The 57062-nt window shown below is 62.8% G+C and carries 52 protein-coding genes (2 of these 52 cut by a window edge); 39 read left to right on the plus strand and 13 right to left on the minus strand.

Going from position 1 to position 57062, the window contains the following annotated elements; translation table 11 throughout:
* From JQ629_RS19095 to mtnK, 11 genes are all read left to right on the plus strand, one after another.
* Positions 1-38: the 3' end of an NADH-quinone oxidoreductase subunit J gene (locus tag JQ629_RS19095; protein WP_212413967.1), read on the plus strand. The gene continues 601 nt to the left of window position 1, outside the view; only the last 38 of its 639 coding nucleotides appear in the window; its start codon lies beyond the left edge, outside the window; its stop codon occupies positions 36-38.
* Entirely contained in the window at positions 35-343 is a 309-nt protein-coding gene (gene nuoK, locus JQ629_RS19100; protein WP_028162793.1) for an NADH-quinone oxidoreductase subunit NuoK, read from the plus strand. Before JQ629_RS19095 ends, nuoK begins: the two co-directional genes overlap by 4 nt.
* A gap of 8 nt (positions 344-351) precedes the next feature.
* Positions 352-2430, plus strand: a complete 2079-nt coding sequence (nuoL, locus tag JQ629_RS19105) for an NADH-quinone oxidoreductase subunit L (RefSeq protein ID WP_212413968.1) — start codon at positions 352-354, stop codon at positions 2428-2430.
* On the plus strand, positions 2430-3938 hold the full coding sequence (locus JQ629_RS19110; protein WP_212413969.1) for an NADH-quinone oxidoreductase subunit M: 1509 nt from the start codon (positions 2430-2432) through the stop codon (positions 3936-3938). Before nuoL ends, JQ629_RS19110 begins: the two co-directional genes overlap by 1 nt.
* A 10-nt stretch (positions 3939-3948) precedes the next feature.
* Positions 3949-5388, plus strand: a complete 1440-nt coding sequence (nuoN, locus tag JQ629_RS19115; RefSeq protein ID WP_212413970.1) for an NADH-quinone oxidoreductase subunit NuoN — start codon at positions 3949-3951, stop codon at positions 5386-5388.
* 61 nt (positions 5389-5449) lie between these two features.
* Positions 5450-6262 carry a biotin--[acetyl-CoA-carboxylase] ligase gene (locus JQ629_RS19120; RefSeq protein ID WP_212413971.1) on the plus strand — a complete coding sequence of 271 codons (813 nt, stop codon included), beginning with the start codon at positions 5450-5452 and terminating at the stop codon, positions 6260-6262.
* Positions 6262-7932 (plus strand): ribonuclease J, encoded by a 1671-nt coding sequence (locus JQ629_RS19125; RefSeq protein WP_212263535.1) that lies wholly within the window; start codon positions 6262-6264, stop codon positions 7930-7932. The genes JQ629_RS19120 and JQ629_RS19125 overlap by 1 nt, the downstream gene beginning before the upstream one ends.
* Positions 7933-7972: 40 nt before the next feature.
* A complete protein-coding gene (gene mce, locus JQ629_RS19130) occupies positions 7973-8377 on the plus strand; it encodes a methylmalonyl-CoA epimerase (protein ID WP_192733440.1) in 405 nt (134 codons plus the stop codon).
* Between the two features lie 6 nt (positions 8378-8383).
* A complete protein-coding gene (locus JQ629_RS19135) occupies positions 8384-8659 on the plus strand; it encodes a DUF1467 family protein (protein WP_212413972.1) in 276 nt (91 codons plus the stop codon).
* A gap of 72 nt (positions 8660-8731) precedes the next feature.
* The gene (locus tag JQ629_RS19140) at positions 8732-9079 is read left to right on the plus strand and encodes a hypothetical protein (protein ID WP_212413973.1); all 348 of its coding nucleotides are present in this window, start codon (positions 8732-8734) and stop codon (positions 9077-9079) included.
* 39 nt (positions 9080-9118) lie between these two features.
* Positions 9119-10429: an S-methyl-5-thioribose kinase gene (gene mtnK / locus JQ629_RS19145; protein WP_212413974.1), complete on the plus strand. Its 1311-nt coding sequence runs from the start codon at positions 9119-9121 to the stop codon at positions 10427-10429.
* Between the two features lie 220 nt (positions 10430-10649).
* On the opposite strand, the gene JQ629_RS19150 is transcribed toward mtnK, so the two are convergent.
* Both JQ629_RS19150 and JQ629_RS19155 read right to left on the minus strand, forming a co-directional pair.
* A complete protein-coding gene (locus JQ629_RS19150; RefSeq protein ID WP_212413975.1) occupies positions 10650-12014 on the minus strand; it encodes an FAD-binding oxidoreductase in 1365 nt (454 codons plus the stop codon).
* A gap of 45 nt (positions 12015-12059) precedes the next feature.
* Positions 12060-12713, minus strand: coding sequence for a winged helix-turn-helix transcriptional regulator (locus JQ629_RS19155; protein WP_212035451.1), 654 nt, complete (start codon positions 12711-12713; stop codon positions 12060-12062).
* A 285-nt stretch (positions 12714-12998) separates the two neighbouring features.
* Between JQ629_RS19155 and JQ629_RS19160 the strand changes: the two genes are divergently transcribed.
* The 4 genes from JQ629_RS19160 (at position 12999) to JQ629_RS19175 (ending at position 18334) form a co-directional block, all read left to right on the plus strand.
* Positions 12999-14156, plus strand: a complete 1158-nt coding sequence (locus JQ629_RS19160) for an acyl-CoA dehydrogenase family protein (protein ID WP_212413977.1) — start codon at positions 12999-13001, stop codon at positions 14154-14156.
* 1180 nt (positions 14157-15336) lie between these two features.
* Entirely contained in the window at positions 15337-16077 is a 741-nt protein-coding gene (locus tag JQ629_RS19165; RefSeq protein ID WP_212389024.1) for a response regulator, read from the plus strand.
* Positions 16074-17009 (plus strand): HAMP domain-containing protein, encoded by a 936-nt coding sequence (locus tag JQ629_RS19170; RefSeq protein ID WP_212413978.1) that lies wholly within the window; start codon positions 16074-16076, stop codon positions 17007-17009. Before JQ629_RS19165 ends, JQ629_RS19170 begins: the two co-directional genes overlap by 4 nt.
* The gene (locus JQ629_RS19175; RefSeq protein ID WP_212413979.1) at positions 17006-18334 is read left to right on the plus strand and encodes an ATP-binding protein; all 1329 of its coding nucleotides are present in this window, start codon (positions 17006-17008) and stop codon (positions 18332-18334) included. Before JQ629_RS19170 ends, JQ629_RS19175 begins: the two co-directional genes overlap by 4 nt.
* Before the next feature lie 133 nt (positions 18335-18467).
* Here JQ629_RS19175 and JQ629_RS19180 read toward each other — a convergent pair whose 3' ends face one another.
* From JQ629_RS19180 to JQ629_RS19195, 4 genes are all read right to left on the minus strand, one after another.
* Positions 18468-19499, minus strand: a complete 1032-nt coding sequence (locus tag JQ629_RS19180) for an ABC transporter permease (protein ID WP_212413980.1) — start codon at positions 19497-19499, stop codon at positions 18468-18470.
* A gap of 12 nt (positions 19500-19511) precedes the next feature.
* Positions 19512-21014, minus strand: a complete 1503-nt coding sequence (locus JQ629_RS19185) for a sugar ABC transporter ATP-binding protein (protein ID WP_212413981.1) — start codon at positions 21012-21014, stop codon at positions 19512-19514.
* A gap of 6 nt (positions 21015-21020) precedes the next feature.
* On the minus strand, positions 21021-22040 hold the full coding sequence (locus JQ629_RS19190; RefSeq protein WP_212262426.1) for a sugar ABC transporter substrate-binding protein: 1020 nt from the start codon (positions 22038-22040) through the stop codon (positions 21021-21023).
* A 157-nt stretch (positions 22041-22197) separates the two neighbouring features.
* A complete protein-coding gene (locus tag JQ629_RS19195; protein ID WP_212413982.1) occupies positions 22198-22602 on the minus strand; it encodes a globin in 405 nt (134 codons plus the stop codon).
* 559 nt (positions 22603-23161) lie between these two features.
* Here JQ629_RS19195 and JQ629_RS19200 point away from each other — a divergent pair.
* The 12 genes from JQ629_RS19200 to dnaE all read left to right on the plus strand — a co-directional run bounded on the left by JQ629_RS19200 (position 23162) and on the right by dnaE (position 40726).
* Positions 23162-23536 carry a DUF2946 domain-containing protein gene (locus JQ629_RS19200; protein WP_212413983.1) on the plus strand — a complete coding sequence of 125 codons (375 nt, stop codon included), beginning with the start codon at positions 23162-23164 and terminating at the stop codon, positions 23534-23536.
* A 94-nt stretch (positions 23537-23630) separates the two neighbouring features.
* Positions 23631-25850 carry a TonB-dependent receptor family protein gene (locus JQ629_RS19205; protein WP_212413984.1) on the plus strand — a complete coding sequence of 740 codons (2220 nt, stop codon included), beginning with the start codon at positions 23631-23633 and terminating at the stop codon, positions 25848-25850.
* Positions 25851-25938: 88 nt separating this feature from the next.
* On the plus strand, positions 25939-26442 hold the full coding sequence (locus tag JQ629_RS19210; RefSeq protein WP_212413985.1) for a copper chaperone PCu(A)C: 504 nt from the start codon (positions 25939-25941) through the stop codon (positions 26440-26442).
* A gap of 143 nt (positions 26443-26585) precedes the next feature.
* Positions 26586-27110: a YcnI family protein gene (locus tag JQ629_RS19215; protein ID WP_212413986.1), complete on the plus strand. Its 525-nt coding sequence runs from the start codon at positions 26586-26588 to the stop codon at positions 27108-27110.
* 5 nt (positions 27111-27115) lie between these two features.
* Positions 27116-28681 (plus strand): copper resistance CopC/CopD family protein, encoded by a 1566-nt coding sequence (locus tag JQ629_RS19220; RefSeq protein ID WP_212413987.1) that lies wholly within the window; start codon positions 27116-27118, stop codon positions 28679-28681.
* A gap of 916 nt (positions 28682-29597) precedes the next feature.
* A complete protein-coding gene (gene proS, locus JQ629_RS19225; protein ID WP_212413988.1) occupies positions 29598-30920 on the plus strand; it encodes a proline--tRNA ligase in 1323 nt (440 codons plus the stop codon).
* Positions 30921-31014: 94 nt separating this feature from the next.
* Positions 31015-32295 carry a lipoprotein-releasing ABC transporter permease subunit gene (locus tag JQ629_RS19230; protein WP_212262410.1) on the plus strand — a complete coding sequence of 427 codons (1281 nt, stop codon included), beginning with the start codon at positions 31015-31017 and terminating at the stop codon, positions 32293-32295.
* Positions 32295-33575: a lipoprotein-releasing ABC transporter permease subunit gene (locus JQ629_RS19235; protein WP_212413989.1), complete on the plus strand. Its 1281-nt coding sequence runs from the start codon at positions 32295-32297 to the stop codon at positions 33573-33575. The genes JQ629_RS19230 and JQ629_RS19235 overlap by 1 nt, the downstream gene beginning before the upstream one ends.
* Positions 33568-34281, plus strand: coding sequence for an ABC transporter ATP-binding protein (locus JQ629_RS19240; protein WP_409363298.1), 714 nt, complete (start codon positions 33568-33570; stop codon positions 34279-34281). Before JQ629_RS19235 ends, JQ629_RS19240 begins: the two co-directional genes overlap by 8 nt.
* Positions 34282-34731: 450 nt before the next feature.
* On the plus strand, positions 34732-35478 hold the full coding sequence (locus tag JQ629_RS19245) for an outer membrane protein (protein ID WP_212413990.1): 747 nt from the start codon (positions 34732-34734) through the stop codon (positions 35476-35478).
* 663 nt (positions 35479-36141) lie between these two features.
* Positions 36142-36396: a hypothetical protein gene (locus JQ629_RS19250; protein ID WP_212413991.1), complete on the plus strand. Its 255-nt coding sequence runs from the start codon at positions 36142-36144 to the stop codon at positions 36394-36396.
* Positions 36397-37219: 823 nt separating this feature from the next.
* Entirely contained in the window at positions 37220-40726 is a 3507-nt protein-coding gene (dnaE, locus tag JQ629_RS19255; RefSeq protein WP_212413992.1) for a DNA polymerase III subunit alpha, read from the plus strand.
* 10 nt (positions 40727-40736) lie between these two features.
* Here dnaE and JQ629_RS19260 read toward each other — a convergent pair whose 3' ends face one another.
* Entirely contained in the window at positions 40737-40892 is a 156-nt protein-coding gene (locus tag JQ629_RS19260; RefSeq protein WP_212413993.1) for a hypothetical protein, read from the minus strand.
* 145 nt (positions 40893-41037) lie between these two features.
* On the opposite strand from JQ629_RS19260, the gene JQ629_RS19265 reads away from it, so the two are divergent.
* Positions 41038-41565, plus strand: a complete 528-nt coding sequence (locus JQ629_RS19265) for a DUF2846 domain-containing protein (protein ID WP_212413994.1) — start codon at positions 41038-41040, stop codon at positions 41563-41565.
* A gap of 47 nt (positions 41566-41612) precedes the next feature.
* Here JQ629_RS19265 and JQ629_RS19270 read toward each other — a convergent pair whose 3' ends face one another.
* Genes JQ629_RS19270 through JQ629_RS19290 form a run of 5 tightly spaced genes read right to left on the minus strand, consistent with a single transcriptional unit; the run spans position 41613 to position 45674 of the window.
* On the minus strand, positions 41613-42758 hold the full coding sequence (locus JQ629_RS19270) for an acyl-CoA dehydrogenase family protein (protein ID WP_212413995.1): 1146 nt from the start codon (positions 42756-42758) through the stop codon (positions 41613-41615).
* Positions 42759-42770: 12 nt separating this feature from the next.
* Entirely contained in the window at positions 42771-43598 is an 828-nt protein-coding gene (locus JQ629_RS19275) for an SDR family NAD(P)-dependent oxidoreductase (protein ID WP_212413996.1), read from the minus strand.
* A 13-nt stretch (positions 43599-43611) separates the two neighbouring features.
* Complete coding sequence (locus JQ629_RS19280; protein ID WP_349631288.1) at positions 43612-44016, minus strand: MaoC family dehydratase; 405 nt, start codon at positions 44014-44016, stop codon at positions 43612-43614.
* A gap of 8 nt (positions 44017-44024) precedes the next feature.
* Positions 44025-44480, minus strand: a complete 456-nt coding sequence (locus JQ629_RS19285; protein WP_212413998.1) for a MaoC family dehydratase N-terminal domain-containing protein — start codon at positions 44478-44480, stop codon at positions 44025-44027.
* Positions 44481-44489: 9 nt separating this feature from the next.
* A complete protein-coding gene (locus JQ629_RS19290) occupies positions 44490-45674 on the minus strand; it encodes a lipid-transfer protein (protein WP_212413999.1) in 1185 nt (394 codons plus the stop codon).
* A gap of 95 nt (positions 45675-45769) precedes the next feature.
* Between JQ629_RS19290 and JQ629_RS19295 the strand changes: the two genes are divergently transcribed.
* The 3 genes from JQ629_RS19295 to JQ629_RS19305 all read left to right on the plus strand — a co-directional run bounded on the left by JQ629_RS19295 (position 45770) and on the right by JQ629_RS19305 (position 48651).
* Complete coding sequence (locus JQ629_RS19295; protein WP_249135151.1) at positions 45770-46465, plus strand: TetR/AcrR family transcriptional regulator; 696 nt, start codon at positions 45770-45772, stop codon at positions 46463-46465.
* Complete coding sequence (locus JQ629_RS19300) at positions 46462-48018, plus strand: acyl-CoA synthetase (RefSeq protein WP_212414000.1); 1557 nt, start codon at positions 46462-46464, stop codon at positions 48016-48018. Before JQ629_RS19295 ends, JQ629_RS19300 begins: the two co-directional genes overlap by 4 nt.
* 213 nt (positions 48019-48231) lie before the next feature.
* Positions 48232-48651 carry a CBS domain-containing protein gene (locus JQ629_RS19305; protein WP_192733411.1) on the plus strand — a complete coding sequence of 140 codons (420 nt, stop codon included), beginning with the start codon at positions 48232-48234 and terminating at the stop codon, positions 48649-48651.
* 89 nt (positions 48652-48740) lie between these two features.
* Here the strand turns inward: JQ629_RS19305 and JQ629_RS19310 are convergent, their stop codons facing one another.
* Positions 48741-49208: an aminoacyl-tRNA deacylase gene (locus JQ629_RS19310; protein WP_212414001.1), complete on the minus strand. Its 468-nt coding sequence runs from the start codon at positions 49206-49208 to the stop codon at positions 48741-48743.
* Positions 49209-49603: 395 nt separating this feature from the next.
* On the opposite strand from JQ629_RS19310, the gene JQ629_RS19315 reads away from it, so the two are divergent.
* From JQ629_RS19315 to rseP, 8 genes are all read left to right on the plus strand, one after another.
* Positions 49604-50602, plus strand: a complete 999-nt coding sequence (locus JQ629_RS19315) for a 30S ribosomal protein S2 (protein WP_192733409.1) — start codon at positions 49604-49606, stop codon at positions 50600-50602.
* A gap of 129 nt (positions 50603-50731) precedes the next feature.
* Positions 50732-51655: a translation elongation factor Ts gene (gene tsf, locus JQ629_RS19320; protein WP_212001458.1), complete on the plus strand. Its 924-nt coding sequence runs from the start codon at positions 50732-50734 to the stop codon at positions 51653-51655.
* Between the two features lie 70 nt (positions 51656-51725).
* Entirely contained in the window at positions 51726-52442 is a 717-nt protein-coding gene (pyrH, locus tag JQ629_RS19325) for a UMP kinase (protein WP_212262379.1), read from the plus strand.
* A 71-nt stretch (positions 52443-52513) separates the two neighbouring features.
* Positions 52514-53077 carry a ribosome recycling factor gene (frr, locus tag JQ629_RS19330; RefSeq protein ID WP_212001459.1) on the plus strand — a complete coding sequence of 188 codons (564 nt, stop codon included), beginning with the start codon at positions 52514-52516 and terminating at the stop codon, positions 53075-53077.
* 57 nt (positions 53078-53134) lie between these two features.
* Positions 53135-53890 carry an isoprenyl transferase gene (locus JQ629_RS19335; protein ID WP_192733405.1) on the plus strand — a complete coding sequence of 252 codons (756 nt, stop codon included), beginning with the start codon at positions 53135-53137 and terminating at the stop codon, positions 53888-53890.
* Positions 53887-54735: a phosphatidate cytidylyltransferase gene (locus JQ629_RS19340; protein WP_212414002.1), complete on the plus strand. Its 849-nt coding sequence runs from the start codon at positions 53887-53889 to the stop codon at positions 54733-54735. Before JQ629_RS19335 ends, JQ629_RS19340 begins: the two co-directional genes overlap by 4 nt.
* Positions 54736-54739: 4 nt before the next feature.
* Positions 54740-55963 (plus strand): 1-deoxy-D-xylulose-5-phosphate reductoisomerase, encoded by a 1224-nt coding sequence (gene dxr / locus JQ629_RS19345; RefSeq protein WP_212414003.1) that lies wholly within the window; start codon positions 54740-54742, stop codon positions 55961-55963.
* Positions 55964-56006: 43 nt separating this feature from the next.
* Positions 56007-57062, plus strand: partial view of an RIP metalloprotease RseP gene (gene rseP, locus JQ629_RS19350; protein WP_212414004.1) — the 5' portion only. The gene runs 96 nt beyond the window's last position; the window shows 1056 of its 1152 coding nt (coding positions 1-1056); the start codon lies at positions 56007-56009; the stop codon falls past the right edge of the window.

A 57062-nucleotide genomic window follows, 5' to 3' on the forward strand; every position in this document is an offset into this window, starting at 1 on the left:
GCCTGCAGGACGCGGACGCGGCGGAGTGGGTGAAATGACGATCGGGCTCGGACATTACCTCTCGGTCGGCGCGATCCTGTTCACGCTCGGGATCCTCGGCATCTTCCTCAACCGCAAGAACATCATCGTCATTCTGATGTCGATCGAGCTGATCCTGCTTTCGGTCAACATCAACCTGGTGGCGTTCTCGACCTTCCTCGGCGACATCGTCGGCCAGGTGTTTGCGCTGCTGGTGCTGACGGTCGCCGCAGCCGAGGCCGCGATCGGCCTTGCCGTGCTGGTGGTGTACTTCCGCAACCGCGGTTCGATCGCGGTTGAAGACGTTAATTTGATGAAGGGCTAGGCGCAGCTATGATTCAGGCAATCGTCTTTCTGCCGCTGCTGGGCGCCATTCTGGCCGGCCTGATCGCGCTGTTCGGGGCGCATGCGCGCAACCCGAGCGGCGACACGGTCGAACATCATGATGACGGCCATGGGCACGACGCGCACGCGCATGCGTCAGCCGCCCACGACGACCATGCCCACGATGACCACGGCCATGACGATCACCACGTGTCCGAGCCGCCGGCCGCGGGCTCGCGTGCAGCGGAACTGATCACGACCGGTCTCTTGATGATTTCGGCTGCCCTTTCCTGGGTCACGCTGGTCGATGTCGGCTTCATGCATCATGACGCGCGCATTGCCCTGTTCCCCTGGATCAATTCAGGCGATCTGCAGGTCGCTTGGTCGCTGCGCGTCGACACGCTGACCGCGGTCATGCTGGTCGTGGTCAACACCGTGTCCGCGCTCGTGCACCTCTATTCCATCGGCTACATGGACGAGGATCCGCACCGGCCGCGCTTCTTTGCCTATCTGTCGCTGTTCACCTTCGCGATGCTGATGCTGGTGACCTCGGACAACCTGGTGCAGATGTTCTTCGGCTGGGAAGGCGTCGGTCTCGCCAGCTATCTGCTGATCGGGTTCTGGTACCAGAAGCCGTCGGCCAATGCGGCGGCGATCAAGGCCTTCGTGGTCAACCGCGTCGGCGATTTCGGCTTCGCGCTCGGCATCTTCGCCGTGTTCATGCTGCTCAAGTCCACCGATTTCGAGACCATCTTCGCGGGCGCGCCGGGGCTCGCAGGCAAGACCATCGACGTGTTCGGCTGGCATGCCGACGCGCTGACGCTGACCTGCCTGCTGCTGTTCATGGGCGCGATGGGCAAGTCCGCCCAGTTCCTGCTGCACACCTGGTTGCCGGACGCCATGGAAGGCCCGACGCCGGTCTCGGCGCTGATCCATGCCGCGACCATGGTCACCGCCGGCGTGTTCATGGTGGCGCGCCTGTCGCCGCTGTTCGAGCTGGCGCCGAATGCGCAGGCCGTCGTGATGTTCTTCGGCGCCACCACCGCGTTCTTTGCGGCGACGATTGGCCTCGTGCAGAACGACATCAAGCGCATCGTCGCTTACTCGACCTGTTCGCAGCTCGGCTACATGTTCGTGGCGATGGGGGCAGGGGCCTATTCGGTCGGCATCTTTCATCTGTTCACGCACGCCTTCTTCAAGGCGCTGCTGTTCCTGGGCTCCGGCTCGGTGATCTACGCGATGCATCACGAGCAGGACATCCGCAACATGGGCGGGCTGAAGGACCGGATTCCCTTCACCTATATCGTGATGGTGATCGGCACGCTGGCATTGACCGGATTCCCGCTCACCGCCGGCTATTTCTCCAAGGATGCGATCATCGAATCTGCCTACGTCTCGCATAATCCGTTCGCGATGTACGGCTTCCTGATGACGGTGGTCGCGGCCGGCCTGACCTCGTTCTATTCCTGGCGTCTGATCTTCAAGACCTTCCACGGCGAACCGCACGATCAGGAGCACTACGAAGCCGCCCACGAGGCGCCGCTGTGGATGCTGGTCCCGATCGGCGTCCTCGCCGCAGGCTCGATCCTGGCCGGCTTCCCGTTCAAGGAATTGTTCGCAGGCCACGGCGTGGCCGAGTTCTTCCGTGAATCCCTGAAGATGCACCCGAACATCATCGAAGAGATGCACCACATCCCGGCGTGGATCGCGTACCTGCCGACGGTGATGATGGTGGTGGGCGCCTATATCTCCTACGTCTTCTATATCCGCCGGCCCTATCTGCCGGTCGAACTCGCCAGCCAGCATCCGATGCTCTACCAGTTCCTGCTCAACAAATGGTATTTCGACGAGCTGTATGACCTGATCTTCGTGCGCCCGGCCAAGTGGATCGGCCACTTCCTGTGGAAGAAGGGCGATGGCTATGTCATCGACGGCTTCGGCCCCGACGGCATTTCCGCGCGGGTGCTCGATGTCACCCGCAACGTCGTGAAGATCCAAACCGGCTATCTCTATCACTACGCATTCGCGATGCTGATCGGGGTTGCCGGACTAATCACCTGGTTCATGTTCGGCTTGGGAGGCCAGTGATGACAACCTGGCCCATTCTCTCGGTCGTCACCTTCCTGCCGCTGTTCGGCGCGCTGGTGATCTACATCAGCCGCGGCGACGACGAGGCGGCGAGAAGCAACTCGCGCTGGATCGCGCTGTGGACCACGCTGGTCACCTTTGCAGTCTCGCTGATCCTGGTCTGGCGCTTCGATGCGACCAATCCGGACTTCCAGTTCATTGAAAAGGCGTCGTGGCTGGCGAGCGGCATCACCTACCACATGGGTGTCGACGGCATTTCACTGCCGTTCGTGATCCTGACCACCGCCCTGATGCCGTTCTGCATCATCGCGAGCTGGAAATCGGTGACGATGCGGGTGCGCGAATACATGATGGCGTTCCTGCTGTTGGAAACGCTGATGATCGGCACCTTCTCGGCGCTCGACCTCGTGCTGTTCTACCTGTTCTTCGAGGGCGGCCTGATCCCGATGTTCCTGATCATCGGCGTCTGGGGCGGCCCGCGCCGGGTCTACGCGTCATTCAAGTTCTTCCTCTATACGCTGCTCGGCTCGGTCTTGATGCTGCTGGCGATCATGGCGCTGTACTGGAACGCCGGAACCACCGATATCCCGACGCTGATGCACACCGCCGTGCCGCGTTCCCTGCAGACCTGGGCGTGGCTGGCGTTCTTTGCATCGTTCGCGGTGAAGATGCCGATGTGGCCGGTGCACACCTGGTTGCCGGACGCGCACGTCGAGGCGCCGACCGCAGGCTCGGTGATCCTGGCGGCGATCCTGTTGAAGATGGGCGGCTACGGCTTCCTGCGCTTCTCGCTGCCGATGTTCCCGCTGGCGTCGCATGATTTCGCATGGATCGTCTTTACGCTGTCGGCGATCGCGATCATCTACACCTCGCTGGTGGCGTTGATGCAGGAAGACATCAAGAAGCTGATCGCCTATTCGTCGGTGGCGCATATGGGTTTCGTCACCATGGGCATTTTCGCCGGCACCACGCAGGGCGTGGCCGGCGGCGTGTTCCAGATGATCTCGCACGGCATCGTCTCGGGCGCGCTGTTCCTTTGCGTCGGCATCGTCTACGACCGCATGCACACCCGCGAGATCGCCGCTTACGGCGGCCTCGTGAACCGGATGCCGCTCTACGCGCTGGTGTTCATGGTGTTCACCATGGCCAATGTCGGGCTGCCCGGCACAAGCGGCTTCGTCGGCGAATTCATGACGCTGATCGGCACCTTCAAGGTCTCGATCCCGACCGCGACCTTCGCCACGATCGGCGTGATCCTGTCGGCGGGCTATGCGCTCTGGCTCTATCGCAAGGTGGTGTTCGGCACGCTCACAAAACCGGCGCTCGCCAGCATCAAGGACCTCACGTTCCGCGAAGGCCTGATGCTGTTCCCGCTGGTCTTCCTCACCATCCTGTTCGGCGTCTATCCGAAGCCGGTGCTCGACATGTCGGCGGCCTCGGTTCAGCAACTCGTCAACAATTACAACACCGCCGTGACTGCCGTGAAGGCAGCCGCGTTGATCCAGTAAGGCCTTTTCCATGAGCTTCCAGAGTGCAGGTTATCAGTTGCTGCCGGTGTTGCCGGAGCTGGTGCTGGCCGCGGGTGCCATGGCACTGCTGATGCTCGGCGCCTATCGCGGCGGCGAGGGGACGACGAAGCTCGTTACAAGCCTTGCGGTATGCCTGCTGATCCTGACCGGCGTGCTGGAGCTGATGCTGCCGGCCGGCAAGCTCACGACCTTCGGCGGCAGCTTCATCGTCGACGATTTTGCGCGTTTCCTTAAAATTCTGGCGCTGATCGGCTCTGGCGCGACCCTGATCCTGTCGGCGGAATTCCTGTCCGATCCGTCGCGGCGGATCTTTGAGTATTCGATCCTGGTGCTGCTCTCGACGCTCGGCATGATGGTGCTGATCTCGGCCGGCGACCTGATCATGCTCTATCTCGGGCTGGAACTGATGAGTCTGGCGCTCTACGTGGTCGCCGCCAGCAACCGCGACAACGCCAAATCCACCGAAGCCGGCCTGAAGTATTTTGTGCTCGGCGCGCTGTCTTCGGGCATGCTGCTCTACGGCGCGTCGCTGATCTACGGCTTTACCGGCACCGTCAGCTTCGCTGGCATCGCGGCGGCTGCGAAAACCGGCAACATCGGGCTCGTGTTCGGCCTCGTGTTCCTGCTCGCGGGCCTCTGCTTCAAGGTCTCCGCGGTGCCGTTCCACATGTGGACGCCCGACGTCTATGAGGGCGCGCCGACGCCGGTAACCGCGTTCTTTGCCTCCGCGCCGAAGGTCGCAGCGTTGGCGGTGTTTACGCGCGTGGCGCTGACGGCATTCCCGGGCATCGTCTCGCAATGGCAGCAGATCATCGTGTTCGTGGCGATCGCCTCGATGGTGCTGGGCTCGTTTGCCGCCATCGGGCAGAAGAACATCAAGCGCCTGATGGCCTATTCCTCGATCGGCCATATGGGTTTTGCGCTGGTCGGGCTCGCGTCCGGCACCGTCGAGGGCGCGCAGGGCGTGCTGGTCTATATCGCGATCTATGTCGCGATGACGCTCGGCACTTTCTCGGTCATCCTGACCATGAAGCGGAACGGCCAGCCGATGGAGCAGATCAGCGACTTTGCCGGCCTGTCGCGCACCAATCCGCTGCTCGCCTTCGTCTTTGCGATGCTGCTGTTCTCGCTGGCCGGCATTCCGCCGCTCGCGGGCTTCTTCGCCAAATGGTACGTGTTCGTCGCCGCGATCAAGGCAGGCCTGTTCACGCTCGCCGTGGTCGGCGTGCTCGCCAGTGTCGTGGGCGCGTTCTACTATCTCAGCATCATCAAGGTGATGTATTTCGACGAGCCGGCGGGTGAGCTCGACCCGATGCGCACCGAATTGCGCGTGGTGCTGGCGATCACGGGCATCTTCACGATCTTCTTCTTCGTCTATCCGGGGCTGCTGGTCAGCGTGGCCGCGGCCGCGGCGAAGTCGCTGTTTTAGCGCGCATGATCCCGAAAAGTGGAAACCGGTTTTCGGAGAAGATCATGCGCAGAAATCTAGAATGACTTTCGCGCTCGGTCCCCGGGCCACATCGGCGGGTTACCGTCTTGCCGCCTTCGACCAGGTCGGCTCGACCAATACCGAGGCGATGGCGCACGCCCGCAGTGGTGAGCCCGGATCGACTTGGTTCGTCACCACGGAACAGACGGCAGGAAAGGGACGGCGCCAGCGCGCCTGGATCGCGCCGCGCGGCAACCTCGCCAGCAGCGTTCTCGAGGTTATCGACGTCGCACCCGCGACCGCAGCGACATTGGGCTTTGCTGCCGGGCTCGCGATCGCGAGCGCACTACAGCAGGTGAGCATCGAAGCCAATCTGCGAAGGGCCGGCTCTGACCCATTGAAATTTCAGCTGAAATGGCCAAACGACGTATTGGTCGAGAAGCAAAAGCTGGTCGGTATTTCACTCGAAGCCGAAGCTGTCGCCGGCAACCGGCTGGCTGTCGTGGTCGGGATCGGTACCAATGTGGTCGCAGCCCCCACCGGCACGCCGACGCCAGCCATTTCGCTGGCGGCGCTAGGTGTCCATGTCGGCGCCGAGGAGCTGTTCGCCGTGCTATCGGACGCCTGGGTCGAGTTCCGCGGCATCTGGGACAATGGTCGCGGTTTTGCTGAAATCCGCCGGCTGTGGCTGGCGCGCGCCGCCGGCCTTGGTGAGCCGGTCGCAATCCAGACCGGAACTGCGACTATCGCAGGCACGTTCGACACGATAGATGAAAGCGGCTGCCTGATCGTGCGGACCGCAGAAGGCAAACACCTCCCGATCGCCGCGGGCGAGGTTTATTTTGGCTCGGCGGCCTCCGTGGGAGCTGCCTGATGGCTAGACCAGATGAACTGACCTTTGCGCCGCTCGGCGGCGTCGGTGAGATCGGCATGAACCTGTCGATCTACGGGCTCGGCAACCGCCACGAACGATCCTGGCTCGCGGTCGATCTCGGCGTCTCCTTTGGCGACGAGGAGCATTTGCCCGGCATCGACCTGATCATGCCCGACATCCGCTTCCTGGAGAAGGAACGCAAGAACCTGATGGGGCTGGTGCTGACGCACGCCCATGAGGATCATTTCGGGGCGATCATCGATCTCTGGCCGAAGCTGCAATGCAAGATCTACGCGACCAAGTTCAGCGCGGCTCTGTTCGAGGCCAAACTGGCGGCCGAGCGCAATCCGCCGAAAATTCCGGTCACGGTGGTGCCTTCAGGGGGGCGTGTCCATCTCGGCCCGTTCAACGTCGAATTCATCCCGGTTGCGCATTCGATTCCGGAATCGCACGCGCTGGCGATCCACACCTCGGTCGGCACCGTGCTGCACACCGGCGACTGGAAGATTGATCCGACGCCCATCATAGGCCTGCCGACCGACGAGCGCCGTCTGCGCGAACTGGGCGACGAGGGCGTGCTGGCGCTGGTCGGCGATTCCACCAATGCGGTGCGGGACGGGCGCTCGCCCTCGGAGACCGAGGTCGCCGCCACCATTACGAAATTGGTAAAGGCCGCCAAGGGCCGCGTCGCCGTCACCACCTTCGCCTCCAATGTCGCGCGCCTGAAGGCGGTCGCGGACGCCGCCAAGGCCGCCGACCGCGAAGTGGTCGTGGTCGGCCGCGCCATGGAACGGGTGGTGCAGGTCGCGCGCGAAACCGGCTATCTCGACGGTGTGCAGAATTTCCGCGGCGCCGATCTTTACGGCCATTTCCCGCCGGACAAGGTGCTGGCGCTGTGCACGGGAAGCCAGGGCGAGCCGCGCGCGGCACTGGCGCGCATTGCCAATGACGACCATCCGCAGGTGACGCTGAACAAGGGCGACTGCGTAATCTTCTCCTCGCGCACCATTCCCGGTAACGAGAAGGCGGTCGGCAGCATCATCAACGGCCTGGTCACGCAGGGCATCGAGGTCATCACCGACCGCACCGATCTGGTCCATGTCTCCGGCCATCCTCGCCGCGACGAACTGCGCGACATGATCTCCTGGGTGCGTCCGCAACTCTTGATCCCCGTGCATGGCGAAGCCCTGCATCTGTCCGAGCACGCCAAGCTGGCGCGCACCGCGGGTGTGCCGAAGGTCCTGATTTGCAAAAACGGCGACCTGGTCAAGCTCGGCCCCGGCGACCCCGGCATCATCGACCAACTACCTTCGGGCCGGATTTACAAGGACGGCACCATCCTGGAGGATTCCAAGTCGCGCGCCGTGGTGGAGCGGCGGCGGATGGGATTTGCCGGCTGTGCCTTCGTGGCGATCGCGATGACCGACAAGGGCGAGCTGGCCGACGATCCCGAGGTCGATCTGGTCGGCATCCCCGAGAAGAATACGGCCGGCGAACCCCTCGACGACATCGTGTTCGATGTGGTGGTATCGACCGTGGAAGGCCTGCCGCGGGCGCGGCGGCGCGATGCCGATGCCACCGCGGAATCGGTACGTCGCGCGGTACGCGCGGTGCTGAACGAACATTGGGGCAAGAAGCCGATCTGCCTCGTGCATGTGCTGACGATCTAGCGCGTGTTCCGCGGAATTGGGTACTAGGGGAGGAGCAACGATGCTGGGCCGGCTCAATCATGTCGCGATCGCGGTCAAGGACGCCGAGAAGGCGGCCAGGATTTATGGTGGCGCATTCGGCGCCGAAATCTCCGGCGCGGTGCCGCTGCCCGAGCACGGCGTCATCACCGTGTTCGTGACGTTGCCGAACACCAAGATCGAATTCATCCAGCCGCTCGGCGACGCCTCGCCGATCGCCAAGTTCGTCGAGCGCAACGCCGACGGCGGCATCCATCATATCTGCTACGACGTGCCCGACATCATCGCGGCGCGCGACAAGTTGATCAGCGAGGGCGCGCGGGTGCTCGGCGACGGCGTGCCCAAGATCGGCGCCCACGGCAAGCCGGTGCTGTTTTTCCATCCGAAGGATTTTTCCGGCGCGCTCGTCGAAATCGAACAGGCCTGAACCAGCATGGCCTACAACATCTCGACGATGTTCGCGATCTACTTCGTGTTGTGGTGGGTCGTGCTGTTCGTGACGCTGCCGTTCGGCGTGCGCAGCCAGCACGAGGACGGCGAGGGCGCCCCCGGCACCGATCCCGGCGCCCCGATCATGGCGCGGATGGGTGGCAAGCTGATCTGGACCACGATCATATCGGCGGTCATTTTCGCCATCGCGATGTGGGCCTATTATCAGGGATTCTTTAATATCGAGCGGCTGGCCAAGCTGATGGGGACGCCGTTCTAGGGGCAATTTGAGTACCTCAATGCACACATGCGGCGCGGCGAGGCCAGGCACTAGCTTGCCGGGAGAACAGAAATGACTTTTCAACGCATCATGATCGCTCTGGTGATCCTGCTCGCCGCCGGCCTTGGCGGATCGTTCTACATGAATTGGAAGACACTGAACCAGCTTCGAACGGTCAAAGCCTTCGTCGAACAAGCGGTCTTTCCCGACGCCGTCGTGGCCTGCGAGAAGGCGCAGAGCTCGACGCCGTTCAAATGGAATGGCGGCAAACAGACCGCGGCGATCGGCCTGAATTCGGTCAAGCTCAACAAGGACACGATCATCGCGAGCTACACGCTGGTCGCCGACAGCGTCTATTGCGACTACGATCCGATCAAGAAAAAGGCCGACATCGGTTCCAGCTTCCTCGAGCGGGATTGAGACCGAAGCTCAGGCGTCAACAACCGGAGGCGACGACCGATGACCGCACGCGAGCGAGTGTTGGATACCCCCCGGCCGGACCAATACCGAATTCTGCGCGAAGCTGACCTGCGCGACTATCTCGCGCAGCTTCCCGCGATCGCAAGCCAGCTTGGCGGTGCGCCGGCAACCTGGTCGATCAGCGAGGTCGGCGACGGCAATCTCAACCTTGTCTTCATCGTGCGCGGCGGGGCTGGCAGCATCGCCGTCAAGCAGGCGCTGCCCTATGTGCGCCTGGTCGGCGAGAGCTGGCCGCTGCCGCTGTCGCGCTCGCATTATGAACATCTGGCGCTTACCCATCAGGCCCGGCTAGTGCCCGCCCTGGTGCCGGCGGTCCTTCACCACGATGAGGCGCTTGCTCTGATCGCGATGGAGTTTCTTGCGCCGCATATCATCATGCGCAAGGGGCTGGTAGCCGGAACCAGCTATCCGCGTTTTGTCGACGACATCACGACGTTTTTGGCGCGAACGCTGTTCTTCAGCTCCGATCTCGCGGTCCCCGCCGCCGAAAAGAAGGACGGCATTGCCGCCTTCGCCGGCAATCATGCGCTGTGCAAGATCACCGAGGATCTGATCTTCACCGATCCCTACCGCATCGCCGAACAGAACCGCTGGACACAGCCCTGGCTGGACGCGACCGCCACGCGCTTTCGCGACGACCTCGACCTGCATGTCGCGATCTCCAGGCTCAAGCTGAGGTTTATGGCCTCGCCGGAAGCGCTGATCCACGGCGACCTTCATACCGGCTCGATCATGGTGACGGAGCGCGAGACGAAGGTGATTGATCCCGAATTCGCATTCTATGGGCCGATGGGGTTCGATATCGGCGCCGTCATCGCAAATCTCCTCATGGGTTATCTCGCCTCCAGCGGCCACGAAAATTCGCCCGGCGACCGGCGCGCCTTCGAGGCATGGCTGTTGCAGACGGTCGAGGGTGTATGGACGGAATTCGCGCGAAAATTCGTCGAGTTGTGGCGCACCGAAGCGAAGGGCGATGCCTATCCGCCGTCGCTGTTTGCCGGCGCGGATGGTGCTGTTCGCCTCGAGGCCGAGCGGCAGGCCTACATGGTGCGGCTGTTCGGCGACACCGTCGGGTTTGCCGCGGCCAAGATCATCCGCCGTATCCTCGGATTGGCTCACAATATCGACTTCGAGCTGATCGAGGACCCGAAACGTCGGGCTATCTGCGAGGCGCGAAGCCTGCGTCTGGCTCGCGCGATGCTGCTGGACCCGGCATCGTTTGCTTCAATCGGTGCCGTGACCCGGGCGGCGCGAGACATGCGCGACTGGCAGCCGGATTTTGGTGGGTAAGGACTTGCTCTGGCTCGGGCGTGGTCCACTTCCGCTTTCGGCGGATTACGGACTTGCTGCTGGTTCGACCCGGTTGCGAATGACCTTGACGGACATGCCCTAATCGCGCGCCGATGGCCGCTATTGGGGTAAAGCCGGACATCTGCGAATGTTGCTGCTCCAATGGTCCCTGCACTGAATCCGGCCGACGCTGCACGCAGCAACGATTATGCAATTCTCCTCAGTTCAACCGAGGCGTCGTCGCCACGTTCTGATTGCTGCGGAAGAAGTTCGTCGGGTCGTAGATCGTCTTAATGGCGGCTAATCGCTCGTAGTTGGCGCCATAAGCTTCGCGGATGCGAGAGGTCTCATCACCGCCGAGCATGTTCACATAGACGGCGCGTTCGAGATGCGGCTCCAGCGCGGCGTAGCACTCGCGGGCCCAGCCGATGTTCACCTCGTCATCGGCGGGTTCAAGCCACTGCGACAGCATCTGGACCTCCCATTGGTCATGACGGTGGACGAATGCGGTCGCGCTCGGCGGCACCCGTGCAGCCGCACCGTGCATCTGCTGGAGCGAAAGTCTCGTATACGGTGACGGACGCCGCGCCGCGAACTCGACTATCACGTCGATTCCCGCGGGCGCGAGCCGACGCTGCCAGCCGGCCTTCCAGTAGTGTCGTCGTCCAGGCGGGAAGAAAGCGTCGCTGGCGCGCTGGCGGTCGACGTATCGCATTGGCGCGATGGTGTCAGCGAGCGGCGTCTCAAAGGTTTGCAGCGGCCTGAGCACGCGTTCGCCGAGATCGAGCGCTCCACACCAGGCGACGCCGATGCCGACGGCTGGCACACCGTCGGCGGTGGTCCACAGAGCGGCGTTGACGCTCAGCTCGTCGGGGCAGCTGGGTGCGAAGTCGTCGTAAAAGGCGAGTACATCCTTGGCCTTGGCAAACGGAAACACGACGCTCCCGCCCAGCACCGGCCCCACTTCATGCAGGCGGTACTCGAACGACGTGACGATGCCGACGTTGCCGCCGCCGCCGCACACGGCCCAGAACAGATCGGGGTGCTCAAGAGGGCTGGCAGTGCGCAAACGACCATCGGCAGTCACAATGTCGACCGACAATAGATTGTCGCAGGTGAGGCCGTACTTGCTGCACAGCCAGCCGAAGCCGCCGCCAAGCGTAAGGCCGGCGATGCCTGTAGGGGAGACAGCGCCCATCGTGGTGGCCAAGCCGAACACTTGGCAGTTATGGTCGAATTCAGCGAGCGTCAGCCCCGGCTCGGCGCGGGCCGTGCGGTGCACCGGGTCGATGCGGCATCCCTTCATCAGCGAGAGGTCGATCATCAGCCCGCCATCGACGACCGCCTTGCCGGAGACGTTGTGGCCCCCGCTGCGCACCGAAACAACAAGCCCGTGCGCTTGCGCAAATCCGACGCAAGCGCGGATATCTGCGGCCGTCGCGCATCGCGCGACCAGCGCTGGCCTACAGTCGATCATCGCGTTGAAGATCTGCCGTGCGGCGTCGTAGCCGACGTCGCCGGACGTGAGCACGGAGCCCCGGAGCGCCGTTCGAAGCTGTGCCAGTGCTGCCTCTTTGACCATCATGGTTCATCTCCGATTACAGTCCTAACCGTAACGGCCCGCTTCCAGCTACACCACCGCCCTTTGCCCCTGCGCGAAGGGGCTCAGGCCCAGCCATTGCTGCATCGATTTGGCGATCGAGCTGTCGCCGGTGACCTTGATGCGGCCGGCCTCGACTTCGTTGTTCAGCTTGGCGACGCCCATCCACACCGCGGTCATGGAGCGCAGGGGGCAGCTGACATAGAGGTCGACGTCGTAGCCGGGATCGGTGAGGCAGAGGTCGACCTTCTCGCGATCGACCACCAGCCACCATGATTTCCGGTCGGGCCGCATTTCCGGATAGATGAAATTGATGGTGGTGCGGCGCGGCGGCAACGGCGTCGGCTGCAGGTTGCGTCGCATGTCCCACATCAACAGCCCGGGATCGAGATTCTTCAGCGACAGCGTCGACTCGACCCAGCGCTGCCCCCAGAAGCCGAGCGACATGACGATGCCGCGCAGATCTTCGCCCGCCTCGGTCAGCTTGTAGTCCACCACGCCGTGCTGACCGGTTGGCACCGCGACGATCACGCCGGCCTCTTCCAGCTCCTTCAGCCGCTTCGACAGCAGTGTCGGCGACATCCGCGGCACGCCGCGGCGCAGTTCGTTGAAACGCGTGGTGCCGCAGAGCAATTCGCGCAGCACCAGCGCGGTCCAGCGGTTGCAGAAGATCTCTGACGCCATCGCCACCGGGCAGAACTGCCCGTAGCTTCCGCGTTCGCTTTTGTCGGGCAACGGGAATCTCCTCATGCACGCGCGGGGGCAGTACAGATACTATACCGCTCTGGTCTGTCGGCTGTCACATGGAAGCGAATAATCCAGTGTTTACAGTGGGCTGTTTTGCTTGCGGGGCATCGCCGACGCGGCAGTACACTTCCTGAACTGGAGGGATTTTGCGCCCGGGCCTAGTTTCCGGGGCATTAGACATCTCGCGTACTCGCGAATGTCCCAATGAATGGAGGGATCACCATGAGCAGCAACGCAGCACGCGCCATCGATGCGACAACGCACCGCAGCCCCGTCGAGATCGCCCGCGAGCTCGGCCCCATCTTCGCCGAGCGCGCCGCCACCGCCACTGACGAGGACCAGTTCGTCGCCGAGAATTTTGCCACGCTGAAGGAAGCGGGCCTGGTCGAGGCCGGCGTGCCCACTGAACTTGGCGGCGGCGGCGCCAGTATCGATGAGCTCGCCGAAATGCTGCGCATCCTCGGCCAGCATTGCGGCTCCACCGCGCTGGCGTTTTCCATGCACACCCATCAGGTCGCGATTCCCGCCTGGCGCTGGAAGGTGCAGAAGGCGGCGCCGGTCGAGCCCTTGCTCAAGCGCATCGCTGCCGAGCGCATCTTTTTGCTGTCGAGCGGCGGCAGCGACTGGATCGGCGGCTCCGGCAAGGCCGAGAAGGTCGACGGCGGTTATCGCATCACCGCGCGCAAGGTGTTTGCCTCCGGCTCGCCGGCCGCGAACCTGTTCATGACCACCGCCGTGCTGGAGAGCGAAGGCGAACCGGCGCAGGTATTGCACTTCGGTTTGCCGATGAACTCGCCGCAGGTGAAGGTGATGGACAACTGGCGCACGCTCGGCATGCGCGGCACCGGCTCCAACGACGTCATGATCGACGGCCATGTGGTGCCGGAAGCAGCCGTTGCGGTGAAGCGCAAGGCCGGCGAATGGCATCCGCTGTTCCAGATCATCGCAACCATCGCGTTCCCGCTGATCTATTCGGTCTATCTCGGCGTCGCCGAGAGCGCCCGCGACATCGCGGTTGGTGTCGCGAAAAAGAAGAAGGTCGATAACCACATGATCCAGCTCGCCGGCCGGATGGACACCGAACTGGCCGGTGCGCGCCTTGCCCGCGAACACATGCTGGCGGCGGTGCGGCTCGATGCGCCTTCGGCCGAGACCATCAATCAGGTGATGACCGGCCGCACGCTCGTCGCGCGCCACGCCATTGCCACCGTGGAGCTTGCGATGGAGCTCGCCGGCGGCGCCGGCTTCTACCGCGCCACCGGACTGGAACGTCGTTTCCGCGACATCCAGGCCGCCCGCTACCACCCGCTGCAGGCCGGTCCGCAGGCGCAATATGCCGGCTCGATGGCGCTCGGCCTGCCGGTGGACAAGGTGTTCTAGGATACACGCGACTCTCTTCTCTCTTCCCAAGAGAAGCGGTTGAGGGGTCTGTCTCCGAGCGAGGCAGGCCCCTCAATCGTTCGCGATTCTTCTCTCCCGCGCACAGGAGAGACGCATTGTCGCAACCCGCGTGTTGATTTGGGTTCACGGCCTGGAATGCACCTTTCCCGCAGCCGCTGCGCATTGACGTTGATCACCAGCGCCGCGAGCAGAATTCGGTGGGTAAGGGCTAGCGGCTGGCCAAGCCTGATCCACTTCCGCTTTCGGCGGATTGCGGACTTGGCCAGACTTGCGCAGCCAGCGGGCGGTATGGACTAGCGACGCCCTGATCGCTTGAGTTCTGCGACCTGAGGCTTCTCCCCGGCCAACTTCCCTCCGGCGAGCAGGCTGCTGCAATACCACCAGGCGCCAGCGTTGCTCCCACCCAAAAACAGTCTGCTGTTCTGGCACTCAGCATAGGTTTTGTAGTTGTGTACGTTTCTGCACGTTGGCGAAAAAGGAGGCGGAACCCCCCCCGACACCGAGCATCCATTCCAGGGTTGGTTGCCGTACTTGAAACTTGTTTGGCAACCATCGTTGCAATTGTTGGAGATTTTCTCGAACGCGGCAAGCTTCTCCATGGTTGTACCTGGCCCCGCCAGTATGGCACTTGGCGAAGTCGATCGTATTGCCGCGGCTGGCGATCTCCGGGGAGATGCAACCGTGTGTGCCACCCGAGCGGGCCTTTGTGACCTTACCGCCGGCCGAAGCGGCCTTGCCACCTGCTTCGGCGCGTCGACCGTGACGGAAGCGGGGTGGTTGAGCCCGTTGCGGTTTGCGACATTGCCGTACCGCTCAGGCCGCACAACAATGCCGTTGACAGGATCGCGACAGCTGAGGGTGCAAATAGGCTTGACGACATTCTCATGAGACGTTCTCCCAAATCCGGACATTAATGCCGTCCCAGGACGGCGCGGGCGCGCTCAATTTGGCCTCGGCGGGCAAGGCGAGCATGTCCTTGTCCAGGTTCATCGACACCGCCTCCAAAAAAGACGAGAAGCCCCAACTGGAAGTGTCCGATGTGTCTCGCGAATTTCCGTTTGTGCCCATTTTGAAATTTTCCATGTCAGGCCGGCGTGTCGATACATTACGTTACAAAATAGGATGTCGCTTGCCTCGCCGGTTGGGTACTATGGCGTGTATGGGCAATTCGGACCACATTCTCGTCGTCGACGATGACTTGGGTTTACGCGAACTGCTGGACCGATATTTTGTCGGCAACGGCTATCGGGTCACTACGGTGGCCAACGGCCGGCAGATGCGCGAGGTTCTCGCAAACCACCGGGTCAATCTGATCGTGCTTGACCTCATGCTGCCCGGGGACGACGGCCTCACGCTCTGTCGCAACTTGCGCGCAAATCAACCCTATGACATTCCGATCCTGATGCTGACGGCGCGCGGCGATGAAGCAGACCGTATCGTCGGCCTTGAGATGGGGGCGGACGACTATCTCACGAAGCCGTTTGCCCCGCGCGAGCTGCTCGCACGAATCCGCTCGGTTTTGCGCAGGGCCGAGATGCTGCCCCGCAACCTTGCGGCATCGGAAAAAGCCCGCCTCTTTCGCTTCGGCGAATGGAAGCTCGATACGACCGGGCGTTTCCTGGTCGACTCCAACGAAACCGTGGTCTCGTTGAGTGGCGCCGAATACCGATTGTTGCGCGTGTTTCTCGATCACCCTCAACATGTCCTCAATCGCGATCAGCTGCTCGACCTGACGCAAGGCCGTGAGACCGAAGTCTACGATCGGTCAATCGACCTTCTTGTCAGCCGCCTTCGCCAGCGATTGCGCGACGACGCCCGGGAGCCGTCCTACATCAAGACGGTGCGCAGCGAAGGCTACGTCTTTGCAGTCTCCGTCGAGGCATTGCCGGAGCGGTCATGAGCGCCCGTTTTCGGCGTATGGCGGCGCGTCTTTGGCCGGGCTCCCTGTTCGGCCGGCTGGCGATGATCCTGTTTTCCGGCCTTGTAGCTGCACATGTGCTGGCCTTCGTTTTGATTGTCCTCGACCACATGGCTATCGAAGACGAACTGGGGAATAAATTTGCTGCCGTGGACGTCGCGGACTCGGTCGCCATCCTGGACTACGTCAAGCCTGAAGAAAGACCTGCCTGGCTCGACCGCCTCTCTCGACTGCACTATCGATACGTTCTCAGAGATGGGGGAGAGCTGGAAGCGGAGCCACCAAAACGTCGGCAAGCAAACATCGCGCGTTTGCGGGCCCTGCTGGGGCCCGCCTACGAGGCGAATTTTGTCTACTTCGATCCACCGACGCGATCGCGACGGGGCATACTCATGCATCTGAAGGACGGTAGCCCGCTGACGCTCGAGATCTTCGGGCAGGGGGCAACCATTTCGCCATGGTTGCCGGCGGCGCTCGCCGTTCAACTCTGTATTATCGCATTCTTCGTCTGGCTTGCCGTAAAGCTCGCGACGCAACCGCTGGCGCGCCTGGAGCACGCGGCCAACAGCCTGGGTTCGGATTTGCGCGGTGAGCCGCTCCCGGAGGATGGTCCGAAGGAAGTGGCGCGCGCGGCTACCGCGTTCAACGCCATGCAGCGCCGCATTGCCGAGCAGGTCGCGGAACGGATCCAGATTCTGGCGGCGATCTCGCACGATCTTCAGACTCCGATCACGCGCATGCGGCTGCGCGCCGATTTCCTGGGTGACAGCGACGCCAAGGAAAAGCTGCAGGGCGACCTGCAGGAAATGCAGACGCTCGTCAAACAGGGCCTTGCCCTGGCGCGGGAGTACGACGACATTGGCCCCGGGGCCACCGCGCATGTCGCCGTCGAAGCATTGCGGGAGCCGTCATGAGCGCCCGTTTTCGGCGTACGGCGGCGCGTCTTTGGCCGGACTCACTGTTCCGCCGGCTGGCGATCATCCTGTTCGGCGGTCTCCTGGCTACACATGTGCTGTCCTTTGGTCTGGTTGCCTTTAATGTCTTCGGCCTCAGCCGCGAGATAGGGGATGACTATTTCATCAGGTACATCGCGACCACGATCGCTATCCTCGACCGGGTCAAGACCGAAGAACGGTCCGCCTGGCTCGAACGTCTCAGTCGACCTACATATCGGTACGTTCTCGGAGGTGGGGGAGAGATAGAAGCGGCGCCATCCAAACGACGACAAGAGCGCCTAGCGCGTTTGAGGGCCATGCTAGGGGCCGGCCACGACGCGAAATCTATCTTCTACCTCGATCCACTGAATCGACGGCGGCTGGGCTGGCTCGTTCACCTGAAGGACGGCAGCCCGTTGATGGTCGAATTCGTCGCACAGAGGACGGTGATTTCGCCCTGGTTGCCGACGGCGTTCGCCGTTCAACTCTTTGCTCTCGCGTTCCTCACCTGGATTGCCGTGAAGCTCGCGACACAACCGCTGGTGCGCCTCGAGCGCGCGGCCAACAGCCTGGGTTCGGATCTGCGCGGCGAGTTGCTCCCGGAGGATGGTCCGAAGGAAGTGGCGCGCGCCGCTACCGCATTCAACGCCATGCAGCGACGCATTGCCGGGCAGGCTGTGGAGCGGATCCAGATTCTGGCGGGGATAGCGCGCCGTCTTCAGACTCCGATCACGCGCATGCGGCTGCGCGCTGATTTCCTGGGTGACAGCGACGCCAAGGAAAGGCTGCAGGGCGACCTGCAGGAAATGCAGACGCTCGTCAAGCAGGGTCTTGCCCTGGCCCGCGGACGCGACGAGCTCAGCAAGCAGCGGTGTCAGACCGACCTGCATGCCCTTATCGACAGCCTCGTCTGCGACTATTCCGACGCCGGAAAATCTCTTCGCTTTTCCGGAGAACGCGGGGTGACGATTCTCACGCACCCGCAGGCCTTGCGCCGCATCATGATCAACTTGATCGATAACGGCCTGAAATTCGGCGAGGATGTCGAAGTCGCCATCGATGCGCAGCGGTCGAACGGCATCACGATCACCGTATCGGACCGGGGCCCCGGTATTCCCGACGAGCATCTGAAGTCGGTATTCTTGCCGTTTTATCGGGTCGAGGCTTCGCGCAATCGCGAAACCGGCGGCACCGGGCTTGGCCTTGCCATCGCCCAGCAACTTACCAGCGCGCTTCTCGGGACGCTCACGCTCGCCAATCGTGATGGCGGCGGATTGGAAGCGCGCCTCGAATTTTTGCGCTGACAATACGATGACTTTAACGCGGATGATTTCGTGGCGAGATGACCGACCCGTCGCGTCCACGGGACGCAATGCGGACTCTGGCAAAATGTCTGCCCTCGGCAGATTTATGGCTTCACGGGCTAAAACGCCGGCGTCATTCGACCGCTCTCTCCCGCAGCCGCTGCGCATAGACGTTGATCACCAGCGCCGCGAGCAGGATCAGGCCGCGGATCAGGATCTTCAGGAAGCTGTCGATATTGACGTGGTCGAGGCCGTTGTTGAGGACACCGAGCACGAACAGGCCGACGATGGTGTTGCCGATGCCGCCGCGGCCGCCGAACAGGCTGGTGCCGCCGACCACGACGGCGGCGATTGAATCGAGCAGATAGGTGTCGAATTCGTTCTGCTGCGCGCTGCCGAAATGGGCGACGCCGAGCATGCCGCCGATCCCCGAGCAGACCGCCGCGATCACCATCACGCTGCCGAGGATGAGTTTGACGTTGAGCCCGGAATATTCCGCCGCCTCGCGGTTGCCGCCGACCATGTACACGTAGCGGCCGAAACGGGTGTAGGTCAGCACCAGATGGCCGGCGAGCAGCATCAGCGCGGCCACGATCACGATGCATGGGATACCGCCGACCGACCCCGATCCGAGCGTGGTGATCACGTCGGGCACCTTGTAGGCGATCTGTCCGCGCACCAGCAGCGCGGAAATGCCCGCGGCGATCTGCATCATCGCCAGCGTCATGATGAAGGAGGGGATGCCGATCACGGTGAGGCCGAAAGCGTTGACGACGCCGAGCAGGGCGCAGAGCGCGAGCGCCAGCATGACCGCGGCCCAGCCGGGCATCGGGACGTTGGCGATGTTCACGTAGGATTCCTGCAGGGTGAAATAGGCGACCGCGATGCCGGTGACGTTGGCGATGCTGGCGATCGACAGGTCGATCTCGGCGCACAGGATCACGAAGGTGAGGCCGACGGCGATGATGCCGGTCACCGAGACCTGGGTCAGGATATTGCCGAAATTGTCGAGCGTCGCAAACGACGGACTGGCGGCGGCAAAAAAGCCGGTAAGGCAGATCAGCGTCAGGAACGGCGCGATGTTGCGCATCTGCGAGCGCAGGAACCTGCCGACGCTGCGCGGTCGCTTGCGATCCGCCGGGACTGTCGCGCCTTCACTTGCCATTCAAAGTTCTCCTCAAGCCGCTTGCAGCAGGCGGTCCTTGCTGACCATCTCATGAGTGAATTCGCGCACGACTACGCCGCGCTTGAGGACGATAATGCGGTCGGCCAGCGACAGGACCGTCTCCGGTTCGGTCGAAAGCACGATCACGGCCAGTCCCTTGGCCCGCAGATCCCTGACGATGTTGATGACGTCGTTCTTGGCGCCGACGTCCATGCCGCGCGTCGGCTCGCACAGCACCAAAAGGCGCGGCGGATAGCTCAGCCATTTCGCCAGCGCCACCTTCTGCTGATTGCCGCCGGACAGCATGCCGAGTTCGAGTTCGACGGCCGCGGGCCTGATCTGCAACTGTTCGACCTGGCGCGCAGCGATCGAGCGCTCGCGTGCCGGCTTGAGCAACAGGGCAGAGATCCGGCCCAGCACGCTGATCGAGATGTTCTTGTAGACCGGCTCCTGGTGGAACAGCATGGCGCGGCGGCTCTCGGGAACAAAGGCGACGCCGGCGCGCCGCGCCGCCGCGGTGCTGGCGAAGGTCTTGGGCTCGCCGCCCACGATCAGCGTGCCGCGGTCGGGCTTGATCTTGCCGAACAGGATTCGCGCCAGCTCGAGCTGCCCGCAGCCCATGAAGCCGTAGATGCCCAAAACTTCGCCGCCGCGCGCCTCGAACGAAACGTCCTGCAGGCTGCGGGCGAGCGTGAGTTCGTCCGCCTTCAGCACCGCCGGACGATCGGTTGGCGGCGGCAGCATGATGTCGTGTGCATAGGTCTCGCCCAGCGCCTCGCTGCCCTTGCCGATCATGGCTTCGATCAACGCGGCCTTGCTGGTCGCAGCGGACTCCGTCTCGGCGACTTTCCGCCCGTTGCGGAACACCGTCACCGTATCGGAGACGCGCAGGATGTCCTCGATGAAATGCGAGATGAAGACGATGGCGCAACCCTCGTCGCGCAGCCGCCGCAGCGTCGCGAACAGGCGCTCGACCTCAGGCGGCGAGAGGGCGGAGGTCGGCTCGTCGAGAATGACGATGCGGGCGCCCGAGAACAGGACGCGGGCGATTTCGATCAGCTGCTGCATGCCGATCGGCAGGTCGCCGAGCCGCGACATTGGATCGACGTCGATGCCGAATTTGGCGAGTTGTTCGCCGGCCTCACGCGCCATGCGCCGCCATTGTACGAGGCCGAAGCGGTTGGTCGGCTGGGTGCCGAGAAAGACGTTTTCGGCCACCGACAGGTCAGGGGCGACGCTCAGTTCCTGATGGACCATGGCGATGCCGGCCGCATGCGCGTCGCGGGTCGAACGGAAACGGGTGTCCTTCCCATCAAGTGCAAAACGGCCGGAGAATTCCGCATGCACGCCGGCGATGATCTTCATCAGCGTGCTTTTTCCCGCGCCGTTTTCGCCGACGAGACCGTGGATCTCGCCGGCGAACAGCGCAAAATCAACACCCCGAAGCGCCTCGACGCCGCCGAAGGCTTTGGTGATGCCTTGCAGTTCGAGGATGGGTGAGCGTTGCGGCGTCATCAGACTTCAGATCAGGAAATGATTCTCCATCCACTGCATGCCCGCGGCGTTGGCCTTGGTCACGACCGGGCCGTCCGTTATCACGTGCTTCGGAATGCCCTGACCGCTCTTTTCGCCCCCGGTCACCGCGGCGACGCCCGCGACGATGGCGCCGCCATGGATACGGCACGAAGGATTGCGGACGGTGGCGAACATCCGGCCTTCGCTGACGGCCTGGATCGCCGGCGGCATGGCATCGACGCCGCCGATCAGGATGTTGGTGCGGTTGCGCGCCTTCATGATGTTGTAGGCGGCGAGCGCCATGTCGTCATTGTGGAAGAAGGCGGCGTCGATCTGCGGGTATTTTGTCAGATAGGTCTCCCACAGACGCGCGGCCTTCGTGACGTCCCAATCGGCGGGCTGGGTATCGAGCACCTCGATGTTCGGGAATTGCTTGACGACCGTATTGAATCCCTTGGCGCGGCCTTGCGCGCCGGTGTGGCCGAGGGCGCCTTGGGTCATGATGATCTTGCCCTTGCCGCCCATGGCATTGCAGAGCGCCTGCGTCACCGAAGCGCCCATGAATTCATTGTCGGGGGCGAGGAAGGAGTGGACGTTGATCTGGTCGAGCGGTGCGATCAGCGTGTCCATGTCGATGACCGGGGTGCCGGCGCTGATCATCTTCTGCACCGGCTGGGTCAGGGTGCCGATGCCGAACGCCTGGATGGCGACGAAATCCCATTTTTGCGACGCCATGTTGTCGATCGCGGCGCGCTGCTTGACGGCGTCGAGCTGGCCGTCGAACCAAGTGACCTCGACGTTGAACAGCTTGCCCCACCATTCCGCGGCCTGCTTGCCCTGCGCGCACCAGGTGGCCTGCAGGCCGGCGTTGGAGAACGCGGCCTTCAGCGGTTTTTCGGAACGTGCGGCCTGCGCGAGCGCCGGGCTCACGCCCAAACCGCCGAACAGCGCAGTCGCTGCGCCGGCGAACGCCGCCGACTGAAGAAGATCACGCCTGGTCGTAGAGGATTTGTCCGTCCCTGACATTGCTTGCTCCCTCGCTTTCATTTTTATGACCGAGGGCGTTGCACGCACCGCGGATGCCCGCAGTGTCTCACACTCGTCGCGCACGCGCCACCCGTTCGCTGATCACGTCATCGCTGTGGGTTGCGGATTCGATCGAGCAAGGTGAGCGGAAGCCGTTTTAACTTGTGCGCTGCAAGACCAGCTGCTCGATCTCATCGAGCAATTTCCGCCATGCAGCATCGATCTCAGGCGACCAGTCTTGATCGAGGATTTCGCGCAGGGTCCCGGCGATCACACCGAAGAATGCGATGAACAGGTCGCGCGGCGTACCGTAGGCGTCATGCGAGGAAATCTCGCACTCGATCATGCGGAAGTGGCCGGTGCGGGGACCTGCGAAATCCAGGATCGCATCGATCGTCAGCGCCAGCATCGAGCCCTTGACCAGCTCGCTGCCCTCGGTCCGGAACATCGTTTGTGTTTCGGGATGTTCGCTGTGCAGGCGGTGATAGACCAGCGGCGTCAGATCCGCGCAGCGGGTGGCTGCGATCTCAAAGCTTCGCTCGATCGGATTGGACGCGATCATGAGGCGTACGCGGTTCGGAGATTCTTGGAACGATTTGGAGAAACGATCCTAGAGCGTTTTCAACCGAAGTGGGCTGCGGTTCGCGTAAAGAAAACGCGTCAAAACAAAAGACTCAAAAAAAGAGCAGGGCACGGAGCCCTGCTCAAAAATTGTGTCGACCCTTTTACCTCGAAAATTTGGGTTTGATCTTGATTGACGAGGCGACGCTGCTTGTGCGCGTCAGGGCTCCTCCCGAGACTTGGACCACCAGACTTCAACCTTTCGGTCAGCCTGAGCCAGCACATGTAGACTATCTTTTTCCACTTGTCACCATTTTCAGCAACGATTGTTCAAAATTCCAGCAATCTGCGAAATGATTGGAATTGCACCACTATTCCTTGTGCCCCAGGGTCAGTACCCGTACCTGGTCACGGGCGCGGAGGGCCGGAATCGCCGCCTCAATCGGCTGGAACGCATCCAAAACGCCGGGTTATTTGCGCAACACACGCGGATAAACCAGAAACCCGATCTCGACTTCGGACTCTCGCGGTGATTAGTTCTTGACCCGGATGGGTTTGCAATGCGCGCGCGGCTGAAAAATTTCCTACCCATAGTCCTGATCGCCTTGTTGGTGCAGATTTTCGCACCGATCGGCGCATGCTGGGCGGCCAGCATCGCGGCCTCCGATCCGATCGCCGCGGCCGTGATCTGTCACGGCAATGCAGATGCCTCCACCGGCCAGAGCGACCAGACCGGGCATCGCGCGCACGATGGTTGCTGTTCGGTCTGCAGCGTGCTCCAGACCGGTGCGCCGGTCGATGTACCGCAAACCGCCGACGCCGTCGTCTTCGAACGCCGGCACGCGCGCGTGGTCTGGGTCGAATTCACAACGGAGCGGTTCGGTTCCCGCGCCGGCTCGCACGCGCAAGCGCGCGCGCCACCCTCTATTTCCTGACCTTTCGAACATCCGAACGATCGGTGCGGTGCCTCGGCTGCGCTGATCGGTGCAGTTCAATAAGCCGGCCACAGCGCCGGTGTCAGGATTATCAATGTTTCGCTATCATTTCCCCTCGGGCGCGCGCCCGTGCAAGCCCCTGCTTGCCGGCGCCGTCCTACTTGCTTCCATTCCAGCAGCCGCTCAGACAAGCCCGCACGGCGTGCTGCCTCCCGTCACGGTTGACGCCCCCACACAGCAGCGGGCCACGACCCGTCCCCCACAACGCGCCGCGGCGCGCACGGCGCGGGCATCTCGCGTTCGAAATCCGGCTCCGGTTGCGCCGGTCGCGAGCGATCAGGGGCAGGGGCGGCGCGGCGCCCTGGCGGTACTGAGTGCACAGCAGGCGTTGGCGGAAATCAACCAGACGCCGGGCGGCGTCGCGCTGGTGCCGGCCGAAGCGTACAGGAATTCGACGGTCGCCAACACCATCAAGGACATTCTGGATTACGTTCCCGGCGTCTTTGCGCAGCCGAAATGGGGTGACGACACGCGGCTTTCGATCCGCGGTTCCGGCCTGTCACGGAACTTCCATCTGCGCGGCGTGCAGCTCTATATGGACGGCATTCCAATGAACACCGCGGACGGCTATGGCGATTTCCAGGAAATCGATCCGACCGCCTACAAATATGTCGAGGTCTACAAGGGCGGCAACGCGCTGCAGTTCGGCGCGAACTCGCTCGGCGGCGCCATCAATTTCGTGATGCCGACCGGCCGCGACCCGTTTCCGAACGGGGTGTCGGCTGATATTGGCGCATTCGGATTCAAGCGGCTCCAAGCCAATGCCGGTGGCGCGAATGGGCCGTGGGACGGTTTCGTCACCGCTTCGACCCAGGCGTCCGACGGCTTTCGCAATCACAGCAGCGGCAGCAGCACGCGCGTCAGCGGCAATGTCGGCTATCAGTTCTCGCCGGATGCCGAGACACGGTTCTATTTCAACGCCAATGAGGTGCGCCAGCGTATCCCCGGCACCGTCACCAAGGCCTCCGCCTTGAGCGATCCTGAAGCCGCCGCTCCGGCAAACGTCATCAATGACCAGCAGCGCAATATCGATACTGTGCGGCTCGCCAACAAGACGACGATCCGGTTTGAAGACACCAAGGTCGAATTCGGAGTGTTCGGCGTCGACCGCCACCTGATGCACCCGATCTTTCAGTGGCTGGATTACAGTTACAAGGACTATGGCGGCTTCGCGAAGGTCACCGACGACCGGTACATCGGCGGCTTCCGCAACCGCCTTGTCGCCGGCGTCAACGTCCTGAACGGCAGTATCGACAACCAGCAGTTCGCGAATATCGGCGGCCAGAAGGGCGCGCTGCTGTCGTCGTCGATCGATCGGTCCAAAAACACCTCCCTCTACATCGAGGACAGCTTTTACTTCTTGCCGAACGTTGCCGCGATCGGCGGAACGCAGTTCCTGTACGCAACCCGCAACCGGCAGGACCGCTTTCTCAGCGATGGCAATCAGTCGGGGGCGACCGAGTTCAGGCTGTGGTCGCCGAAGGCCGGTCTGCTCTGGAATATCGATCCGACCTGGCAGGCCTACGCCAACATCTCCCGAAGCGCCGAGGTGCCAAGTTTTGGGGAAAGTTCGTCCGGAGCGGGGGGCACGCCGGTCATTCCCTTCACCAGCATCCGACCGCAGATCGCCACCACCTACGAGATCGGAACTCGGATGAAGCGGCCCGACTACGCCTGGGAGATCACGGCCTATCGCGCCAATATCCGCGACGAGCTGCAATGTATCTTCGGCAACGCCGTCGGAACCTGTAACGTCACCAACGCCGATCGCACCATTCACCAGGGCATCGAAGCGGGTGCGGGCGCCGCGATTTTCCGCGGCATCTTCAACAACGGCCCGGCGCCCGACAAGATCTGGCTGAATCTTGCGTACACGCTGAACGATTTTCGTTTCGACAACGATCCAAACTATCGCAACAACATCCTGCCCGGAGCCCCGCGCCACTACCTCCGTGCCGAGTTGTTGTACAAGAGTCCGACCGGTTTCTATTTCGGGCCCAATATCGAATGGGTGCCGCAGTCCTATTTTGTCGACAACGCGAACACGCTGAAGACCGAGCCCTATGCGCTCGTCGGGTTGAAGGCGGGCTTCGACAATGGCGGTCCGGTTTCGGCCTATATCGAGGGGCGCAATCTGGCCAACAAGGCCTATATTTCGAGTGCGAGCATTATCAATCAGGCAACCGCCACGTCGCCCCTGTTCGAACCTGGTAACGGAAGGGCTGTTTATGCCGGCATGAAGTACCGATGGTGAGGGAGTACGGTATGTGTCGCCGGTTTCTCTTCACCAGCGTGGTGGAAATCCGAACGCCGAAGCCGTTCAAACATCGAAAGAACAAGCTATGAAATCAATTCAAATCAAACTCGTGTGCCTGGCCCTCGTAGCGGGCTTGCAGACGGTCCCCTTGCACGCCCAGGAGGTCAAGGCCGGCAGTCTCGTCATCACGCAAGCCTGGAGCCGCGCCACGCCGGGCGGTGCCAAGATCGCGGGCGGATACCTCACCATCGAGAACAAAGGCTCGACGCCCGATCGGCTGATCAAGGGCGCAGCCGACATCTCCGGCAAGATCGAAGTCCACGAGATGGCTGTCAACAATGGCGTGATGACGATGCGGGAACTCGACAAGGGTCTCGCCATCGAACCCGGCAAGACCGTAAAGCTCGCGCCCGGCGGCTATCATCTGATGTTGATGGACCTCAAGGGCCCGCTCAAGCAAGGCGACAAGGTACCGGTAACGCTCGAGTTCGAAAAAGCGGGCAAGGTGACGCTGTCGCTCGACGTGCAGGGCGTCGGCGCGCAGGCGCCCGCGCCTGATCGTTCGGGTCATTCCGGCATGAAGAAGTAACGGCGATGGCGTGCGGTTCGCCGCTGCGGCCGGTGCAGCGGGCGACCCCGCGTCCACCAGTCATGGCAAGGAACGGGCGGCGCATCATCGCCATTGACGTGAGAGAAGTTCGATCAATTCAGCAGGAACATTTGAGGCCAAAAATGTCGAAGCCAGGTTTACTAGTCGCCGCCGCTGCACTCTGCGCCGCGTCTTCCGCCAACGCGCACGTTACGCTCGAGAAGCGCGAGGCGGCCGTCGGCAGCTATTACAAGGCGGTATTTGCCGTGCCGCATGGTTGCGCGGGATCGGCCACCGTCAAAATCCGGGTGCAAATCCCCGAAGGCGTGATCAGCGTCAAGCCGATGCCGAAGGCCGGCTGGACTCTCGAGACGACAAAGGGAAAATACGCCGCCGAATACGAATATCATGGCAACAAATTCTCCGAAGGCGTCAAGGAAGTGTCCTGGAGCGGGGGCAAGCTCGCGGACGACAATTACGACGAATTCGTCATGGCAACCTTTCTCACCGGTGGCCTGAAGCCGAACACCACGCTGTATTTTCCGGTGGTGCAGGAATGCGAGAAGGGGGTAAGCCGCTGGATCGATATTCCGAAGGCCGGGGCCGGGTCGCATAGTCATGACGGCTCGTCGCCGGCGCCGGGCCTCAAGCTGATTTCGAAGCCGTAAATTCGATGCTACGCGCCATCGCAGCCGTCGCGGCACTGCTGGTGGCGCTCTGTTTTGCAACGGATGCGTTTGCGCATGCGTCGCTGGTCGCTGCCGAACCTGCCGATGGCAGCGTCGTGGCCGAGGCGCCAAAGACCCTGCAATTGCAGTTCAACGAAAGCGTCACACCCGCGGTTGTCAACCTGATCGATGCCGCGGGCCAGACGCGCGCCGTCACGGTTCGCGCGGTCGACCAATCCGTCGTGATCGTGTTGCCTGATGATCTGCCGCGCGGGACTCAGGTCGTCAGCTATCGCGTGGTTTCCCAGGACGGGCATCCCGTCGCGGGATCGCTGGTGTTTTCGATCGGCGTTGCGACGGCCAATACCGCCAGGTCGAATGGCGGCCCGTTTGCGATCCTGATCTGGCTGGCCCGCATCGGGGTTTATGTCGGCTTGTTCGCAGGCGTCGGCGGCACGTTCTTTGCCGTATGGATCGGGCAGGGTTCCAGCGGTGCGCGCGTGATCAATGGCGCGCTTGCCGTCGGTGTCGCGGGCGCTGTCGCCTCGCTTGGCCTGCAGGGTCTCGACTTGCTCGATCTTCCGCTCGGGGGGCTGGCGACCTCAGCGCCATGGACTGGCGCGCTCGGAACCAGCCTCGGACCGTCGCTGCTGATTGCGATCGCGTCGATGGTCATCGCCGGGTTCGCGTGGCGCGGCCCGACCAGGATTACCGCCTGGGCGTTGACTGTTCTCGCGATGGCAGGCGTCGGGCTGTCGCTGGCAACCAGCGGACACGCCGCAACGGCGTCACCGAAATCGCTGACGGCGCCTGCGATGTTCCTCCACGGCGTTGCCATCGCCTTTTGGGTCGGCGCACTCGCGCCCCTTGTGGTGCTGGCGCTGACATCGACGGGCGCGGTGGTGCCGGTGCTGCAACGGTTTTCGCGCCTGGCCGTGCCGGTCGTCGGATTTCTGGTGTTGAGCGGATTGGGTCTGGCGGTCATCCAGCTCGAGAGCTTTCATGCGCTGATCGACACCCGCTACGGCATTATCCTGCTGGTCAAATTGACACTGGTGACGGTCCTGCTTGGGCTCGCCGCGCTGAACCGATACCGCCTGACGCCGGCCGTGGCGGCTGATCCGGGGAATACGCGGCCGTTGATCGGTTCGATCCTGATCGAATGCGTCGTGGTGGCTTGTATCCTCGCCGTCGTCGCGGGCTGGCGTTTCACGCCGCCGCCGCGCGTGCTGGCGGCCGCCGCGCAGGCGCCGCTGGCGATCCATATCCACACCGAGGCTGCGATGGCTCAGGTGTCGATTTCGCCGGGCAAAGTGGGTTCGGATGATTTTGTCCTGCAATTGATGACCGGCGACTTCGCTGCGCTATCGGCCAAGGAGGCGACCCTGACGCTGAGCCTGCCGGAGCGCGGCATCGAACCATTCGAGCGTGGGGCGACGCGCGGACCGGATGGGTCCTGGCATGTGCGCGGCGTGCCGTTGCCGCTCGCCGGGCGCTGGCACATGCGGATCGACGCGCTGGTGACCGATTTCGAGAAGGTCACGCTGGAAGGCGACTTCGACGTGCGGTGACAGGGTGTGCTGCGTCGCCTCGCGCGCAAGCGAAATCTCGCGGCCAGCATGCGACAAAACAACCCGACGGGCAAATCAGTTCGGATTTACGGAAATCATGTCAAGCCAAAAATTTCCGAAAATCAAAAATATTTCGCTTTCTTTCCACCCCAAATCACCTGCACATCCATAGCCATCCCGTCCCACTCAGAGGGGCGTCGGCCGTCGTCACGACGAGGGGCGGGTCGCGGTGGACGTTGACGTTGCGATTGACGGTCGTAGCGGAAGCGTACGGCAAAAGCGTGTGGTCCTGGCGCCCGTAACGGCGTCAAGTCTTTCGGGAGCCAACGCTTCCGAGGGGCGACGGTGGCAATAGAGGCCGTCTCGCCGGGGAGAGCGCGTTATAAGCCGTAAAGCCATTGCGCAGGGAATGTCGGATGCTCTCCGCTGCCCTGTATGCTCGTGTGCAGCCTACTTAGCACAATCGCACACGAGACCGCGGGTGCAGCGCGCATCCGGCATTCCCTGCGCCCTCTGGATTTTTGAGGGCGAGAAGTTTCCAACAAACCTCGGGCGCATCGCGTCGCGAGAATGCGAAACTATGTCCGCGTGTCGTCCCGGCGAAGGCCGGGACCCATAACCACAGGGAGTGGTTTTGCGGAAGGTCTTTCCTACTGAGCTTCACCGAGAGATCACGCGGTATGGGTCCCGGCCTTCGCCGGGACGACAGAACGGAGACGCACCGTTCCCGTCATGGCCTGCGAAGACCAACCCGGACCTGATCGCGCCGCAATCATGGGCTCAAGATCGGTGGTCAAAACGGCCGGAAATCCGCGTGTCTTGCGGCTTTTTAAGGTGTTCCGGCCTTGTATTTTCGTATCCGATCCGGTTTCACTGCCATTCTTCCTTTTGTTCCCCTGATTCCCTGAGTTGACCCATGCGATTGTCGCGGTTTTTTCTGCCCATCCTGAAAGAGAATCCGAAAGAGGCGGAGATCGTCTCGCATCGCCTGATGCTGCGTGCCGGCATGATGCGGCAGGAAGCGGCGGGCATTTACGCCTGGCTGCCGCTGGGTTTTCGGGTGTTGAAGAAGATCGAGCAGATCGTGCGCGAGGAGCAGGACCGCGCAGGCGCCCTGGAACTGCTGATGCCGACGCTGCAGCTCGCCGACCTCTGGCGCGAGAGCGGCCGCTACGACGCCTATGGCCCGGAAATGCTGCGCATCAGCGACCGCCACAAGCGCGAATTGCTGTACGGGCCGACCAACGAGGAAATGATCACCGAGATCTTCCGCGCCTACGTCAAGTCCTACAAGAGTCTGCCGCTCAATCTCTACCACATCCAGTGGAAGTTCCGCGACGAGCAGCGTCCGCGTTTCGGCGTGATGCGTGGCCGTGAATTCCTGATGAAGGATGCCTATTCGTTCGACATCGACGAGGCGGCGGCGCGGCGCTCCTATAACCGGATGTTCGTCGCTTACCTGCGCACCTTCGCGCGGATGGGGTTGAAGGCGATCCCGATGCGCGCGGAGACCGGCCCGATCGGCGGCGATCTCAGCCACGAATTCATCGTGCTGGCCGAGACCGGCGAGTCCGGCGTCTATTGCGACAGCGACGTGCTCAACCTGCCGATCCCGGGCGACGACGTCGATTATGACGGCGATTTGACCCCGATCATCAAGCAATGGACCTCGGTCTATGCCGCGACCGAGGACGTCCACGATGCCGCGCGCTTCGACAGCGAAGTGCCTGCCGAGAACAAGGTGCACACCAGGGGCATCGAGGTCGGCCAGATCTTCTACTTCGGCACCAAATATTCCGACGCCATGAAGGCGATGGTCGCGGGCGCCGACGGTGTCGACGTCCCGATCCATGGCGGCTCCTACGGCGTCGGCGTGTCGCGCCTGGTCGGCGCCATCATCGAGGCCTGCCATGACGATGCCGGCATCAAATGGCCCGAGGCGGTGGCCCCGTTCACCGCCGTGATCCTGAACCTGAAGCAGGGCTCCAGCGACACCGATGCGGCCTGCGAGGCGCTGTATCGCGAGCTCGAGGCCAAGGGCGTCGATGTCCTCTATGATGACACCGATCAGCGCGCAGGGGCGAAGTTCGCCGCCGCCGACCTGATCGGCATCCCCTGGCAGATTCTGGTCGGCCCCAAGGGCCTCGCCGAGGGCAAGCTCGAGATCAAGCGGCGCGGCGACGGCTCACGCGAGAATCTCAGCCCGGCGGAAGCGGTCGCCAAGATAGTTGGACGATAAGCGGAAGATAGCGGGATAAAGATTATCCACGGGGGGCGGGTATTCTTGGCCATTCCCGGCCACATTTGGCCCCGAATCATGGGATTATCGAAAGATGGATGAGACCATGAACGAGACAGTCCGAACCCCGCCGTTTTCGCAGTTCGAATGGCTGTTGTCGGGGCGTTACCTGCGGGCGCGTCGCAAGGAAGGGTTCATTTCCGTCATCGCCGGTTTTTCGTTCCTCGGCATCATGCTCGGCGTTGCGACGCTGATTATCGTGATGGCCGTGATGAACGGCTTTCGCAAGGAACTGCTGGACAAGATCCTCGGCCTCAACGGACATCTCTTAATTCAGCCGCTGGAATCGCCGCTGACCGACTGGAAGGATGTCGCCGAGCGTATCAACCAGGTTCAGGGCATCCGGCTGGCCGCGCCTGTCGTGGACGGCCAGGCGCTGGCGTCCTCCTACTTCAACGCCTCGGGCGTGCTGGTGCGGGGTATACGTTCCGCGGACCTGAACAACCTCACCTCGGTCGCCAAGAACATCAAGCAGGGCACCCTGGAAGGCTTCGACGAGGGGCAGGGCGTCGCGATCGGTCGCCGGCTCGCCGATACGCTGTCATTGCATGCCGGCGACAGCATCACCTTGGTTGCCCCGAAGGGGGCCGTGACCCCGATGGGTACCACACCGCGCATCAAGGCCTACAAGGTCGCCGCGGTGTTCGAGATCGGCATGTCGGAATATGATTCGAGCTTCGTGTTCATGCCGCTGCCGGAGTCGCAGGCCTATTTCAACCGCAAGGACGACGTCACCGCGATCGAGGTGTTCACCTCCAATCCGGACAAGATCGACGCTTTCCGCAAGCTGGTGACGGAAGCGGCCGGGCGGCCGGTGTTCCTGGTCGACTGGCGGCAGCGCAACTCGACCTTCTTCAACGCGCTGCAGGTCGAACGCAACGTGATGTTCCTGATCCTGACCATGATCGTGCTGGTCGCAGCGCTGAACATCGTGTCCGGCCTGATCATGCTGGTAAAGGACAAGGGCCAGGACATTGCGATCCTGCGCACCATGGGTGCCTCGCAGGGCTCGATCATGCGGATATTCCTGATCACGGGGGCTGCGATCGGCGTGGTCGGCACGCTGACCGGCTTTTTTGTCGGCATGCTGGTTTGCCTGAACATCGAATCGATCCGGCAATTCCTGTCGTGGATGACCAATACCGAACTGTTCTCGCCGGAGCTCTACTTCCTGTCCAAGCTGCCCGCCGAGATCGATTTCGGCGAGACCACCGCGGTGGTGATCATGGCGCTGACGCTGTCGTTCCTGGCCACGCTCTATCCGTCCTGGCGCGCCGCGCGCCTCGATCCCGTCGACGCACTCCGGTACGAGTGATGGGTGAGACCATGAAGGAGACAGTTCGTACCCCGCCGTTCTCACAGTTCGAATGGCTGTTGTCCGGGCGTTACCTGCGGGCGCGTCGCAAGGAAGGCTTCATTTCCGTCATCGCCGGTTTTTCGTTCCTCGGCATCATGCTCGGCGTTGCGACGCTGATCGTCGTGATGGCCGTGTTGAACGGCTTTCGCAAGGAACTGCTGGACAAGATCCTCGGCCTCAACGGGCATCTGCTGGTTCAACCTCTGGAATCGCCGCTGACCGACTGGAAGGATGTCGCCGAGCGGATCAGCCAGATTCAGGGTATCCGGCTGGCCGCGCCGGTGGTTGACGGTCAGGCGCTGGCGTCGTCGGCCTTCAACGCCTCGGGCGTGGTGGTACGCGGCATGCGCGCCGCCGACCTGAATAACCTCACCTCGATCTCGGGGAACATCAAGCAGGGCACCTTGGAAGGCTTCGACGAGGGGCAGGGCGTCGCGATCGGTCGCAGGCTCGCCGATACGCTGTCATTGCGTGCCGGCGACAGCATCACCTTGGTTGCCCCGAAGGGGGCTGTGACCGCGATGGGCACCACGCCGCGCATCAAGCCTTACAAGGTCGCCGCCGTGTTCGAGATCGGGATGTCGGAATATGACTCAGGCTTCGTGTTCATGCCGCTGCCGGAGTCGCAGGCCTATTTCAACCGCAAGGACGACGTCTCCGCGATCGAGGTGTTCACCAGCAATCCGGACAATATCGACACTTTCCGCAGGCTGGTGACGGATGCGGCCGGGCGGCCGGTGTTCCTGGTCGACTGGCGGCAGCGCAACTCGACCTTCTTCAATGCGCTGCTGGTCCAACGCAACGTGACGTTCCTGATCCTGACCATGATCGTGCTGGTCGCGGCGCTCAACATCGTCTCCGGCCTGATCATGCTGGTCAAGGACAAGGGCCAGGACATTGCGATCCTGCGCACCATGGGCGCCTCGCGGGGCTCGATCATGCGGATATTCCTGATCACGGGGGCCGCGATCGGCGTGGTCGGCACGCTGACCGGGTTTTTCGTCGGCATGCTGATTTGTCTCAACATCGAATCGATCCAGATATTCCTGTCGTGGCTCACCAACACCGACATATTTCCGCGAGAGATCTATTTCCTCTCGAAGCTTCCGGCCGAGATCGCCTTCCGCGAGACCTCTGCCGTCGTGATCATGGCGCTGACACTGTCGTTCCTGGCCACGCTCTATCCGTCCTGGCGCGCCGCGCGCCTCGATCCCGTGGACGCGCTCCGGTATGAGTGAGGGCAAAATGGCCGAGGGCGCGGAAGATGTACCGGTGGTTTATCTCCACGAGATAAAACGCCAGTACACGCAGGGTGAGGCGACGCTGACCATTCTCAACGGCGCCAAGCTCGCGCTGTGGGCCGGGCAGTCGGTGGCGCTGGTGGCGCCGTCGGGCTCGGGCAAGTCGACGCTGCTGCATATCGCGGGCCTGCTCGAAAGCCCCGATGACGGCGAGGTCTATGTCGGGGGAGCGCCGACCTCGCAATTGTCAGACATCGACCGCACCCACATCAGGCGTTCCGACATCGGCTTCGTCTACCAGCAGCACCGGCTGCTGCCGGAATTCACCGCGCTCGAAAACGTCATGCTGCCGCAGATGATCCGCGGTCTCAAGCGCAACGAGACGATCAAGCGTGCAACAGAGATCCTGGCCTATCTCGGTCTTGGCGAACGCATCACCCACCGCCCGGCCGAACTGTCCGGTGGCGAGCAGCAGCGCGTCGCGATCGCACGCGCGGTCGCCAATGCGCCGCGGGTGCTGCTGGCGGACGAGCCGACCGGCAACCTCGATCCGCACACCGCCGATCACGTGTTCAACGCCCTGATGCAGCTTGTGAAGGCGACGCGGGTCGCGATGCTGATCGCAACCCACAACATGGAATTGGCCGGCCGCATGGACCGGCGGGTGTCGCTGGTGGACGGCCAGGTCGTCGAACTGGAATGACCACAGCTTCACACGAGAGCGTTTTCCAGCGAAGTGGACACCGATTCGCGTGAAGAAAACGCGTCAAAACAAGAATCCAGAGCCCTGTTCCGATTGCATCGGAACGGGGCTCTAGAATTGGATTCGCTCCACGCATTCGAATCTCGTTGAGTTCGGAGCGCGCTCGTCGGTTCGATCACGGATCGTTGAACATCTTTAGCCGCGCACGCGCGCCATCTCTTCAACACAATCTCACACGGCGATACCGCTGCGCGGTTCCATTGTGATTTTTCTGCGGCGAACGTGCACGCAATGTTTCGAAAAGTGCCTGTTACACAATATTAACTTACATCTTCACTGAAGTCGTTTCGCGTGCGCTGTTGCAGCCAAGTGACAGTAATTCAAACGAACAATGATATGACGCTGCCACGGCCTTGGGGGCTGTACCAACTGGAACGGGAATTAAAAAAGATGAAGAAGGTTTTGCTTGTAACGGCCAGTCTGATCGCGCTCGGCGCGGCTGCGCCGGCAGTGGCTGCGGATCTCGCTGCGCGTCCTTACACCAAGGCGCCGCCGATGATCGCCGCTGTGTATGACTGGAGTGGTTTCTACATCGGCGTCAACGGTGGCGGCGGTTGGAGCCGCAATGATTGGGACGCGGTCGCTCCCAACGTTGCGTTTGGCCCCGAGGGTTCGCATGACGCATCGGGCGCCACGGTCGGTGGTCAGGTCGGCTATCGCTGGCAGGCCGGCACCTGGGTGTTCGGCTTGGAAGCGCAGGGCAACTGGGCTGACTTCAAGGGCTCGAACACCAGCCTGCTGTTCCCCGGCTTCGTCAACCACTCGAAGATCGACGCGTTCGGCCTGTTCACCGGTCAGGTCGGCTATGCCGTCAACAACGTCCTGCTCTACGTCAAGGGCGGTGCTGCTGTGACCTCGAATCGTAACCACATCAACACCGTTGCTGGCGCGCTCGCTGCGTCCACCAGCGACGACACCCGCTGGGGTGGCACGGTCGGTGCTGGCCTCGAATACGGCTTCGCCCCGAACTGGTCGATTGGCGTCGAATACAATCACATCTTCCTGCAGGATCGGACCTACACCTTCACCACGCCGGCTGGCGTGTTCTTCGGCACCGATCGCATCAGCCAGGACGTCGATCTCGTGACCGCTCGCCTGAACTACAAGTTCGGCGGCCCGATCATCGCGAAGTATTGATCTCAGTACTGATTTCGCTACTCGCTAGCGAGACCATCGAAGCCCCGGGCGTCGCCCGGGGCTTTTTTGTTGGGCCCACCGGTTCGACATTGCGGAAGTTTTTGTTAACGCGAGAGCGCGAGTCCATTTATCGCGCCCTTAACTACAGGAACTTCGCGGACTTGAATCGCCTCGCCGCCGGCGCATAGTTGCGCAATGGCAAGCAGCATCTGGACCACAGAAGAATTTACCTGCCCCGGTTGCGGGATGGATTACTCCGCGACGAGGGAGCAGCATCAGCACAAGCATGCGGGCAAATTCGAATGCATGGTTTGCCAGACCGAAGTCCACGCCTGGTCCGGTACCCATGATTATTTCGGCTGGAAGCCGATCAGGCGGACGCAGCCGGTCTTTGGACGAAAAACGGCGTAGCCGCGCGGGCTGGAATTGGTCGGCTTGCGAAGGCATATACGGGGCATGAAAATAAGATTCCCCATCGTCGTTTCAGCCGTCCTACTCGCCGCCGCAGCCCTCTTGGTTTTCAACGGCCGCCTTCACGCGCGGGGTCCCCATCACCCCACCACGGAATGTGGCTTCTGGGGGCCGATGGAAGCGGGGATGTCGTGCCAATGACAGCTTCCCGGAGGGCTGGAAAACAGACCGGACCGGGCGCATATTTGGGGCATGGAAAACGTACACAAATGTACCTCGGTGCTGAGCCCGCTGATTGCGGAGGCCAGGACGGGCGCCATTCCTCTGGCAGAAAATGCCATCAACGAGATGGTCGCCGTGACGCCCGCACCTCAGCAAAGGGACGCCTTGGAAAGCGTTCGGTCGGTGGTGAAAGCTCACGGAGACGCAGCCGGGCCCGGCTCTCAGTGCGACTTTGCAGATGCCGTGAATGACTACATCGAAAAGCTGATGAGAGCGCTCATCTGATCCCCGAGCGCCCCGCGACCCCAACCAACGCCAAGTCGATGATAGACCCCGCGACGGGGAGGCGGCCCGGAGTGGGTCAGTTTGATTGCGGCAGAGTTCCGGGCTGGAAAAAGGGCGGTTCCAGGCGCATATTCCGGGGATGGCGACAATTGTCCAATGCAATTGCGGCGCCGAGTACAGACGTACTGAAGAGAAGTTCTTGGTACCGCAAACAGGTGACGCGGTCTGCACGGTCTGCGGGGCTGCGCTGGAGTCGTGGTGGAATAGCGGCCACGTTCCCACATACGAGCTTATTGAACGGCCTCGGACAGAAGGCGGGAACGGCAAGCCACCCGAAACGACCTAGCGACCCCAATCGACCCCAATCAGCTCGCCAAGCGATCACGGACGGGGGACGGGCCCCCAAGAATTAACCACAGGGGTCATTCTTCAAACTGACCCGCCGGGCGCGCTTGACTCCTAGAACAAAAAAGGAACAATGTTCCTCATATGTTCTTGGATCGGGAGTGCCTGCGATGTTGAGGATGTTTGTGGAAGAAGCCGCCGCTCTGGCGTCGATTACGCTGTTTGTCGGGATGATCGCGGTATGGGCGCAGCTCATTCCCCAGCTCTGAGGTGGGGGCGGGATCGGGGCCGTTGTACCCGCAAAGCAGGCTTCGACAGCCCCTTGGGGAAAAGCCGGATGGCGGGCGCAAGCTGAGCGTTCCGCGTGGACTCCGCTAGCCCAACGCATCACCATTGGAATTGGCGAGTCGGCGCCCGGGGAGTTTCTCGGAGAGCTGACGATCGCTCCCATCCACGATGCAAGAGCCCTCAAAGCGACATGTCCAACGCCGGATTCGTTCATCTCCACGTTCATTCGGCCTATTCGCTGCTGAAGGGTTCGATCAAGATCGCCAAGCTCGGCGAGCTTGCCAAAGCCGACCGCCAGCCAGCGCTGGCGCTGACCGATACCGACAACATGTTCGGGGCGCTGGAATTCTCCGACAAGATGGCGGGCTATGGCATCCAGCCGATCGTCGGGTTGGAACTCGCGATCGATTTCGGCGACCAGGATCCCAACGCGCGCAATGCGCTTGCCACCGCGCCTGCGCGAATCGTGCTGCTGGCGGCGCGCGAGCGCGGCTATCGCAGCCTGATGCACCTGAACTCGCGGGCGTTCCAGGAGACACCGGTTCACCAATCCCCGCATATCAAGCTCGAATGGCTTGAAGGCTACTCGGAGGACCTGATCGCGTTGACCGGCGGCCCCGAGGGGCCGATCTCGCTGGCGCTGCACGGCGATCATTCAGCGCTCGCGGCGACGCGCTGCGACCGGCTGACCAGCCTGTTCGGCGACCGCCTCTATGTCGAATTGCAGCGCCACGGCATCGACAAGGAGCGCCGTGTCGAATCGGGCCTGATCGATCTTGCCTATGCCAAGGGCCTGCCGCTGGTCGCGACCAACGAGCCGTATTTCGCAAGCACTGACGATTACGAAGCCCACGACGCGCTGCTTTGCATCGCCGGCGGCCGCCTGATCGCCGAGACTGACCGCGAACAGCTGACGCCGGATCACCGCTTCAAGACCCGCGCCGAAATGGCGGTCCTGTTCGCCGACATTCCGGAAGCGCTGGCTTCCACCGTCGAGATCGCCGAACGCTGTTCGTTCCGGCCGATGACGCGCAAGCCGATCCTGCCGCGCTTCACGGTCGGCGCGGGATCGGGATCCGATGCGGCAGGCGAAGAGGCTGCCGAACTGAAGCGTCAGGCCGAGGAGGGGCTTGCCAGGCGCCTTTCGGTGCATGGCCTGTCGCAGGGAACCTCGGAGGAGGATTACCAGAAGCGGCTGGCGTTCGAGATCGACGTCATCAACCGCATGAACTATGCGGGCTACTTCCTCATCGTTTCCGACTTCATCAAATGGGCCAAGGACAACGACATTCCGGTCGGGCCGGGCCGCGGCTCGGGCGCGGGATCGCTGGTGGCCTATGCGCTGACCATCACCGACCTCGATCCGCTTCGGTTTGGCCTGCTGTTCGAGCGCTTCCTCAATCCGGAACGCGTCTCGATGCCGGACTTCGACATCGACTTCTGTCAGGATCGCCGCGGCGAGGTCATCGACTACGTGCAGCAGCGTTACGGCCGCGATCAGGTGGCGCAGATCATCACCTTCGGAACGCTGCAGGCGAGGGGCGTGCTGCGCGACGTCGGCCGCGTGCTGCAGATGCCTTACGGGCAGGTCGACAAACTGACCAAATTGGTGCCGCAGAATCCCGCAGCCCCGGTAACGCTGGCCGCGGCGATCGAGAGTGAACCAAAACTGCAGGCGTTCCGCGACGAAGACCCCGTTGTGGCGCGCGCCTTCGATATCGCGCAGCGCCTGGAAGGACTGACCCGGCACGCTTCGACGCACGCCGCCGGCATCGTGATCGGCGATCGCCCCTTGAGCGAACTGGTGCCGCTCTATCGCGATCCCAAATCCGACATGCCGGTGACCCAGTTCAACATGAAATGGGTCGAGCCGGCCGGCCTCGTGAAGTTCGACTTTCTCGGCCTGAAGACGCTGACCGTGCTCGACGTCGCAGTCAAACTGCTCAGGCAGCGCAATATCCATGTCGATCTGGCAACGCTGCCGATCGAAGACCCGCAAAGCTATCAGATGCTGGCCCGGGGCGATGTGGTCGGCGTGTTCCAGGTGGAAAGCCAGGGCATGCGGCGCGCGCTGGTCGACATGCGGCCCGACCGCTTTGAGGACATCATCGCGCTGGTGGCGCTCTATCGGCCTGGCCCGATGGCTAACATTCCGACCTATTGCGCGCGCAAGCACGGTGACGAGGAGCCGGAATATCTGCATCCGATCCTGGAGCCGATCCTGAAGGAAACCTTCGGCGTCATCATCTACCAGGAACAGGTGATGCAAATCGCCCAGGTGATGGCGGGCTATTCGCTCGGCGACGCCGACCTGCTGCGCCGCGCGATGGGCAAGAAGATCCGCGCCGAGATGGAGAAGCAGCGCGCGATCTTCGTCGCCGGGGCGGTCAAGAACGGCGTGCCGAAGGGGCAGGCCGATACGATCTTCGAACTCTTGGCAAAGTTCGCCGACTACGGCTTCAACAAGAGCCACGCCGCGGCTTACGCGCTGGTGTCCTATCACACCGCCTATATGAAGGCGCATTATCCGGTCGAGTTCCTGGCCGCGTCGATGACGCTCGAACTCAACAACACCGACAAGCTGTCGGAGTTTCGCGCCGAGGCGCAGCGGCTCGGCATCAAGGTCGAGGCGCCCAATATCAACCGCTCGGGTGCGACCTTCGAGGTTGGCGAAAACACCATCTATTATGCGCTGGCAGCGCTGAAGGGCGTCGGCCCGCAGGCGGTCGAACTGATCGTGGAGGAACGGCACAAAGGGCTGTTCACCTCGCTCGCCGATTTCGCCGCGCGCGTTAATCCGCGCGCCATCAACAAGCGCGTCATCGAAAGCCTGGCGGCCGCCGGCGCTTTCGACACGATCGATTCAAACCGCGCGCGGGTATTTGGCGGCGCGGAGGCTATTCTGGCCGCCTGCCAGCGCAGCCACGAGGCGTCGACGATCGGGCAGAACGACATGTTCGGCGGCGCCGCGGATGCTCCGACCATCATGCTGCCGCAGATCGAACCGTGGTTGCCGGCCGATCGGCTGCGGCGCGAATACGACGCCATCGGCTTCTTCCTGTCGGGCCATCCGCTCGACGACTATGCCATGGTGTTGAAGCGGCTGCGCGTGCAGTCCTGGGCGGAATTCTCGCGCGCGGTCAAAACCGGCGCGACCGCCGGCAAGGTCGCGGCCACGGTCGTCTCGCGCATGGAGCGGCGGACCAAGACCGGCAACAAGATGGGCATCATGGGCCTGTCCGACCCGACCGGCCATTTCGAGGCGGTGCTGTTCTCCGAAGGCCTCGCGCAATATCGTGACGTGCTGGAGCCGGGGGCTGCCGTGCTGCTGCAACTCGGCGCCGAACTGCAGGGCGAGGACGTGCGGGCAAGGGTGCTGCATGCCGAGCCGCTGGATGACGCGGCGGCCAAAACCCAAAAGGGTTTGCGGATTTTCGTTCGCGACACCAAGCCGCTGGATTCCATCGCACGACGGCTGAACATGCCGGAGCCGGTCGTGCCCGGCGCGCCAAAGGGCCTGCCGGCGAAACCGGCGCCCGCGCCGGTGGGGGGCGCCGACGGCGACGTCTCGCTGGTGATCATGCTTGACCTCGAAACCGAGGTCGAGATGAAGCTTCCCGGCCGCTTCAAGGTCTCGCCGCAGATCGCCGGCGCGATCAAGGCGGTGTCGGGCGTGGTGGATGTGCAGACGCTTTAGGTGCTGGGCGCTATTCCTGCTCGATATCTTCGAGGCGGACGCCGCGCCCTGATTGCAGGCTGTTGCGGGCCCGCTCGATGCGCTGCAGAAATCGCGGATCGTTTTCGAGCCGATATTCGGAGAACGGAACCTCCATCATACCGGCCTTGCGAATTGTGCGAACCATGAGTCGGCCTCCAATTTAGCCACGATCGCCAAAATCTCGATGTCGCTGCGCTGTTTACCGATTACGTGGAGGACATAGCAACAGCTATTGCAACCTCACGATGTTTTCGGCTATGCCCTTTTCCGGGACAAGTGCTGGGGACGTTATGTTGGGGCGTGGAATTGCGCTGCTTTTGGGCGCGTTGCTGTTGTCGGGCTGTATGACAGCCAAAGTCGGAACAGACTATGCGGCGATGTCGCAAAAGATCGGTCCGCCAAAACCAGGACAGTCCCGGGTAGTGGTGCTTCAACAAAAGCGCGACGGCCTGTCCATGTCCCTGTGCGCCTGCGATGTGAAGCTGGACGGTAGACCAATGGGCAAGGTGGTGGTCGGAACCTACGCCTATGCCGATCTCCCGGCAGGTCCGCACCAGCTCACTGCAACCGAAGTGTTGTTTCCCGGCGAGTCCAGGCGAGATTTCACCACGGCGCCCGGCCGCACTTACTTCTTTCTGGTCAAGTCGAGCGCGAGGCATGACGCGGTAACCGGCACGACCATGGTTGCGGGATTGGCGGGAGCCCTGGTTGCGTCCGTTGCAACATCCGGCAGCGACAATACAGGACCGGCCGACCTTATTGCGCTGGACGAGCCGACGGCGAGAACGACGCTCTCAGAACTGCAATTGGCGGACTAAGCCCAGCTGAAGCCCGTAGCGGCCCAGAGCCGTCGCCGCCTCTCCTGTTACAGCGACCGCGCGATCAGCAGCTTCATGATCTCGTTGGTCCCGCCGTAGATTTTCTGGATCCGCGCATCGACGAACATCCGCGAGATCGGATATTCCTCCATGTAGCCGTAGCCGCCGTGGAGCTGCAGGCATTCGTCCGCGGTCTCGACCTGCTTCTGCGACGTCCACCATTTTGCCATCGAGGCCGTCACGGTATCGAGTTCGCCGGCGACCAGGCGTTCGACGCACCAATCGACGAACACCCGCGCAATCATGGCTTCGGTCTTGCGCTCGGCCAGCTTGAACGCGGTGTTCTGGAATTCGATGATGGGCTTGCCGAAAGCTTTTCGTTCCCTGGTGTAGTCGGCGGTCAGCTTGATCGCGCGCTCCATCGACGCCACGGCGCCGACGGCCAGCGAGAGGCGCTCCTGCGGCAATTGCTGCATCAGCTGCACGAAGCCGTTGCCTTCCTCGCTGCCCAGCAGGTTCTCCGGCGGGGCTACCGCATTGTCGAAGAATAATTCGGACGTGTCGGATGCATGCAGGCCGATCTTGTCGAGGTTGCGCCCACGGCGGAAACCGTCGTTGCCTTCGGCTTCAACCACGATCAGCGAGATTCCCTTGGCGCCGGCCTCGCCGGTGCGCGCGACCACGATGATCAGGTCGGCGGCCTGACCATTCGTTATAAAAGTCTTCTGGCCGTTGATGACGTAGTTGTTGCCCTGTTTTTTGGCTGTCGTGCGCACACCCTGCAGATCGGAGCCGGTGCCGGGTTCGGTCATGGCGATGGCGCCGACGAACTCGCCGCTGGCCATTTTCGGCAACCAGCGTTGTTTCTGTTCCTCGGACCCGTAGTTCAAAATGTAATGCGCGACGATGGCGCTATGCACCGAGTACCCGGTCGTTACTTCCGGTACCACGGTTTCGAGATCCTCGATCACGGCCGCTTCATAGGCGAAGCTGGCGCCCAGCCCGCCATAGGCTTCCGGCACGCTCGGAAGCAGGGCGCCCATTTCGCCGAGCCCGCGCCAGGCGGAGCGGTCGACCATCTTCTGGTCGCGCCATTTCTCCGCATGCGGCGCCAGATCCTTGGCGAGGAACTTGCGAAACTGGTCGCGAAAGACGTCCAGTTCCTCCGTCATCCAGGATGAACGATATTGCATTGATCCCTCGCGTCAGATGATGAGGCCGCCACCGCAGACGACGACTTGCCCACTGATGTAGTTCGATTCCGGGCTGCAGAACAGATAGACGGCGTCCGCCGCTTCCTCCGGTGTGCCGCCGCGTCCGAGTGGAATCATTCTCGCCATCGCGTCGAGCATCTGGGGCTGGACCCCGATCTTGATGTCACGGCCGGCGACGTCGATGGTCTTCTGCTGGGTCTCGATCGGCTGGGTCAGGCGCGTATTGATCAGGCCGAAGGCCACGCAATTGACGTTCACCTTGTAGCGTCCCCATTCCTTGCAAAGCGTGCGCGTCAGCCCGATCAGCGACGCCTTGGCCGACGAATAGCTGGCCTGGCCTGCGTTACCGTAAAGGCCGGCGATCGAGGAAATGTTGACCACCTTGCGAAACACTTCGCGGCCGGCTTCGGCCTCTTTCTTTGCCATGATCCGGATCGGCTCGGAGGCGGCGCGCAGCAGACGGAACGGTGCGACCAGGTGGACGTCAAGCATGGCCTGGAACTGCTCGTCGGTCATCTTCTGGATCGTCGAGTCCCAGGTATAACCGGCGTTGTTGACGATGATGTCGAGGCCGCCGAATGTTTCCATGGCTGCGCCGACGAAACGGTCGGAGAAACCGGCCTCGGAAACACTGCCGTTGATCGCGATGGCTTCGCCGCCGCCCTTGCGGATTTCCGCGGCGACGGCGTCGCCCGGCGCCGCATCGAGATCGTTGACCACGACCTTCGCGCCCTCGCTGGCGAGTTTCAGCGCGATGGCGCGGCCGATGCCTCGCCCCGATCCCGTAATCAGCGCGACTTTTCCCTTGAGCTTGGTCATTTGTTTTCCCTGATCAGAGTACGATGACGGCTTCGCCGGCGAGCTTGAGATCGCCGTTCTCGTCTTTGGTCGTCAGCGCCAGCTTCGCGCATCGCTCGCCATCATGCTCGACGAATTCGGAAACATGTCCCTCGCAGGTCAGGCGTGCACCGAGCTGCGTGATTGCGACGAAGCGCGTCGAGAACATGCGGAGCCGCGGGGGAGGGACCGCATCGGTCAGCGCCTGGCCGAGATAGCCCATGACCAGCATGCCGTGGGTAAAGACATCCGGGTATCCGGCGGCCTTGGCGAAATCCAAATCGACATGGATCGGATTGTGGTCGCCCGAGGCGCCGCAATAGAGCGCCAGCGTGTGGCGGCTGATCGGCGGAAACACCTTGTGGACGATGCGGTCGCCTATCGCGGGTTGAGCTTTCACGGCGGTACTCATGCGGTTTTGGGATTGAGCACCACCACGGTGCGGGCGCAGTCCGCGACGTGGGTGCCGTTCTGATTGGTCACTTTGGTTTCGATGCCGACCAGCGTCATCGCGCCACCCTTTTTGTCGGCGACGCTGACGATGCGCGGCTGGAACTTGAGCGTGTCGCCGACCACCACGGGCGCCCGGTACGTAAAGCGCTGTTCGCCATGCAGCAGGCGCCCGATGTCGACGCCGATCACGGTGATGAACTCGAAGGCCTGTTCCGCGTCCATCATCTCAAGGCAGAACAGATAGGTCGGCGGCACCGGCGTCGCGGCATAGCCGGCAGCCTGCGCGGCCTTGGCATCGCCATAGACCGGATTGGTCTCGCCCAGCGTCTCGCGGAAATAACGCAGGCGTCCTGGCTCGACATGCGCGGTGACAGGCGAAAGGCTACGTCCGATGAGGGAGGGGTCAATCATATCAGGGCCTCAGACGCGTTCGTAGAGCGTGACGACGCAGGCGCCGCCGAGGCCGAGATTGTGCTGCAGGGCGCGCCTTGCGCCGTCCACCTGTCGTGCTTCCGCCGAACCGCGCAACTGATGCGTCAGTTCGTAGCATTGCGCGAGGCCGGTGGCGCCGAGCGGATGGCCCTTGGACAGCAGGCCGCCGGACGGATTGGTCACGGTCTTGCCGCCATAGGTGTTGTTGCCGTCGTCGATGAAGCGCTCCGCGCCGCCGTCAGGGCACAGGCCGAGGGCCTCATAGGTGATCAGCTCATTATGCGCGAAGCAGTCGTGCAGCTCGACGACGTCGAGATCGCCAGGACCGATGCCGGCGGCCTCATAGACCTTGTTCGCCGCGGCGCGCGTCATGTCGAAGCCCACCACCTGCATCATGTCGCCGGCCTTGAAGGTGGAGGGAGTGTCTGTGGTCATCGCCTGCGCCGCGATCCGGACGTCCTTGCGCAGGCCATGCTTGCTGGCGAATTTCTCCGAGACCAATACTGCCGCCGCACCCCCGCAGGTTGGCGGGCAGGCCATCAGCCGCGTCATCACGCCCGGCCAGATCACCTGATCGTTCATGACATCGTCAGCGCTGACTTCCTTGCGGAACAGCGCCAGCGGATTGTGCTTGGCATGCCGGCTCGCCTTGGCCCGCACCTTGGCGAACGAGGTCAGCGGCGTGCCGTATTTCTTCATGTGGCTGAGACCGGCGCCGCCGAAATAGCGCAACGCCAGCGGCACGCCTTGCGCGTCGACCAATTTGTCGGCCGCGGCGTCGAACTCGTCGAACGCGCTTGGCCGGTCGGTGAAGACAGCTCCTAGCGCTCCGGGCTTCATCTGCTCGAATCCGAGCGCCAGCACGCAATCGAGCGCGCCTGATTCAATCGCCTGCCGCGCCATGAACAGCGCGGTCGAGCCGGTCGAGCAATTGTTGTTGACGTTGATGATGGGGATGCCGGTCATGCCGACCTGGTAGAGCGCGCGCTGCCCGCAGGTTGAATCGCCGTAGACGTAGCCGGCATAGGCCTGCTGGATCATCTCGTAGCCGACGCCGGCGTCAGCCAGCGCGAGCCTGGTCGCTTCCGCGCCCATCACCGGGTAGGGCGCGTTCGCGCCCGGCTTGACGAAGGGGATCATGCCGACGCCGGCAACATAGACGCTGGATGTCATGGTGCGCTCCCTTTATTACCCATTGGACTTTTTCTTACCCATGGGTAATATACGGGCCGACGGAGCCCGTCAATGCAGAGCAGGCAATAATCAGGATGGATGCGCAGTCACCCGAAACCAATCCATCGCCTTGGATGCCGTTCGAGAGCCGCCGCCGCGCGCGCGACGAGAAACGCGAAGCCGTGCTGCGCACCGCGGTGCGGCTGTTTCTCGAGCAGGGCTATCACCGCGTCACGCTGAACGATGTCGCCGAGCGGCTGAACATTACCAAGCCGGCGCTGTACAATTATTTCCGCAGCAAGGATGAGATCCTGTTCGAATGCTGGGCGTTGGGCCAGGAAATCGTCGACGAGTTCATTGCTGAAATCGACAAAGGCGGCGGCAATGCGCTCGCCAAGCTGCGCAAGCTGATCCAGGCTTATGCCGAGCAGATGACGACTGATTCCGGCGCCAGTCTGGTGCGGTTCGATGCGCGCGACCTGACCGCGGAAAACCAGAAGATCGTCCGCGCCGCCAAGAAGCGCATCGACCGGACCTTTCGCAAGTACCTCGCCGACGGTGTCGCCGACGGTTCGATCAAGCCGTGCGACCCGAAGCTCACGGCGTTTGCCATCGCAGGTTCACTGAACTGGATCGGTCATTGGTATCAGCGCGACGGCGCTTGGTCGGCGGAAGCCGTCGCCAGCCGGTTCGCGGCTCAACTCACCGAAGGGCTGGCAAAAGCCCCGGCAAGCAAACGCGGCCCGGCAACGTCAAAGAAAAGCCGGCCGGCAAAGGGAGGACGGAAATGAACATCACGCACGGCCTGCGGCGCGCGCTGCAGATCAATCCGAACGGCCTTGCCATCGTCTGTGGCGACCGGAAGAAAAGCTGGCGCGAGGTCGGCGACCGCGTGGCGCGCCTTGCCGCCGGCATCCGGGACCTCGGCGCGCAAGCCGGCGACCGGGTCGCGATCCTGTCGCTCAATTCCGACCGCTATCTCGAGCTTTATCTTGCGGCCGGCTGGTCCGGCACCGTGATCGTGCCGCTCAACATCCGCTGGAGCCCGCTGGAGAACGAAGACGCCATGCGCGACTGCCGCGCCGGCATCCTGTTCGTCGACAAGGCTTTTGCTGCGGTCGGCGCTGTTCTCGCTCAGACGATCCCGGGCCTCAAGCTGATCTATGCCGATGATGGCGACGCCCCCGCCGGCGCGGAGGGGTATGAGGCGTTGATCGCGCGCAGCGCGCCGATGCAGGATGCGATGCGCAAGAGCGAGGATCTCGCCGGCATCTTCTATACCGGCGGCACCACCGGACGCTCCAAGGGCGTGATGCTCAGCCACGGCAATCTGATGGTCAATGCGCTGAACGCGCTCGGCGAAGGCCTGTGGCCGAGCAGCACGGTCTATCTGCACGCCGCGCCGATGTTTCACCTTGCCAACGGGGCGGCGATGTATTCGGTGCTGCTCAGCGGCGGCTCCAACGTCATCATCCAGGGTTTTACGCCCGACGGCGTCGCCGGCGCGATGCAGCGCGATCGCGTGACCGACGTGCTGCTGGTGCCGACCATGATCCAGATGTTCGTCGATCATCCGAAACTCGGCGATTACGACTTGTCGTCGCTGACGGGTATCGCCTATGGCGCCTCCGTCATCAGCGACGCCGTGCTCAGCCGCGCCATGAAGGCATTGCCGAACGTGCAGTTCACGCAAGCCTACGGCATGACGGAATTGTCGCCGATCGCGACGATACTGCACTGGGAGGAGCATGTCGGCGATGGCCGCGCCAAGGGGCGGCATCGCGGCGCCGGCCGTCCCACGCTGGGTTGCGAGGTCAAGATCGTCGACGCCGACGACAAGGTGGTGCCCACTGGCACCGTCGGCGAGATCGCGGTGCGCGGTGACAATGTGATGATGGGCTATTGGGAGCGGCCCGAGGAAACCGCCAAGGCCGTCATCGACGGCTGGATGCACACCGGCGACGGTGGCTACATGGACGAGGACGGTTTTGTGTACGTGGTCGACCGCGTCAAGGACATGATCATCTCCGGCGGCGAGAACGTCTATTCGGCCGAGGTCGAGAACGCGCTGGCGCAGCATCCGTCGGTGGCGCAATGCGCCGTGATCGGTATCCCGAGCGAGCGCTGGGGCGAGCAGGTTCACGCCATTGTCGTTCCCAGGCCTGGCGCGAGCGCAACTCCCGACGAGTTGATGGATTTCTGCAAGACGCTGATCGCAGGTTACAAATGCCCGCGCAGTGTCGAGGTCACACAGACCCCGCTGCCATTGTCCGGCGCCGGCAAGATCCTGAAGCGTGAGTTGCGCAAGCCGTACTGGGAAAACCGCCAGCGCATGGTGAGCTGAGGCCGCTGCCTGTGCGCCTGCCTGCCATTGGACGCTGGCGAGGCATCCTGGATTGATGGACGTGCTGCCAGCGCGGGCTTTCGCTGCGTTGCGGAGTCGTCATCGCATTTTTTTTGCGATGCCGTCCGATCCGATCCGTCGTATAGTCGAGCCAGGGGGAACTGTTCTGCATCACGGGGATACCACCTGAAATCGCAGCAACGGAGGTCCGCCATGAAAGTCAAAGACGCGATGCACAAGGGCGTCGACTGGGTCAGCCCCGACACGCCTGTCACCGAAATCGCCAAGCTGATGCGAGCGCACGATATCGGCTGCATTCCGATCGGGGAGGACGATCAGCTGATCGGAATGGTGACCGATCGCGACATCGTCTGCAAAGGACTTGCTGGCAACGGCTTCGATGCCAGCCGGGCCAAGGCGCGCGACGTGATGACCGAAGGTATCCACTGCTGCCGGGAGGACGATGACCTCGCCAAGGCGGTGCATCACATGGAGACGCTGAAAGTCCGCAGGTTGCCGGTGATCAACAAAAGCAAGCGGATGGTCGGCATGATCAGCCTGGGTGACATCAGCCATTCAACGTCCGGCGACGTGGTGTCCGGGTACGTCAAGAGCGTTTCAGCCCATCACTGAAGCACGGCGACGCCTCGCGACGCGGCTGTTCAACGGCGAACGCGCGCGATGGCGTTGCTTGAGGTCGCTCGACCGGCGCTCGAGCGGCCTCAATCGTGCGTGGTGAAGTGGCCATGCCAGGCCTTCGCGGTCAATCGTGCGAACTGCTCGCGGTCCAGACGGATGAGTGTGGCGTGGTCGCCACCCTCCATGTAGATCTCGCTCTGCGCATCGATGCTGTCGTCGACGATGACATCGAGCCCAAAGCATTCGCCAACCGGCGGCACGGCCCCGCGCTCGCAGTCGCCAAACAGCTTCGCGACTTCCTCTTCGCTCGCCAGATCAACCTTGTGGCCGAGCTGCATTTTCAAGGCCGGCAAATGGAGATGGCGGGAAGCCGGAAGGATAGCCATCATGTAGCCGTCCTCACGGCGAAGGACGACGCCTTTGGCCAGAGCATCGCCCGGCACATGGCAAGCCTCGGCCGTGCGCGTCGACGACATGGTGCGGGCATGAGGGATCAGGTCGTAGGTGACGGTCTGGTCCAGGTAGTTCTGCAGGGTCGGGGAGACGGTCATAACGGTTCCTCCATTGCAACGCGTGCAACGCGCTATCCGGGCATCGGGAGGAACTCGCGTCGTCGCCTCACGATGCGGGCGCTTGCGAATTGGGTGAAGGTTACGCCTGCCGGAAACCGGCGACAATGCGAATCGTTCCCAACCGCCCCGGCCGAGATAGGGTCTTCGCGGGGGTTTTCGGCGGATTTGGGCCCCGAATGCCCGCATTTGCAGCCCCGGACCGGGCCAGCAGGCGACAAAAACCGGCCGTATTTCCTTGCTTCTGGCTGGAATCCGGCTATATACCGCGCCATCTCACACGGAAGCATGGCTCTCAAAGGCCGTCCGGTGGCAGCCGGGCCATAAGGCTCGTCTGCTCACACGCTTCCGGAGGAACCAACCGGAGAAGTATTACCATGGCGCTACCCGATTTTTCTATGCGTCAGCTGCTTGAAGCTGGCGTTCACTTTGGCCACCAATCGCACCGCTGGAATCCCAAGATGGCGGATTTCATCTTCGGTGCCCGCAACAACATCCACATCATCGACCTCGCGCAGACCGTGCCGTTGCTGCACACCGCGCTGAAGGCGGTCAGCGACACCGTCGCCAAGGGCGGCCGTATCCTGTTCGTCGGCACCAAGCGACAGGCGCAGGACGGCGTTGCCGAGGCCGCCAAGCGGTCGGCGCAGTATTTCGTCAATTCGCGCTGGCTCGGCGGTACGCTGACCAACTGGAAGACCATTTCCGGTTCGATCAAGCGGCTGCGTCATCTAGATGAAGTGCTCAATTCCGGCGATGCCAACGCCTACACCAAGAAGGAACGGCTGACGCTGCAGCGCGAGCGCGACAAGCTCGACCGTTCGCTCGGCGGCATCAAGGACATGGGCGGGCTTCCCGACATGATCTTCGTGATCGACACCAACAAGGAAGACATCGCGATCCAGGAAGCGCAGCGGCTCAACATTCCCGTCGCCGCGATCGTCGACACCAATTCCGATCCCAAGGGCATCACCTATGTGGTGCCGGGCAATGACGACGCCGGCCGCGCCATTTCGCTGTATTGCGATCTGGTGGCCCGCGCCGCCATCGACGGCATCTCGCGCGCCCAGGGCGACCACGGCATCGACATCGGCGCTTCCGCGCAGCCGGTCCGTGAGGAAATCCCGGCTGCTCCGCAGCCGGCCGGCTTCCAGGGTCTGGCGGGCCCCCGTGGCACCGCCGACAACCTCAAGAAGCTCACCGGCGTGTCGGGTGCGATCGAGAAGAAGTTCAACGATCTCGGTATCTTCCACTATTGGCAGCTGGCCGAATTGGATCACGATACCGCGCACAAGATCGGCGAAGAGGTCGGACTTCCGAGCCGCGCCGATGGCTGGGTTGCCCAGGCCAAGGCGATGACCGCGGAAGCGGAATAATTGTAACGCCGCGTGGCCGGCCTTCCGGCCACCGGTTTGATTTCCCTGTTACGGCATTCCTGTAGCTGATGGCGGCACGGCGCAAGGCGCGCCGCGCTCGTGGCTAACAGGCAAGAAGGATATCCAACGATGGCAACGATCTCTGCGGCGATGGTCAAGGAACTGCGCGAGTCGACCGGCGCAGGCATGATGGACTGCAAGGCTGCGCTCACCGAAACCGCGGGCAACATGCAGGAAGCGCAGGATTGGCTGCGCAAGAAGGGCTTGTCCAAGGCCGCGAAGAAGGCCGGCCGCGTCGCAGCCGAAGGCCTGATCGGCGCGATGATTTCGGGCAACAAGGGCGTCGTCGTCGAAGTCAATTCGGAGACCGATTTCGTCGCCCGCAACGAGCAGTTCCAGGGCCTCGTCAAGATGGTCGCGCAGGTCGCGCTTCGCGTCGGCGCCGACGTCGAAACGATCAAGGCTGCGAAGATCGGCGACTTCACGGTCGAGACCGCGATTTCGGACGCGATCGCCACCATCGGCGAGAACATGTCGCTGCGCCGCGCGGCCTTGCTCGAGGTCCCCAATGGCGTGGTGGCGAGCTACATCCACGGCGCTGTCATCGACAACGCCGGCAAGATGGGCGTGCTGGTGGCGCTTGAATCGACCGGCAAGACCGATGAACTCGCGGCACTCGGCCGCCAGCTCGCGATGCACGTCGCCGCCACCAATCCGCAGGCGCTCGATCCGTCCGGCCTCGACCCGGAAACCGTGAAGCGCGAAAAGGACGTGCTGGCCGACAAGTATCGCCAGCAGGGCAAGCCGGAGAACGTGATCGAGAAGATCGTCGAGTCCGGCCTGAAGACCTATTACAAGGAAGTCTGCCTGCTGGAGCAGGCGTTCATCCATGACACCGGCAAGTCGGTGGCACAGGCCGTCAAGGAGGCCGAAGGCAAGGTCGGCGCGCCTGTGAAGATTACTGCGTTTGTGCGCTATGCTCTCGGCGAAGGAATCGAAAAGCAGGAATCCGACTTCGCAGCCGAAGTCGCGGCGGCCAGCGGCAAGAAGTAACCGCGGTCGACAATCTTCCGGCGCCGTTGCGCCGGAGGATGCCTGCGCGGAATGAAGGAAGCGACAAGCTATGGCAGAGCCGGTCTATCGTCGCGTCGTGATCAAGATCTCGGGCGAATATCTCGCCGGCAGCCAGTCCTTCGGCATCGACCAGCCTACCGTGGACCGTATCGCCGACGATTTGATCGCCGCGCGCCAGCTCGGGGTTGAGGTGGCGGTGGTGGTCGGCGGCGGCAACATCGTTCGCGGCGTCGAAGTATCCTCGCGTGGCGTGTCACGCCCGACCGGCGACACCATGGGCATGCTCGCCACCATGATGAACTGCCTTGCGCTCGAGGCGGCCATCGAACGCAAGGGGACGCCGGCACGAACCCTGTCGGCGTTCGTGATGCCTGAGATTTCCGAACTGTTCACCCGCAGTGCGACGCACAAATATCTCGCCGAGGGTCGTATCGTCCTGCTCGGCGGCGGAACCGGCAATCCGTTTTTCACCACCGACACCACGGCGGTGTTGCGGGCGGCCGAGATCGGGGCGCAGGCGGTGCTGAAGGCCACCAATGTCGATGGTGTCTATAGCGCCGATCCCAAAAAGGACCCGTCGGCCAAGCGTTTCGACCGCCTGACGCATTCGCAGGCCATCGAAGGTGGCTACAAGGTGATGGACGCGACCGCATTCGCGCTTGCCCGCGAGACTGCGCTGCCTATCATCGTATTCTCGGTTGCCGAGCCCGGTTCGATAGGTGCGATCCTGCGCGGTACCGGCCACGGCACGGTTGTCGCCGGCTGACCGGCCCGCGCCACGTCGAACCGCTGGAATGATGATGCCGGCGGATGGTTTTCTGAGGAGGGGAGAGCGTTATGCCCACACCTGGTTTTGACATCAACGAATTGAAGCGCCGCATGCAGGGCGCCACCCAGGCGCTCAAGCATGAACTGGGCGGTTTGCGCACCGGTCGTGCGGCCGCGTCCATGCTGGAGCCGGTGCAGGTCGATGCCTACGGCACGCACATGCCGCTCAATCAGCTCGCAACCGTCAGCGTGCCCGAGCCGCGGCTGCTTTCCGTCCAGGTTTGGGACAAATCCATGGTCAAGGCCGTGGAGAAGGCGATCGTCGACTCCAACCTCGGCCTGAGCCCCGCGACCGAAGGGCAGGTGCTGCGCCTGCGGATTCCGGAACTCAACGAGGAACGCCGCAAGGAACTGGTCAAAGTCGCGCATAAATACGCCGAAGCGGCCAAGGTTGCGGTCCGGCACGTCCGCCGCGACGGGCTCGATACGGTCAAGAAGCTGGAGAAGAACCACGAAATCTCCGAGGACGACCAGGAGCGCCTGGCCAATGACGTGCAAAAGGCGACCGACGGGATGATTTCCGAGATCGATCAATTGCTGGCGGCGAAGGAAAAGGAAATCCTTACCGTTTAAGGCCTTAAGATCGAAACTTGAGACCGAGACTTTAGGACTGGTCCTGGAACTTTAACGATGCCGAATGCCGCCGCCCCCGCAACCGAAGGACCGGATCGAACCGGTCCCTTGCACGTGGCGATCATCATGGACGGCAACGGGCGCTGGGCGGCCGCGCGGGGATTGCCGCGCGCGGAGGGCCATCGCCGAGGCGTCGAGGCGCTGCGCCGCGTGGTTCGTGCGGCCCATGAACTCGGTGTGGTCTACCTGACGATCTTCTCGTTCAGCTCCGAGAACTGGTCGCGACCGGCGACCGAAATCGGCGACCTGTTCGGATTGCTGCGCCGCTTCATCCGCAACGATCTGGCGACGCTGCACCGCGACGGGGTGAGGGTGCGCGTGATCGGCGAGCGCGAGGGACTGGAGCCGGACATCTGCGCGCTCCTGAACGAGGCCGAGGAACTGACCCGCGCCAACACCAAGCTCAATCTCGTCGTCGCGTTCAATTACGGGTCGCGCCAGGAAATCGCCAACGCGGTGCAACGGCTGGCGCGCGAAGTGGCCGAAGGCAAGCGCGATCCGGCATCGATCGACACCGACACGCTCGGCCAATATCTCGACGCGCCCGATATTCCCGATCCCGACCTGATCATCCGCACCAGCGGCGAGCAGCGGTTGTCGAACTTCCTGATGTGGCAGGCGGCCTACAGCGAACTCGTCTTCGTGCCGATCCACTGGCCGGATTTCGACAAGGCGGCGCTTGAAAGCGCGATCGCAGAATATGCCAGACGGGAGCGCCGTTTCGGCGGTCTGGCCGCGAAAACCGGATCGTGACCGAGGGCAAGGCCGCGCCGGCGGCCGCTGCCGGACAGGATACGCGCAACCTCTCGACGCGCATCGTTGCAGCCGCCGTGCTGATCCCGCTCGCCGTCGCCATCGCCTATGCCGGCGGCTGGTTTTGGGCCGCGCTGGTGACGTTGGCGGCGATCGGCCTCTATGTCGAATGGCTTATGGTGGTGGGCATCGCGGCCGACAAACGCGTGGTCGTACCAGGTGTTGCTGCGCTCGCACTGGCCGGGCTTTGTCTCGCCATCGGGCGGATCGATGCGGCGCTCGCCGTGCTGGTTGTTGGCCTGGTGGCGGTCGCCCTGATCACGCCGGCGCAGCGCAACTGGAGCGCTGCGGGATTTTGCTATGCGGCGGTGGCGGAGGTCGCGTCTGTCCTGCTGCGGCTCGATCCCGTGAAGGGCTTTATCGCGCTGATCTTCGTGCTCGTCATCGTGTGGGTGACCGATAGCGGCGGCTACTTCGCCGGCCGCGGCATCGGCGGCCCAAAACTCTGGCCGCGCGTCAGCCCCAAAAAGACCTGGGCCGGCGCCATTGGCGGCTTTGTCGCAAGTCTTGCGGTGGCCTGTATATTCGCGGTGCTGGATCTCGGGAAAATCGGACCGCTGTTGATGATATCAGGCGTTCTTTCGGTGGTTTCTCAACTCGGCGATCTCTTCGAATCCGCGGTCAAACGGCGCTTTGGCGTCAAGGATTCCAGCCAGATCATTCCCGGCCATGGCGGGCTGTTGGACCGCCTGGACGGATTTGTTGCAGCTGTCGCGGTGGCGGCGCTAATCGGTTTCCTCCGGGGCGGCGCCGATGGCGTCGGCCGCGGTCTTATGGTTTGGTGAAAAAATGAGCGCGGTTCCATTGCGTAATAACAAGGCCGCGGCATCCGCCGCGCGCACCGTCACAGTGTTGGGCGCCACCGGTTCCATCGGCGACAGCACCATGGATTTGCTGCGCGGCGACCGCGCCCGCTACCAGGTTGAGGCGCTGACCGCCAATGGCAATGTCGAGGGGCTCGCCAAACTCGCACGAGAATTCGGCGCGCGCTTTGCCGCGGTCGCCGACCCCACCAAGCTCGGCGCATTGAAGGAAGCGCTGGCCGGCACGCGGACCGAATGCGGCGCCGGCGAAAGCGCGATCATCGAGGCCGCGGCGCGCCCGGCCGACTGGGTGATGGCCGCCGTCAGCGGCGCCGCCGGGCTGAAGCCGGCACTCGCCGCGGTCGATCGCGGGGCGTCGGTCGCGCTCGCCAACAAGGAATGCCTGGTCTGCGCCGGCGATTTCTTCATGCAGCGCGCCGCCAAGGCAGGCGCCTGCATTCTGCCTGCGGATTCCGAGCATAACGCGCTGTTTCAGGCGCTCAGCTCCGGCAACCGCGAGGAGCTTGTGCGCGTGATTATCACCGCGTCGGGCGGGCCGTTCCGCACCTGGACCTCTACCGACATCGAGCAGGCGACGCTGGCGCAGGCGCTGAAGCATCCGAACTGGAGCATGGGCCAGAAGATCACCATCGATTCGGCGTCGATGATGAACAAGGGGCTCGAAGTGATCGAGGCGTCGTATTTGTTCGCGCTGACGCCCGACGAGATCGATGTGCTCGTACATCCGCAGTCGATCATCCACGGCATGGTCGAATTCTCCGACCGTTCGGTGGTTGCCCAGCTCGGCGCGCCTGACATGCGCATCCCGATCGCCCATTGCCTCGGCTGGCCCGATCGAATCGTCGGTCCCTCGGCCCGGCTGGATCTCGCCAAAATCGGTCAGCTGACCTTCGAGGCACCGGATTTCGAGCGATTTCCCGGCTTGCGGCTGGCCTACGACGCGCTGCGCGCCAGCGGCGGTTTGACCACGGTGTTCAACGCCGCCAATGAGGTGGCGGTGGCAGCCTTCATTGCCGGAAAGATCAGATTCGGCGCGATCGCACGGCTTGTCGAGGCGACCATGAACGACTGGGTCCGCTCCGGAAACCTGGCGCCTTTGAGCTCAGCGGATGATGCGATTTCCGTTGACCATAATGCGCGAAATAAAGCTGCCTCCCTATTGCCTCAAATTGCCTTAAAGGCATCCTAGAGGGTTGGGGGCGCAGCCTTAGGTTCGCGTCGAGGGGAATCGAATGACTGAGTTTTTTCTACATAGTTTCAATACGTTGAGCAGTGGGCTCATCGGCTACATCATTCCCTTCCTGTTCGTCCTGACCATCGTTGTTTTCTTCCACGAACTCGGCCACTTCCTGGTCGCCCGCTGGTGCGGCGTGAAGGTGCTGACGTTCTCGCTCGGTTTCGGGCCGGAGCTTGCAGGGTTCAACGACCGCCACGGCACCCGCTGGAAGATCTCGGCGATCCCGCTCGGCGGTTACGTCAAGTTCTTCGGTGACGACAGCGAAGCCTCCACGCCCTCGACCGAGGCGCTCGCCAGCATGAGCGCGGAAGAGCAGGCGGGCAGCTTCCACCACAAGAAAGTCGGTCCGCGCGCGGCCATCGTTGCCGCCGGACCGATCGCGAATTTCATCCTGGCGATCGTGATCTTCACCTGCCTGTTCACCTTTTTCGGCAAGCCGAGCACGACCGCGCGCGTCGACAAGATCGAAGCCAACAGCGCCGCTGCGAAAGCGGGCTTTCAGGTCGGCGACATCGTCACCGCGATCGACGGCAAGACCATCGGCAGCTTCTCCGACATGCAGCGCGTCGTTGGCGTCAATGCCGGCGTTCAGCTGAACTTCACCATCAAGCGCGGCGATGCCACGCTGCAAATGAAGGGCACGCCGGAGCAGCGCGAAGTAAAGGATCCGTTCGGCAACGCCCACCGGCTCGGCGTTTTGGGCATTACCCGCGCGACCGCGCCGGGCGATGTCGTGACCGAACGCGTCGATCCGGCAACCGCGATGTGGCTGGGCGTCAAGGAAACCTGGTTCGTGATCGATCGCACGCTGGCCTATATCGGCGGCGTCTTTACCGGCCGGGAAGCCGCCGACCAGGTCGGTGGCCCGATTCGGATTGCCCAGATTTCGGGGCAGGTGGCCACCATCGGCCTTACCGCGCTGGTGCACCTGGCAGCCGTGCTGTCGATCTCGATCGGCCTGCTGAACCTGTTCCCGGTTCCGCTGCTCGATGGCGGTCATCTTTTGTTCTATGCCGTGGAGGCGGTCCGAGGACGCCCGCTGTCGAACCGG

It is taken from the genome of Bradyrhizobium sp. AUGA SZCCT0222 (assembly GCF_018130205.1).
Taxonomy (GTDB): Bacteria; Pseudomonadota; Alphaproteobacteria; order Rhizobiales; family Xanthobacteraceae; genus Bradyrhizobium.

What these genes read in the sequence shown, in the direction of transcription:
- nuoK (WP_028162793.1), top strand. Translation starts at nt 35, where the DNA reads ATGACGATCGGGCTCGGACATTACCTCTCGGTCGGCGCGATCCTGTTC.
- nuoL (WP_212413968.1), top strand. Translation starts at nt 352, where the DNA reads ATGATTCAGGCAATCGTCTTTCTGCCGCTGCTGGGCGCCATTCTGGCC.
- JQ629_RS19110 (WP_212413969.1), top strand. Translation starts at nt 2,430, where the DNA reads ATGACAACCTGGCCCATTCTCTCGGTCGTCACCTTCCTGCCGCTGTTC.
- nuoN (WP_212413970.1), top strand. Translation starts at nt 3,949, where the DNA reads ATGAGCTTCCAGAGTGCAGGTTATCAGTTGCTGCCGGTGTTGCCGGAG.
- JQ629_RS19120 (WP_212413971.1), top strand. Translation starts at nt 5,450, where the DNA reads ATGACTTTCGCGCTCGGTCCCCGGGCCACATCGGCGGGTTACCGTCTT.
- JQ629_RS19125 (WP_212263535.1), top strand. Translation starts at nt 6,262, where the DNA reads ATGGCTAGACCAGATGAACTGACCTTTGCGCCGCTCGGCGGCGTCGGT.
- mce (WP_192733440.1), top strand. Translation starts at nt 7,973, where the DNA reads ATGCTGGGCCGGCTCAATCATGTCGCGATCGCGGTCAAGGACGCCGAG.
- JQ629_RS19135 (WP_212413972.1), top strand. Translation starts at nt 8,384, where the DNA reads ATGGCCTACAACATCTCGACGATGTTCGCGATCTACTTCGTGTTGTGG.
- JQ629_RS19140 (WP_212413973.1), top strand. Translation starts at nt 8,732, where the DNA reads ATGACTTTTCAACGCATCATGATCGCTCTGGTGATCCTGCTCGCCGCC.
- mtnK (WP_212413974.1), top strand. Translation starts at nt 9,119, where the DNA reads ATGACCGCACGCGAGCGAGTGTTGGATACCCCCCGGCCGGACCAATAC.
- JQ629_RS19150 (WP_212413975.1), bottom strand. Translation starts at nt 12,014, where the DNA reads ATGATGGTCAAAGAGGCAGCACTGGCACAGCTTCGAACGGCGCTCCGG.
- JQ629_RS19155 (WP_212035451.1), bottom strand. Translation starts at nt 12,713, where the DNA reads ATGGCGTCAGAGATCTTCTGCAACCGCTGGACCGCGCTGGTGCTGCGC.
- JQ629_RS19160 (WP_212413977.1), top strand. Translation starts at nt 12,999, where the DNA reads ATGAGCAGCAACGCAGCACGCGCCATCGATGCGACAACGCACCGCAGC.
- JQ629_RS19165 (WP_212389024.1), top strand. Translation starts at nt 15,337, where the DNA reads ATGGGCAATTCGGACCACATTCTCGTCGTCGACGATGACTTGGGTTTA.
- JQ629_RS19170 (WP_212413978.1), top strand. Translation starts at nt 16,074, where the DNA reads ATGAGCGCCCGTTTTCGGCGTATGGCGGCGCGTCTTTGGCCGGGCTCC.
- JQ629_RS19175 (WP_212413979.1), top strand. Translation starts at nt 17,006, where the DNA reads ATGAGCGCCCGTTTTCGGCGTACGGCGGCGCGTCTTTGGCCGGACTCA.
- JQ629_RS19180 (WP_212413980.1), bottom strand. Translation starts at nt 19,499, where the DNA reads ATGGCAAGTGAAGGCGCGACAGTCCCGGCGGATCGCAAGCGACCGCGC.
- JQ629_RS19185 (WP_212413981.1), bottom strand. Translation starts at nt 21,014, where the DNA reads ATGACGCCGCAACGCTCACCCATCCTCGAACTGCAAGGCATCACCAAA.
- JQ629_RS19190 (WP_212262426.1), bottom strand. Translation starts at nt 22,040, where the DNA reads ATGTCAGGGACGGACAAATCCTCTACGACCAGGCGTGATCTTCTTCAG.
- JQ629_RS19195 (WP_212413982.1), bottom strand. Translation starts at nt 22,602, where the DNA reads ATGATCGCGTCCAATCCGATCGAGCGAAGCTTTGAGATCGCAGCCACC.
- JQ629_RS19200 (WP_212413983.1), top strand. Translation starts at nt 23,162, where the DNA reads ATGCGCGCGCGGCTGAAAAATTTCCTACCCATAGTCCTGATCGCCTTG.
- JQ629_RS19205 (WP_212413984.1), top strand. Translation starts at nt 23,631, where the DNA reads ATGTTTCGCTATCATTTCCCCTCGGGCGCGCGCCCGTGCAAGCCCCTG.
- JQ629_RS19210 (WP_212413985.1), top strand. Translation starts at nt 25,939, where the DNA reads ATGAAATCAATTCAAATCAAACTCGTGTGCCTGGCCCTCGTAGCGGGC.
- JQ629_RS19215 (WP_212413986.1), top strand. Translation starts at nt 26,586, where the DNA reads ATGTCGAAGCCAGGTTTACTAGTCGCCGCCGCTGCACTCTGCGCCGCG.
- JQ629_RS19220 (WP_212413987.1), top strand. Translation starts at nt 27,116, where the DNA reads ATGCTACGCGCCATCGCAGCCGTCGCGGCACTGCTGGTGGCGCTCTGT.
- proS (WP_212413988.1), top strand. Translation starts at nt 29,598, where the DNA reads ATGCGATTGTCGCGGTTTTTTCTGCCCATCCTGAAAGAGAATCCGAAA.
- JQ629_RS19230 (WP_212262410.1), top strand. Translation starts at nt 31,015, where the DNA reads ATGGATGAGACCATGAACGAGACAGTCCGAACCCCGCCGTTTTCGCAG.
- JQ629_RS19235 (WP_212413989.1), top strand. Translation starts at nt 32,295, where the DNA reads ATGGGTGAGACCATGAAGGAGACAGTTCGTACCCCGCCGTTCTCACAG.
- JQ629_RS19240 (WP_409363298.1), top strand. Translation starts at nt 33,568, where the DNA reads ATGAGTGAGGGCAAAATGGCCGAGGGCGCGGAAGATGTACCGGTGGTT.
- JQ629_RS19245 (WP_212413990.1), top strand. Translation starts at nt 34,732, where the DNA reads ATGAAGAAGGTTTTGCTTGTAACGGCCAGTCTGATCGCGCTCGGCGCG.
- JQ629_RS19250 (WP_212413991.1), top strand. Translation starts at nt 36,142, where the DNA reads ATGGAAAACGTACACAAATGTACCTCGGTGCTGAGCCCGCTGATTGCG.
- dnaE (WP_212413992.1), top strand. Translation starts at nt 37,220, where the DNA reads ATGTCCAACGCCGGATTCGTTCATCTCCACGTTCATTCGGCCTATTCG.
- JQ629_RS19260 (WP_212413993.1), bottom strand. Translation starts at nt 40,892, where the DNA reads ATGGTTCGCACAATTCGCAAGGCCGGTATGATGGAGGTTCCGTTCTCC.
- JQ629_RS19265 (WP_212413994.1), top strand. Translation starts at nt 41,038, where the DNA reads ATGTTGGGGCGTGGAATTGCGCTGCTTTTGGGCGCGTTGCTGTTGTCG.
- JQ629_RS19270 (WP_212413995.1), bottom strand. Translation starts at nt 42,758, where the DNA reads ATGCAATATCGTTCATCCTGGATGACGGAGGAACTGGACGTCTTTCGC.
- JQ629_RS19275 (WP_212413996.1), bottom strand. Translation starts at nt 43,598, where the DNA reads ATGACCAAGCTCAAGGGAAAAGTCGCGCTGATTACGGGATCGGGGCGA.
- JQ629_RS19285 (WP_212413998.1), bottom strand. Translation starts at nt 44,480, where the DNA reads ATGATTGACCCCTCCCTCATCGGACGTAGCCTTTCGCCTGTCACCGCG.
- JQ629_RS19290 (WP_212413999.1), bottom strand. Translation starts at nt 45,674, where the DNA reads ATGACATCCAGCGTCTATGTTGCCGGCGTCGGCATGATCCCCTTCGTC.
- JQ629_RS19295 (WP_249135151.1), top strand. Translation starts at nt 45,770, where the DNA reads ATGGATGCGCAGTCACCCGAAACCAATCCATCGCCTTGGATGCCGTTC.
- JQ629_RS19300 (WP_212414000.1), top strand. Translation starts at nt 46,462, where the DNA reads ATGAACATCACGCACGGCCTGCGGCGCGCGCTGCAGATCAATCCGAAC.
- JQ629_RS19305 (WP_192733411.1), top strand. Translation starts at nt 48,232, where the DNA reads ATGAAAGTCAAAGACGCGATGCACAAGGGCGTCGACTGGGTCAGCCCC.
- JQ629_RS19310 (WP_212414001.1), bottom strand. Translation starts at nt 49,208, where the DNA reads ATGACCGTCTCCCCGACCCTGCAGAACTACCTGGACCAGACCGTCACC.
- JQ629_RS19315 (WP_192733409.1), top strand. Translation starts at nt 49,604, where the DNA reads ATGGCGCTACCCGATTTTTCTATGCGTCAGCTGCTTGAAGCTGGCGTT.
- tsf (WP_212001458.1), top strand. Translation starts at nt 50,732, where the DNA reads ATGGCAACGATCTCTGCGGCGATGGTCAAGGAACTGCGCGAGTCGACC.
- pyrH (WP_212262379.1), top strand. Translation starts at nt 51,726, where the DNA reads ATGGCAGAGCCGGTCTATCGTCGCGTCGTGATCAAGATCTCGGGCGAA.
- frr (WP_212001459.1), top strand. Translation starts at nt 52,514, where the DNA reads ATGCCCACACCTGGTTTTGACATCAACGAATTGAAGCGCCGCATGCAG.
- JQ629_RS19335 (WP_192733405.1), top strand. Translation starts at nt 53,135, where the DNA reads ATGCCGAATGCCGCCGCCCCCGCAACCGAAGGACCGGATCGAACCGGT.
- dxr (WP_212414003.1), top strand. Translation starts at nt 54,740, where the DNA reads ATGAGCGCGGTTCCATTGCGTAATAACAAGGCCGCGGCATCCGCCGCG.